Source organism: Methylobacterium sp. 2A, from assembly GCF_009806555.1.
Classification (GTDB): domain Bacteria; phylum Pseudomonadota; class Alphaproteobacteria; order Rhizobiales; family Beijerinckiaceae; genus Methylobacterium.
Genome location: NZ_VUOK01000029.1, coordinates 1 through 55619, shown reverse-complemented (window position 1 = coordinate 55619; position 55619 = coordinate 1). Strand labels below are relative to the sequence as shown.

The 55619-nt window shown below is 70.3% G+C and carries 55 protein-coding genes and 2 pseudogenes (1 of these 57 running past the window's edge); 26 read left to right on the top strand and 31 right to left on the bottom strand.

What is annotated here, in order from left to right; translation table 11 throughout:
• Positions 1–795 carry the 3' portion of an SDR family oxidoreductase gene (locus tag FVE89_RS14825; RefSeq protein ID WP_160534700.1) on the top strand. 21 nt of this gene lie to the left of the window's left edge, so the window shows 795 of its 816 coding nt (coding positions 22–816); the start codon falls outside the window, past its left edge; the stop codon is at positions 793–795.
• Between the two features lie 62 nt (positions 796–857).
• Here the strand turns inward: FVE89_RS14825 and FVE89_RS14820 are convergent, their stop codons facing one another.
• From FVE89_RS14820 to tauA, 6 genes are all read right to left on the bottom strand, one after another.
• Positions 858–1463: a TetR/AcrR family transcriptional regulator gene (locus FVE89_RS14820; protein ID WP_160534699.1), complete on the bottom strand. Its 606-nt coding sequence runs from the start codon at positions 1461–1463 to the stop codon at positions 858–860.
• 115 nt (positions 1464–1578) lie between these two features.
• Positions 1579–1830 (bottom strand): hypothetical protein, encoded by a 252-nt coding sequence (locus tag FVE89_RS14815; RefSeq protein WP_160534698.1) that lies wholly within the window; start codon positions 1828–1830, stop codon positions 1579–1581.
• A 143-nt stretch (positions 1831–1973) separates the two neighbouring features.
• Entirely contained in the window at positions 1974–3671 is a 1698-nt protein-coding gene (locus tag FVE89_RS14810; protein ID WP_160534697.1) for an AMP-binding protein, read from the bottom strand.
• 557 nt (positions 3672–4228) lie between these two features.
• On the bottom strand, positions 4229–5062 hold the full coding sequence (locus FVE89_RS14805) for an ABC transporter permease subunit (RefSeq protein ID WP_202130832.1): 834 nt from the start codon (positions 5060–5062) through the stop codon (positions 4229–4231).
• Positions 5063–5067: 5 nt separating this feature from the next.
• Entirely contained in the window at positions 5068–5859 is a 792-nt protein-coding gene (locus FVE89_RS14800; RefSeq protein WP_160534695.1) for an ATP-binding cassette domain-containing protein, read from the bottom strand.
• A 21-nt stretch (positions 5860–5880) separates the two neighbouring features.
• The gene (tauA, locus tag FVE89_RS14795; RefSeq protein WP_160534694.1) at positions 5881–6921 is read right to left on the bottom strand and encodes a taurine ABC transporter substrate-binding protein; all 1041 of its coding nucleotides are present in this window, start codon (positions 6919–6921) and stop codon (positions 5881–5883) included.
• Between the two features lie 594 nt (positions 6922–7515).
• Here tauA and FVE89_RS14790 point away from each other — a divergent pair.
• From FVE89_RS14790 to FVE89_RS14775, 4 genes are all read left to right on the top strand, one after another.
• Positions 7516–8904: an ABC transporter substrate-binding protein gene (locus FVE89_RS14790; RefSeq protein ID WP_342389718.1), complete on the top strand. Its 1389-nt coding sequence runs from the start codon at positions 7516–7518 to the stop codon at positions 8902–8904.
• Positions 8905–9314: 410 nt separating this feature from the next.
• Positions 9315–11270 (top strand): methanol/ethanol family PQQ-dependent dehydrogenase, encoded by a 1956-nt coding sequence (locus FVE89_RS14785; RefSeq protein WP_246730785.1) that lies wholly within the window; start codon positions 9315–9317, stop codon positions 11268–11270.
• 16 nt (positions 11271–11286) lie between these two features.
• The gene (locus FVE89_RS14780) at positions 11287–12081 is read left to right on the top strand and encodes a substrate-binding domain-containing protein (RefSeq protein WP_246730784.1); all 795 of its coding nucleotides are present in this window, start codon (positions 11287–11289) and stop codon (positions 12079–12081) included.
• A complete protein-coding gene (locus tag FVE89_RS14775; RefSeq protein WP_246730782.1) occupies positions 12078–12533 on the top strand; it encodes a c-type cytochrome in 456 nt (151 codons plus the stop codon). Before FVE89_RS14780 ends, FVE89_RS14775 begins: the two co-directional genes overlap by 4 nt.
• Positions 12534–12553: 20 nt before the next feature.
• On the opposite strand, the gene FVE89_RS14770 is transcribed toward FVE89_RS14775, so the two are convergent.
• A complete protein-coding gene (locus tag FVE89_RS14770) occupies positions 12554–13825 on the bottom strand; it encodes a sodium:proton antiporter (protein WP_160534692.1) in 1272 nt (423 codons plus the stop codon).
• Between the two features lie 174 nt (positions 13826–13999).
• On the opposite strand from FVE89_RS14770, the gene FVE89_RS14765 reads away from it, so the two are divergent.
• The 5 genes from FVE89_RS14765 (at position 14000) to FVE89_RS14750 (ending at position 18272) form a co-directional block, all read left to right on the top strand.
• Entirely contained in the window at positions 14000–14245 is a 246-nt protein-coding gene (locus FVE89_RS14765; protein ID WP_160534691.1) for a hypothetical protein, read from the top strand.
• Positions 14246–14318: 73 nt separating this feature from the next.
• Complete coding sequence (locus tag FVE89_RS14760) at positions 14319–15611, top strand: DUF2254 domain-containing protein (protein ID WP_160534690.1); 1293 nt, start codon at positions 14319–14321, stop codon at positions 15609–15611.
• 939 nt (positions 15612–16550) lie between these two features.
• The gene (locus tag FVE89_RS14755) at positions 16551–17171 is read left to right on the top strand and encodes a cobalamin B12-binding domain-containing protein (protein WP_160534689.1); all 621 of its coding nucleotides are present in this window, start codon (positions 16551–16553) and stop codon (positions 17169–17171) included.
• A gap of 88 nt (positions 17172–17259) precedes the next feature.
• Positions 17260–17505 (top strand): hypothetical protein, encoded by a 246-nt coding sequence (locus FVE89_RS31165; protein ID WP_246730780.1) that lies wholly within the window; start codon positions 17260–17262, stop codon positions 17503–17505.
• A 2-nt stretch (positions 17506–17507) separates the two neighbouring features.
• Positions 17508–18272, top strand: coding sequence for a Crp/Fnr family transcriptional regulator (locus FVE89_RS14750; protein WP_342389717.1), 765 nt, complete (start codon positions 17508–17510; stop codon positions 18270–18272).
• 4 nt (positions 18273–18276) lie between these two features.
• Here the strand turns inward: FVE89_RS14750 and FVE89_RS14745 are convergent, their stop codons facing one another.
• Genes FVE89_RS14745 through pufL form a run of 6 tightly spaced genes read right to left on the bottom strand, consistent with a single transcriptional unit; the run spans position 18277 to position 23339 of the window.
• Entirely contained in the window at positions 18277–18762 is a 486-nt protein-coding gene (locus tag FVE89_RS14745; RefSeq protein ID WP_160534687.1) for an HPP family protein, read from the bottom strand.
• A gap of 12 nt (positions 18763–18774) precedes the next feature.
• Positions 18775–19431: a photosynthetic complex putative assembly protein PuhB gene (gene puhB, locus FVE89_RS14740; RefSeq protein WP_160534686.1), complete on the bottom strand. Its 657-nt coding sequence runs from the start codon at positions 19429–19431 to the stop codon at positions 18775–18777.
• Positions 19428–20351, bottom strand: coding sequence for a photosynthetic reaction center subunit H (gene puhA, locus FVE89_RS14735; protein ID WP_160534685.1), 924 nt, complete (start codon positions 20349–20351; stop codon positions 19428–19430). Before puhA ends, puhB begins: the two co-directional genes overlap by 4 nt.
• Entirely contained in the window at positions 20348–21442 is a 1095-nt protein-coding gene (pufC, locus tag FVE89_RS14730; RefSeq protein WP_160534684.1) for a photosynthetic reaction center cytochrome PufC, read from the bottom strand. Before pufC ends, puhA begins: the two co-directional genes overlap by 4 nt.
• Complete coding sequence (gene pufM / locus FVE89_RS14725) at positions 21439–22440, bottom strand: photosynthetic reaction center subunit M (protein ID WP_160534683.1); 1002 nt, start codon at positions 22438–22440, stop codon at positions 21439–21441. Before pufM ends, pufC begins: the two co-directional genes overlap by 4 nt.
• A gap of 59 nt (positions 22441–22499) precedes the next feature.
• Positions 22500–23339 (bottom strand): photosynthetic reaction center subunit L, encoded by an 840-nt coding sequence (gene pufL, locus FVE89_RS14720; protein ID WP_160534878.1) that lies wholly within the window; start codon positions 23337–23339, stop codon positions 22500–22502.
• A 145-nt stretch (positions 23340–23484) separates the two neighbouring features.
• Here pufL and FVE89_RS14715 point away from each other — a divergent pair, with 145 nt between their 5' ends.
• The 7 genes from FVE89_RS14715 to FVE89_RS14685 all read left to right on the top strand — a co-directional run bounded on the left by FVE89_RS14715 (position 23485) and on the right by FVE89_RS14685 (position 28807).
• Entirely contained in the window at positions 23485–23844 is a 360-nt protein-coding gene (locus tag FVE89_RS14715) for an SH3 domain-containing protein (RefSeq protein WP_160534682.1), read from the top strand.
• 105 nt (positions 23845–23949) lie between these two features.
• Positions 23950–24162 (top strand): hypothetical protein, encoded by a 213-nt coding sequence (locus FVE89_RS14710; RefSeq protein ID WP_160534681.1) that lies wholly within the window; start codon positions 23950–23952, stop codon positions 24160–24162.
• Positions 24163–24742: 580 nt separating this feature from the next.
• Complete coding sequence (locus FVE89_RS14705) at positions 24743–26314, top strand: PAS domain S-box protein (RefSeq protein ID WP_160534680.1); 1572 nt, start codon at positions 24743–24745, stop codon at positions 26312–26314.
• Positions 26307–26927, top strand: a complete 621-nt coding sequence (gene fixJ / locus FVE89_RS14700; protein WP_160534679.1) for a response regulator FixJ — start codon at positions 26307–26309, stop codon at positions 26925–26927. The genes FVE89_RS14705 and fixJ overlap by 8 nt, the downstream gene beginning before the upstream one ends.
• Before the next feature lie 171 nt (positions 26928–27098).
• The gene (locus tag FVE89_RS14695; RefSeq protein ID WP_160534678.1) at positions 27099–27524 is read left to right on the top strand and encodes a CBS domain-containing protein; all 426 of its coding nucleotides are present in this window, start codon (positions 27099–27101) and stop codon (positions 27522–27524) included.
• Positions 27525–27645: 121 nt separating this feature from the next.
• Positions 27646–28047, top strand: coding sequence for a response regulator (locus FVE89_RS14690; RefSeq protein WP_160534677.1), 402 nt, complete (start codon positions 27646–27648; stop codon positions 28045–28047).
• Positions 28048–28132: 85 nt separating this feature from the next.
• Positions 28133–28807, top strand: a complete 675-nt coding sequence (locus tag FVE89_RS14685; protein WP_160534676.1) for a helix-turn-helix domain-containing protein — start codon at positions 28133–28135, stop codon at positions 28805–28807.
• A 354-nt stretch (positions 28808–29161) separates the two neighbouring features.
• Here the strand turns inward: FVE89_RS14685 and FVE89_RS31160 are convergent.
• Positions 29162–29485 (bottom strand): annotated as a pseudogene (locus FVE89_RS31160) (molybdopterin-binding protein); the annotation flags it as partial.
• On the bottom strand, positions 29482–30255 hold the full coding sequence (locus tag FVE89_RS31155; RefSeq protein WP_246730778.1) for a hypothetical protein: 774 nt from the start codon (positions 30253–30255) through the stop codon (positions 29482–29484). The gene FVE89_RS31155 and the pseudogene FVE89_RS31160, both read right to left, overlap by 4 nt.
• 315 nt (positions 30256–30570) lie before the next feature.
• On the opposite strand from FVE89_RS31155, the gene FVE89_RS14675 reads away from it, so the two are divergent.
• Positions 30571–31326 carry a cyclic nucleotide-binding domain-containing protein gene (locus tag FVE89_RS14675; protein WP_160534675.1) on the top strand — a complete coding sequence of 252 codons (756 nt, stop codon included), beginning with the start codon at positions 30571–30573 and terminating at the stop codon, positions 31324–31326.
• A 332-nt stretch (positions 31327–31658) separates the two neighbouring features.
• On the opposite strand, the gene hmpA is transcribed toward FVE89_RS14675, so the two are convergent.
• Entirely contained in the window at positions 31659–32903 is a 1245-nt protein-coding gene (gene hmpA / locus FVE89_RS14670) for an NO-inducible flavohemoprotein (protein WP_160534674.1), read from the bottom strand.
• 94 nt (positions 32904–32997) lie between these two features.
• Here hmpA and FVE89_RS14665 point away from each other — a divergent pair, with 94 nt between their 5' ends.
• Positions 32998–33459 (top strand): Rrf2 family transcriptional regulator, encoded by a 462-nt coding sequence (locus FVE89_RS14665; RefSeq protein ID WP_160534673.1) that lies wholly within the window; start codon positions 32998–33000, stop codon positions 33457–33459.
• 237 nt (positions 33460–33696) lie between these two features.
• Here FVE89_RS14665 and FVE89_RS14660 read toward each other — a convergent pair whose 3' ends face one another.
• Positions 33697–33912 carry a hypothetical protein gene (locus tag FVE89_RS14660; RefSeq protein ID WP_160534672.1) on the bottom strand — a complete coding sequence of 72 codons (216 nt, stop codon included), beginning with the start codon at positions 33910–33912 and terminating at the stop codon, positions 33697–33699.
• Between the two features lie 286 nt (positions 33913–34198).
• Here FVE89_RS14660 and FVE89_RS14655 point away from each other — a divergent pair, with 286 nt between their 5' ends.
• The gene (locus tag FVE89_RS14655) at positions 34199–34939 is read left to right on the top strand and encodes a helix-turn-helix domain-containing protein (protein ID WP_160534671.1); all 741 of its coding nucleotides are present in this window, start codon (positions 34199–34201) and stop codon (positions 34937–34939) included.
• Between the two features lie 10 nt (positions 34940–34949).
• Here the strand turns inward: FVE89_RS14655 and FVE89_RS31150 are convergent.
• Together FVE89_RS31150 and FVE89_RS14650 are read right to left on the bottom strand one after the other, a co-directional pair.
• Positions 34950–35270, bottom strand: a pseudogene (locus tag FVE89_RS31150) (cytochrome c); the annotation flags it as partial.
• Positions 35270–36082, bottom strand: coding sequence for a universal stress protein (locus tag FVE89_RS14650; protein WP_160534670.1), 813 nt, complete (start codon positions 36080–36082; stop codon positions 35270–35272). The gene FVE89_RS14650 and the pseudogene FVE89_RS31150, both read right to left, overlap by 1 nt.
• A 419-nt stretch (positions 36083–36501) precedes the next feature.
• Between FVE89_RS14650 and FVE89_RS14645 the strand changes: the two genes are divergently transcribed.
• The 3 genes from FVE89_RS14645 (at position 36502) to hemN (ending at position 39367) form a co-directional block, all read left to right on the top strand.
• Positions 36502–37188, top strand: a complete 687-nt coding sequence (locus tag FVE89_RS14645) for an OmpW family outer membrane protein (protein ID WP_160534669.1) — start codon at positions 36502–36504, stop codon at positions 37186–37188.
• Between the two features lie 263 nt (positions 37189–37451).
• Positions 37452–37715: a hypothetical protein gene (locus FVE89_RS14640; RefSeq protein WP_160534668.1), complete on the top strand. Its 264-nt coding sequence runs from the start codon at positions 37452–37454 to the stop codon at positions 37713–37715.
• A 299-nt stretch (positions 37716–38014) separates the two neighbouring features.
• Complete coding sequence (gene hemN, locus FVE89_RS14635; RefSeq protein WP_160534667.1) at positions 38015–39367, top strand: oxygen-independent coproporphyrinogen III oxidase; 1353 nt, start codon at positions 38015–38017, stop codon at positions 39365–39367.
• Positions 39368–39650: 283 nt separating this feature from the next.
• On the opposite strand, the gene ccoS is transcribed toward hemN, so the two are convergent.
• The 9 genes from ccoS to FVE89_RS14590 form a co-directional block, all read right to left on the bottom strand.
• Positions 39651–39788 carry a cbb3-type cytochrome oxidase assembly protein CcoS gene (gene ccoS / locus FVE89_RS14630; RefSeq protein ID WP_160534666.1) on the bottom strand — a complete coding sequence of 46 codons (138 nt, stop codon included), beginning with the start codon at positions 39786–39788 and terminating at the stop codon, positions 39651–39653.
• Between the two features lie 7 nt (positions 39789–39795).
• Positions 39796–42105, bottom strand: coding sequence for a heavy metal translocating P-type ATPase (locus tag FVE89_RS14625; protein WP_160534665.1), 2310 nt, complete (start codon positions 42103–42105; stop codon positions 39796–39798).
• Positions 42106–42115: 10 nt separating this feature from the next.
• The gene (locus tag FVE89_RS14620) at positions 42116–42631 is read right to left on the bottom strand and encodes a FixH family protein (RefSeq protein ID WP_160534664.1); all 516 of its coding nucleotides are present in this window, start codon (positions 42629–42631) and stop codon (positions 42116–42118) included.
• Positions 42628–44133, bottom strand: a complete 1506-nt coding sequence (ccoG, locus tag FVE89_RS14615; protein WP_160534663.1) for a cytochrome c oxidase accessory protein CcoG — start codon at positions 44131–44133, stop codon at positions 42628–42630. Before ccoG ends, FVE89_RS14620 begins: the two co-directional genes overlap by 4 nt.
• A gap of 180 nt (positions 44134–44313) precedes the next feature.
• Entirely contained in the window at positions 44314–45192 is an 879-nt protein-coding gene (ccoP, locus tag FVE89_RS14610) for a cytochrome-c oxidase, cbb3-type subunit III (RefSeq protein ID WP_160534662.1), read from the bottom strand.
• A gap of 3 nt (positions 45193–45195) precedes the next feature.
• Positions 45196–45345: a cbb3-type cytochrome c oxidase subunit 3 gene (locus FVE89_RS14605; RefSeq protein ID WP_160534661.1), complete on the bottom strand. Its 150-nt coding sequence runs from the start codon at positions 45343–45345 to the stop codon at positions 45196–45198.
• A 5-nt stretch (positions 45346–45350) separates the two neighbouring features.
• On the bottom strand, positions 45351–46097 hold the full coding sequence (gene ccoO, locus FVE89_RS14600; protein WP_160534660.1) for a cytochrome-c oxidase, cbb3-type subunit II: 747 nt from the start codon (positions 46095–46097) through the stop codon (positions 45351–45353).
• Positions 46098–46164: 67 nt separating this feature from the next.
• Positions 46165–47844 carry a cytochrome-c oxidase, cbb3-type subunit I gene (ccoN, locus tag FVE89_RS14595; RefSeq protein ID WP_160534659.1) on the bottom strand — a complete coding sequence of 560 codons (1680 nt, stop codon included), beginning with the start codon at positions 47842–47844 and terminating at the stop codon, positions 46165–46167.
• A 178-nt stretch (positions 47845–48022) separates the two neighbouring features.
• A complete protein-coding gene (locus FVE89_RS14590; RefSeq protein ID WP_160534658.1) occupies positions 48023–48277 on the bottom strand; it encodes a hypothetical protein in 255 nt (84 codons plus the stop codon).
• Between the two features lie 232 nt (positions 48278–48509).
• Here FVE89_RS14590 and FVE89_RS14585 point away from each other — a divergent pair, with 232 nt between their 5' ends.
• Positions 48510–48866 carry a hypothetical protein gene (locus tag FVE89_RS14585; protein ID WP_160534657.1) on the top strand — a complete coding sequence of 119 codons (357 nt, stop codon included), beginning with the start codon at positions 48510–48512 and terminating at the stop codon, positions 48864–48866.
• 173 nt (positions 48867–49039) lie between these two features.
• Positions 49040–49291, top strand: a complete 252-nt coding sequence (locus FVE89_RS14580) for a hypothetical protein (RefSeq protein WP_160534656.1) — start codon at positions 49040–49042, stop codon at positions 49289–49291.
• Between the two features lie 157 nt (positions 49292–49448).
• Here FVE89_RS14580 and FVE89_RS14575 read toward each other — a convergent pair whose 3' ends face one another.
• Both FVE89_RS14575 and FVE89_RS14565 read right to left on the bottom strand, forming a co-directional pair.
• On the bottom strand, positions 49449–51677 hold the full coding sequence (locus tag FVE89_RS14575; RefSeq protein WP_202130824.1) for a methyl-accepting chemotaxis protein: 2229 nt from the start codon (positions 51675–51677) through the stop codon (positions 49449–49451).
• Positions 51678–52331: 654 nt separating this feature from the next.
• Positions 52332–53810 carry a PAS domain-containing methyl-accepting chemotaxis protein gene (locus FVE89_RS14565; protein WP_160534654.1) on the bottom strand — a complete coding sequence of 493 codons (1479 nt, stop codon included), beginning with the start codon at positions 53808–53810 and terminating at the stop codon, positions 52332–52334.
• 420 nt (positions 53811–54230) lie between these two features.
• Between FVE89_RS14565 and FVE89_RS14560 the strand changes: the two genes are divergently transcribed.
• A complete protein-coding gene (locus tag FVE89_RS14560; protein WP_246730776.1) occupies positions 54231–55325 on the top strand; it encodes a PAS domain-containing protein in 1095 nt (364 codons plus the stop codon).
• A gap of 62 nt (positions 55326–55387) precedes the next feature.
• On the opposite strand, the gene FVE89_RS31535 is transcribed toward FVE89_RS14560, so the two are convergent.
• A complete protein-coding gene (locus FVE89_RS31535) occupies positions 55388–55522 on the bottom strand; it encodes a hypothetical protein (RefSeq protein ID WP_281408977.1) in 135 nt (44 codons plus the stop codon).
• Positions 55523–55619 lie beyond the last annotated feature (97 nt).

The window sequence follows — 55619 nt, the reverse complement described above, 5'->3', positions numbered from 1 at the left end:
ACCGCCGTCGTGACCGGGGCGGGAAGCGGCATCGGGCGGGCCCTCGCGGTCTCCCTCGCCCGCCGCGGCTGCCACCTCGCCTTGGCGGACCTGAACGAGGCGGGCACGGCCGAGACCGCGCGATCCCTGCCGCAGGGCGTGCGTGTCTCCCGTCATCGCCTCGACGTGGCGGACCGGGAGGCGGTGGCGGCGTTTCCCGCCATCGTCGCCGCCGAGCACGGCAGTCTCGATCTCCTCGTCAACAACGCCGGCGTGGCCCTCGGAGGCACCTTCCTGCAGGTGAGCGAGACCGATTTCGAGTGGCTGCTGGAGATCAATTTCTGGGGCGTGGTCCGGATGAGCCGCGCCTTCCTGCCGATGCTGCTGAGCCGCCCGGAGGCGCGCATCGTCAACCTGTCGAGCCTGTACGGCCTCATCGCGCCCCCGGGCCAGACGGCCTATTCGGCGAGCAAGTTCGCCGTCCGGGGCTTCTCGCAGGCCCTCGCCCATGAACTGGCGGGTGGCCCGGTGGGCGTCACCGTGGTCCATCCCGGCGGGGTGGCAACCTCCATCGCGAACGCGGCACGCCTCCCCGCCAGCACCTCCGCCGAGGAGGGCGAGCAGGGCCGCCGGGCGATCAACGCGCTGCTCAGGCTACCCCCGGAGCGGGCCGGCGAAATCATCGTCCGGGCCGTCGAGCGTCGGCGGCGCCGTGTCCTCGTCGGCTCCGACGCGACGATCGTCTCCGTGATCGAACGCCTGATGCCGGTCCATTATTGGCAGGTCGTGCAGCGCCTCACCCGCAACCGCCGATAGACGCTCCGGTCTCCCCATCGGGGCGCGGGCGACCCGGGACGGGCCGGGGCAGGCCCGGACGATCACCCCGGTCGGGAGGAGGGGGCGCCCTCTCCGAAGCCGAGCATCGCGCGGTTGACCTGCTCGGCGATCTCGGTGTGCGAGCCGCTCGCGCGGCCCTCGAGCCGGCCGTTGAGGAACAGGCTCGCGAGGCCGTGGGTCAGCGACCAGCAGCCGAGGATCAGGGCATCCTGCGCGCGGTCGGGATAGGCGCGGGCCACGGCAGCCTGGAGCAGACCGTAGGCGGCATCGCGGGCGGACCGCAATGCCGGGTCGCCGGATCGGCACTCCTCCCCGAACATCAGCCGAAAGAGGGCCGGGTGATCGACGGCGTAGGCGACATAGGCGACGCCGATATCCACGAGCGCTTTTTGGGGATCTTCCGCCGACGCCGCCGTTTCCATCGCGGCGGCGAGGCCCTCGAAGCCCCGCTGGGCCACGGCGGCCATCAGCGCTGCCCTGTCGGGGAAGTACCTGTAGGGCGCCATCGCCGAGACCCCGACATGGCGGGCGACCATGCGGAGGGACAGGGCGTCGACGCCCGCGTCGGCGAGGAGATCCAGAGCGGCGTCGATGAGCGCGGGACCGAGATCGCCGCGTTGGCGCTGGATCGGTTCAGCCTCGCCCATCGTACCATCCCCCGCCGGCCCGCGCTGTGCCCGCGCAGATCCGGCCTCCAGCACTGACATCAAAACGGTCGGCGGGCGAGGCTGTGTCCCATCACGGCCCCGGAATCGCGCAGGATCACTCGCCGCTGTAACCGAGCGGATTGATCGGGCTGGGCAGGCCCGAACCGCGGCGGCCCCAGTTCGCCCGGTCTCCGCCGAGGTCGAGCCCCTGGACGGCGGTTGGGCCGAGGCTGCCGGTGGTCCGCGGCGACGGGATGGTCGCGGTGGCGGCCGGGCGGGCCTGGGCATGGTCGGTGGGACGCGGGGCGGCCGACGCGGTGATCGTGCCGGCGAGAACGAGGCCAGCGACAAGAACAGTGTTGCGCATGGTAGTCTCCGGTGATGGGCGTGCGACCCCTCGGGTCCGGCGCCATCTGCTTACAATGTAAGCTCACCCGGAGATTTGTATACGCTGTAAATTCCGGTTTGTGCGGCAGCGCACAACGGCTCCTTCGGGCTGCTGCCGGCGGATCATCGCACGCCGTCGCCCCCACCCTTCGCCGCCCGGGACGTCTCCTCGGCCACCAGGACGCTGGCCAGCAACTTCCCGGCAGGGCTGCGCGGCAGGCTCTCCCGGAACTCCAGGCCGCGGGGAATCTCGTGGCGGCCGATCCGATCCGAAAGGAACGCTTGCAGTGCAGCGAGGTCGAAGGGAGACGCGCCGGGCCGAAGGGTCACGAACGCCTTGGCCGATTGTCCGCGATAGGGATCGGGGACCCCGATGACGATCACCTCGGCGACGTCCGGATGCTCGTAGATCGCGTCCTCGATGACCGTGGGATAGACGTTGAAGCCGCCGGAAATGATCATGTTCTTGCGCCGGTCGATCAGATCGAAGAGGCCGTCCTCGTCGACCCGGCCGATATCGCCCGTGAGGAACCAGCCGTCGCAGAAGGCCTCCCGCGTCGCTTCCGGCTTCTCGAAATAGCCGAGGAACACGTTGGGCCCGCGGATCGCGATCTCGCCGACTTCGCCCGTCGCGACCTCCCGGCTGAAATCGTCGAGGGCGACGATCCGCATGGCGATCCCGGGGAGTGGCACGCCGATCAGCCCGGGACGCGCCTCCGCCCCGTCGGGCACGCGGGTCCCGGCCGGTGCGGTCTCGGTCATCCCCCAGCCGACCTGGAGCGGCTGGCCGAGAACCCGCCCGAGGCGCGCCTGCGCCTCGAACGGCAGGGGAGCTCCGCCGCTCATGCACAGATTGAGCGACGAGCAGTCGATCGGCACGCGCGTCGCCCGTTCGAGGAGCGCGAACCACATGGTCGGCACGCCGTAGACGCGGGTGGCCCGCTTCACCGCGATGTCGTGCGCCAGCGCCTCGACGTCGAAGCGCTGGTGAAGAAGGATCAGGCCTCCGTCCCGGATCGTGCACAGGAGCACGGCGGTGAGGGCGTAGATGTGGAACAGCGGCAGGATGCCGACGACCCGGTTGTCGCGGGAGGGCACGTCCGTGTGATTGTTCCACAATCGGTAGATCGCGACCGCCGCGGTCAGGTTTCCGTGGGTCAGCATGGCCGCCTTCGGCAGGCCGGTGGTGCCTCCGGTGAATTGAAGCAGGAACACGTCGTCCGGCGTGCGAACCGGCCAGGCGGCGGGCGCCGGGGCATCGAGCAGCCGGGCGAAGGGCACCACCCCGGGACGTTGCGGGAGGGCCTGAGGCTGGCTCTCCGTGGAAGGCCCCCAGGCGCGATCCTCAGCGACCACCAGCGTGTCGATGAGGCCGTCGTCGAGGAAATGCAGGGCCGCCGCGAGATAGTTCGGCTGATCCAGGGTCACGACGATCCGTGCCCGGGTGGTCGTCAGCTTGTGCGCGAGTTCCCGCGGGGCATCAAGGCCGGACAGGAGGACGACCCGGAGGCCCGCCCGGGCCGCGGCGAAGAAGGCGATCGGATGCAGAGGCGTATTGGGCAGGTACAGGGCGACAACCGTATCCGGTGCGAGGCCCATGGCGAGGAGGCCGGCCGCAAGGCGATCGGCCTGGATGGCCAGGTCGGGATAGCTCAGCTGACGGTCGCGGAACGCGATGGCCGGCCCCCCGCCCGACGCCGTGCAGCCGGCTGTCAGCAGATCGGAGAGCGTTCCGATCTCCAGGTCGGAATCCCAGTCGCAGGCATCGGGAAATGCGCGCCGCCACGCCGGCCAACCGGCTTCTGAGCGTCCGCTCGGCATATCGACCTCCCGTTATTTTGGATATTATGGCGTAATTTTGGAAGTAAATATAAAGAGATGTCTGGTTCCGTCAATGCGGGCCGCACTCGAACGACGCGATAGATGTCGATATGGCGCGTGATCGCGTGTCGTCATGGGAACTGCATTCGTCAAGACCATTCCCGGCCCTGGGCCAAGTCGCAGTCCTGCAGACAACAGGGGCCGAATCTGCGCCTCAGAGCTCCTCACAAAACTCCCGAGCACCGGATATTTCCCTCTAGCCGCGACAGCGCAGCGGGAGTTTTGTGAGAGGCTCTTAGATCTCCGGGGCATGACGGACCGGCGGAGGGGCATGGGGCGGGCGCGCCCGCTGAATCGATGTCCTCACCCCGAACATTCCTTCTGCGCACGGTCCCGTCCTGTCGGCCGCAGGTCGGACGAAGCCTGCGGCTCGCGTCCTGTGCCGGATTTCGACCTGAAAGCCTTGTCGCGGGCGATGCAAACCCCAGATCGCGACGGGCATCGCGACAAGTCCGGCCGGCGGCGCGTGAGCGGGCCAGGGCAGGCCCCGGGAGATCTCAGGCCTTCCCCTTCCAGGGCACCAGCACGCGTTCGAGCCGGCGCAGGCCGACCTCGAACAGGGTGGCGAACAGGCCGATCAGCAGGATCCCCATCACCACCACGTCGGTGCGCAGGAAGTTGGAGGCGTTGAGGACGAGCTGGCCGAGCCCGGCCTGGGCCGCCACCATCTCGGCGGCGACCAGGGTGGTCCAGCCCACCCCCATGCCGATCCGCAGGCCGATCAGGATCTCCGGCAGCGCCGCCGGGAGCACCACGTAGCGCAGGACCTGCGCGCGGCTCGCCCCGAGGGCGCGCGCCGCGTTGATCTGGTCGGCGGAAGCCGAGAGCACGCCCGAGCGCGTCGCCAGCGCCACCGGAGCGAAGCAGGCGAGGACGATCAGCAGCACCTTGGACAGCTCGCCGATCCCGAACCAGATGATCATCAGCGGCAGGTAGGCGAGCGGCGGCAGCGGCCGGTAGAACTCGATCAGCGGATCGAGGATGCCGCGGGCGATCCGGCTCGTCCCCATGGCCAGGCCGGCGGGGATGCCCAGCAGCGCGGCGAGACCGAAGGCCCCGAGGACCCGCAGCAGGCTGTCGCGGACATGGATGCCGAGGGGGGCGCCGTCCAGCTCGCCGTTCCAGGCCTGGCCGAGGGCCGACAGGACCGCCTCCGGCGGCGGCAGGAACAGCGGCTTGATCCAGCCGATATGGGTCGCGAGCGCCCAGAGACCGAGGCAGGCCAGCACGGTGGCGGTGCTGATGAGCGGCACCAGCGCGCCGCTGCGGCGGACGCCGCGCCCGGGGCGGGCCGGCCGCGTTTCGGACACGGCGGCTGCGTCGAGGGGCAGGCCGCTCACCGGGAGCCCCCGAGCGCCGGGTCGGCCCGGTGATGGATGCGCCCCAGCACGCGCTCCCGCACGGCGATGAAATCGGGATCCGCCTTGACCGCCCGGGCGTCCCGCCCGGCCACGACCGCGCGCGAGAACGGCAGGTCGATCGTCTCGACGATGCGGCCCGGCCGCGGGCTCATGATCAGGAGCTTCGTGGCCAGGAACACCGCCTCCTCGACGTCGTGCGTGATGAAGAAGGCCATCTTGCCGGTCCGGTGCCAGACCCGAAGGATCAGCTCCTGCAGCTGCTCGCGGGTGAAGGCGTCGAGCGCCCCCAGCGGCTCGTCCATCAGCAGGGCGCGCGGGTCGCCCGCCAGCGCCCGGGCGATGCCGACCCTTTGCTGCATGCCGCCGGAGAGTTCGTAGACCTTCCGGTCGCCGAATTCGGCGAGGCCGACGAGGTCGAGCATCGCGTGGGCGATCCGGCGCCGCTCCGGGCGCGCGACGCCGCGCAGCTTGGGGCCGAACGCCACGTTCTCGGCCACGCTCAGCCAGGGCATCAGGGCGTGGCGCTGGAACACCACGCCCCGGTCGGCCCCCGGCCCCCGGATCGGCATACCGTCGAGGAGGATGCTGCCCTCGGTCGGTTCGAGGAAACCCGCGATCGCCGAGAGCAGGGTGGTCTTGCCGCAGCCCGAGGCGCCGAGCGCGACCACGAACTCCCCGGGCCGGATCGTCAGGTTCACCTGCGAGAGGGCGACGATGCCGGCCTCGCCCTCTCCGTAATGGACGCTGACGTTGCGGATCTCGATCATGCCGCCCTCCGAAGCCGCCGATTACTTCCGGGCCGCCGCCACGTACGCCCCGGTGACGAACCGGCCGTAATCCGGCGCCAGGGCCTGGACGCGGCCCTGGGCCTTGAGGAACGCGGCGGTCTCGGTCAACGCCTTGGCGGCCCCGCCGCCGAGCCAGGCCGGGGAGGCCTGCGCGTCGAGGGTCGGGAAGTGATAACTGGCGAGGCTCGCCGGCACCTCCGCGGGATCCGCACCGGTGATCCTGGCCACCGCCTTCACCTCGGGGGAGTCGGCGGCCCAGGGCTTGGCCGCGTAGGCGGCGTCCTCGGCGGCGATCAGCTTCACCAGGGTGACCAGGAAGTCCCGGTTCTGCGCCGCCCAGGCCCGGTCGACGACGAGGCCGTCGAAGGTCGCCTTGCCCTTCCGGGCGAGGTCGCCCGCCGAGACCAGCACGGTGCCGGACTTCTTCACCCGGGCGAGCACCGGATCCCAGATGAAGGTCGCGTCGATGTCGCCGCGCTCCCAGGCGGCGGCGATCTCGGGCGGGCGCATGTTGAGGATGGTCACGTCCTTCTGGCTCAGCCCGGCTTCCGCCAGGGCGGCGATCAGCTGGTAGTGCGAGGTCGACACGAACGGCACCGCGACGGTCTTGCCGCGCAGGTCGGCCACGCCCTTGATGCCGCTGCCGTTGCGCGCCACGAGCTGCTCGGCATCGGCGATCTCGTCGAGGATCCAGAACAGCTCGATATCGAGCCCCTGCGAGGCGGCCGCCGCGATCGGGCTCGAACCCGCCTCACCGATCTGGACGTTGCCCGACGCCATGGCGCGGATGACGTCGCCGCCACCGCCGAACTTGCGCCACGTCACGGTGTAGCCGGTCGCCTTCTCGATCGCCCCCGAGGCCATCAGGGCCCGGAACGGGACCACCATGTCCTGATGGGCGAAGATGACCGACTTCTCGGCGGCCCGGGCGGAGCCGGGCGCAAGGATGCCGAGGATCAAAGGTGTCAGGGCCGCCAGGGCGGCCAGGGTCGCTCGCCCCGCGGAGCGGCGCGGGTTCGATCGCGGTCTTAGGCTGTCCATGTCCACACTCCCCCTTCGGCCCACCGAATCGACGCGACTCAGCGTGCCGGCGACAGCGTCCGACAAGGCAAGCCCCGTGCACAAGGGGCCAGACGAAGCCCGAACGCCCTCGCGCGGGCTCCTGCGGTCCGCCGGGCAGGGCGCAGGGGCGGTATTCCGGCCTCGCCGCCATGCCGGGCCTCGCCTTCGCGGCCCCCGTGGGCCTGCTGCTCCTCATCCAGAAGGATAAGGATATCCACGCCGCGGCCCTGCGTACCGGAAGCTGGCGCTCCTGCCGGACGTCAATTCGTCGAGGCGCTGCCGCTCGCCTCAACCAACAAGATCGACCGCGCGGCCCTGCGCCTGCGCGCCGAGGAGGCCGGCCGCACCCCGTGACCGGCGGCGGGAACGGACCTTGCAGGTTGTGCACCGGCGGTCTGCACGTTCGCAGAAGTCAGCCTCGCGAAAAAGGCCGCCCGGCGCACCCGTTTTCGCCCGCCTGACCCGGACAGCCAGGAGTGACCCCCATGCTGCGACGAACCTTCCTCGGGGGCGCCACCGCCGCGGCCGCCGCGGTCGCCGCGCCCGGCCCTGGCCCAGGGTGACCGGGCGCGCGTGCTGCGCTTCGTGCCGCAGCCGCAGATGGTCGAGGGCCACACGGTCGAGGAGGACGGACGGCGCTGGACCTTCCGCCTGCGCGAGGGGCTGAAGTTCCACGACGGCGAGCCGGTGCGGGGCCGCGACTGCATCGCGTCGATCCGGCGCTGGGCGCAGCGCGACAGTCTCGGGCAGGCCCTGATGGCGCGCACCGACGCCCTGGAGGCGCCGGACGACCGGACCTTCGTCATCCGGTTGAAGCGGCCCTATGGGCTGATGCTCGAGACCCTGGCGAAGCTTGGTCCGCCGGTCCTCGTCATCATGCCGGAGCGCCTGGCCGCCATCGACCCGGCCCAGCAGATCCCCGAGGTGATCGGCTCCGGCCCTTTCCGGTTCAACACCAAGGAGCGCCTCGTCGGCGCCCGCGTGGTCTATGACCGCAACCCGGATTACCGGCCCCGCGAGGACGGCGCCGTGTCCTGGGTGGCAGGGCCCAAGCGCGTCCATTTCGAGCGGGTCGAATGGCAGGTCATGCCGGATCCCGGCACCGCGGCGGCCGCCCTCCAGAACGGCGAGGTCGATTGGTGGGAGAACCCGATCGCCGATCTCGTGCCGACGCTGCAGGCCAGCCCGCAGATCACCACGCAGCTCGCCTCGACGCTCGGAAACCTGGGCACGGGCGTCATGAACCACCTCTATCCGCCCTTCGACAACCCCGCGATCCGGCGCGTGGTCCTCGAAGCCCTGTCTCAGGCGGACTTCATGGCGGCGGCGGCCGGCGACGACCCGAAGCTGTGGCGCAAGGATGTCGGCTTGTTCACGCCGGGGACCGCGATGGCCACCGAGGCCGGGCTCGACGTGCTCACCCGGCCACGCGACCTGGCGAAGGCCAAGCGCGACCTGGTGGCGGCCGGTTATAAGGGCGAGCGCGTCGTGCTGATGTCGACGAGCGAGAATCCCGTGCTCGGCGCCCTCGGCGAGGTCATGAACGACCTGCTGCGGCGCCTCGGGATGAACGTGCAGTATGTCGTGTCCGATTGGGGCACCCTGGTCACGCGCCGCGCCAGCAAGGCGCCCCCTGATCAAGGCGGCTGGAACGTCTTCAACACGACCTGGACCGGCCTCGATATGGCCAACCCGGTCGTGGAGCAGGTGCTGCGCTGCGGCGGCGAGACGGGTTTCTTCGGCTGGCCAAACCTGCCCGAACTGGAGAGCCTGCGCGAGGCCTGGATCGAGGCGCCGGACCAAGCGGCGCGCAAGGCGATCGCAGCCCGGATGCAGACCCTGGCGATGCGCGACGTGCCGTATCTGCCGACCGGCCAGTATTTCTACCGGACGGCGTTCCGGCGCGACCTTCAGGACATGGTCGAAGGCCAGTTCGTCTTCTGGAACGCCCGGCGCGCCTGAAGGGCCGTCCCGGACCCCTGATGCGGATCGCGTCGGTCAGCATCAGGGCCGGAGGCCGTCAGGTGATCGAGGGGCGCCGCCGCACGGGCGGACCACACGGGGAGGCCGCACCGAGAACAGAGCCGCCGAGCAGCCCAACCAGAGCGTCTCGGTGGCTCGATCCGCTGCGGTCGCGCGATCGGCATCCCACCCGGTCGATCAGCCGGGCCGGCTCGCCTGGGTGCTGCAATTCAGCAGGGGGATGAACTTCGATCATCACTGTATTTGATAAAACAACATGGGTTGCAAATACGAAGATTGTCGAACTTCATAATAAAGATCTCAGATTTGCGAACCGGGCCACGCCACCGAGGTTGGTCGGTCAGGGCGCCGCGTATGGGGCTGGCCCGATCTTCTGCGACGGAGCGATCATGCGACTGACCGTCACTTCGGTATCCGCCATCGCGTTCGTCTGGGGCGGCGTCGCGCTCGCGCAGGGGGCGGACCAGACCAAGGGCCCCGCCACCGGCCAGGGCACCGGGACCGAGGGCCCTTCGGGCGAGACGCCAAAGCCCCGGGACGCGCTGTCCAAGAACCCGCAGGTCCTGATGCCGACGGTCAACAAGCTGTCGGAGAGCGCCTCGAAGCCGACCCTGCCGGCCTTCGCGGCGAAGTCCGACGGCAGCCAAGCCGGCCAATGGCCGAGCCCGGGGCGCAACACCGCGCTCACCCGCTACAGCGACCTCGACGAGATCACCAGGGACAACGTGAAGACCCTGCAGGTCGCCTCGACCTTCTCGGTCGGCACAAACCGCGGCCAGGAGAGCGCCCCGATCGTCGTCGGCGACACGCTCTACCTCGTCTCCGCCTTCCCGAATGTGCTCTACGCCCTCGACCTGACCAAGCCCGGCTTCCCGATGAAGTGGTCCTATGACCCGAAATCGGAGATCGCCTCGCAGGGCGTCGCCTGCTGCGACACGGTCAATCGCGGCCCGACCTACGCGGACGGCAAGATCCTCTACAACACCCTCGACGACGTGACGGTCGCCGTCGACGCGAAGACCGGTCAGGAGGTCTGGCGGCACAAGAACGGCGACATCAACCAGGGCGAGACGATGACGATGGCCCCGCTGGTGGCGGGCGACAAGGTCATCGTCGGCAATTCGGGCGGGGAACTCGGCGTGCGCGGGTGGTCGAAGGCGCTGGACCTCGGCTCTGGCAAGGAGGTCTGGCGTGCCTACACGACCGGACCGGATTCGGACGTGAAGATCGGGGCGGAGTACAAGCCCTTCTACGATCAGGAGAAGGGCAAGGATCTGGGCGTGACGTCCTGGCCCTCCGACATGTGGAAGCACGGCGGCGGCTCGGTCTGGGGCTGGGTGAGCTACGACCCCGACCTGCGCCTCGTCTATTACGGCACCTCGAACCCGGGGCCGTGGAACCACGAGCAGCGCCCGGGCGACAACAAGTTCACCGCCGGCATCTTCGCCCGCGACGTCGATACGGGCAACGCGCGCTGGTACTACCAGTTCAGCCCGCACGACTATTACGACCACGACGGCGTCAACGAGAACGTGCTGCTCGACATCGAGTGGCAGGGCAAGCCGCGCAAGGCCCTGGTCCACCCCGACCGCAACGGCCACGTCTACCTGATGGACCGGCAGACCGGCGAAGTCCTCTCGGCCGGCACCTACCACTACACGAACACCAATTTCGGCGTGGACCTGAAGACCGGCAAGCTCAAGCACAACACCGACAAGGCGCCGAAGGTCGACGCGGTCGTGCGCGACATCTGCCCGAGCCCGCCCGGCGCCAAGGACTGGAGCCCGTCGAGCTACTCGCCCAAGACCGGCTTCCTCTACCTGCCGCACAACAACCTGTGCATGGACGAGCGCCTGTCGGAGGTCGGCTACATCGAGGGCACGCCCTATGTCGGGGCCGACGTGAACATGAAGCCCGGTCCCGGCGGGCACCGGGGCGAGTTCACCGCCTGGAACGTCACGGACGGCTCCGAGGCCTGGACCATCAAGGAGAGGTTCCCCGTCTGGGGCGGGGCGGTGGCGACCGCCGGAAACCTCGTCTTCTACGGCACGATGGACGGCTGGTTCAAAGCGGTCGATGCCAATACCGGCGCGGAACTCTGGAAATTCAAGACCGGCTCCGGAATCATCGGCCAGCCGACCACGTGGAAGGGGCCGGACGGGCACCAGTACGTCTCGATCATCGACGGGGTCGGCGGCTGGTCCGGGGCGCTGGTCTCGGCGGGGCTCGACCCGCGGGAGGGCACGGCGGCGCTCGGCTTCGTGGCGGCCATGCGGGACCTGCCGAAATACACGACGGCCGGAGGCACGCTGTATGTCTTCAAGCTGGGCAAGTATCCGTCTTAAGGGGGCGGTGCTGGCCATGCTGGCGAGCGCCCCCCTCGGCCCGGCCGAAGCCCGCGACCTGAAGGTCTGCGCCGACCCGAACAACCTGCCCTTCTCCGACAAGGCCGGCGGCGGGTTCGAGAACCGGATCGCCGCGATCGTCGCCGAGGATCTCGGCGCGACGCTCACCTACACGTGGTGGGCGCAGCGCCGCGGTTTCCTGCGCAACACGCTCAATGCCGGCCTGTGCGACGTGGTGCCGGGCCTGCCGGTCGGCGTGGACAGGGCGCGGCCGACCGCGCCGCTGTACCGCTCGGGCTACGCCTTCGTGCAGAGAGCGGATGCCGGACCGATCACATCCCTCGACGACCCGCGCCTGAAGGATCTGCGGATCGGCGTGCAGATGGTCGGCGACGATGGCTACAACACGCCGCCGGCCCACGCCCTGTCCCGCCGGGGAATCGTCGCCAACGTGCGCGGCTACGACCTCTACGGCGATTACGGCACGCCGCACCCGCCCTCCCGCATCGTCGAGGCGGTCGCGCAGGGCGAGATCGACGTCGCCCTCGTCTGGGGGCCGCTGGCCGGCTACTTCGCCGCCCGGCAGGATCCGCCGCTCCAGGTCCACCTCGTGCGCCCGCCCTTCGACGGGGCGCGGCTGCCGCTCGCCTTCGACATCGGCTTCGCCGTCCGCCGCGACGAGGACGGGGGCGCCTTCGCGCAGGAGATCGGCGGGGCGCTCCGCCGCCACCGGGCCGAGATCGACGCGATCCTGGCCGAGTACGACGTGCCCCGCCTCGACACGCCTCAGGCTGAGGAGCCGCAACGATGATGCACCGCAACGCCCTCTTCGCAGGATTCCTTGCCCTCGCCGCCGGCCCGGCGCTGCACGGCGCGCTGGCCCAGGATTCCTCCGGCAACCAGCAGCCCCAGGTGGTGCTGACGCCCCAGGCCGTCGGCGGCGCCGCGGTGCCGACCACCGGCGCCGACAAGGCCAGGAAATACGAGACCGACCCGGCCGCGATCGAGCAGGGCAAGGCCCTCTACGCCGCCTTCAACTGCAACGGCTGCCACGCGGGCGGCGGCGGCGGGTTCGGCCCGGCGCTCTCCGACGACACGTGGATCTACGGCGGCTCCCTGCCGAACATCGTCGACACCCTCTACGAGGGCCGCCCGCGGGGCATGCCGGCCTGGCGCGGCAAGATCCCCGACGAGCAGATGTGGCAGATCGCGGCCTACGTGAAGTCGCTGAGCAGGCCCGGCGGCATCGCCCCGCCCTTCTGACCGTCCGCGACCGGCCCGCTTCACGGCGCATCGCCCTCCGACGGCACCTTGAGGGTGCGGCGCGCGAGGGGCGCCAGGGTGAGGCCCTGGACCACGATGGTGAACAGCACCACCGCGTAGGTCGCGGCGAGGACGACCGACTTGGACGCGTTCTCCGGCAGCGACAGCGCGAGCGCCACCGAGATGCCGCCGCGCACGCCGGCCCAGGTCAGGAACGGCACGTTGCGCGCCGACAGGTTGCCGCGCCACCGGAAGGCCAGGAGCGGTGCGGAGACGGCGATCAGGCGGGCCAGCAGCACGATCGGCACCGCACAGGCCGCGAGCGCGAGCCCGCTCGCCTCGAAGCGCAGCACCAGAACCTCCAGGCCGAGCAGCAGGAACAGGACCGAGTTCAGCACCTCGTCGACGAGCGTCCAGAGGGCCTCGACGTAGCCCTGCGTCCGCTCGCTCATCGCGTCGCGCGGGGCGCGGTCGCCGACGAGGAGCCCCGCCGCCACGACGGCGAGCGGGCCGCTGACCCCGATCCTCTGGGCGAGGGCGTAGGTCCCGGTCACCAGCGCCAGGGTGATCAGCACCTCCACGGGGAAGTCGTCGATGGCCCGCATGGCCCGGTAGGCGACGTAGCCCGTCGCCACGCCGAGCGCGAGACCGCCGCCCGCCTCCCGGAGGAGGAGCTTGGCCACGCCGGCCGCGCTGGTCGCCTCTCCGCCCGATCCGGCCGCGAAGGCGACCAGCACGGTGAACAGCACGATGCCGACGCCGTCGTTGAACAGGGCCTCGCCCTGCATCTCGATCTCCAGGGTCTTGGGCACCCGCACGTTCTTGAGGGTTGCCAGCACCGCGACCGGATCGGTCGGGCTGATCAGCGCGCCGAACACGAAGGCCCAGGCCAGCGGGATCGGTCGCCCCAGGGCCTGCGCGGCCCACCAGAACGCGGCGCCGACGACGATCGTGGAGATGACGGTGCCGACGAGCGCCAGGGTCGCGACCGCCCAGGCCCGGTCGCGCAGGGCCCGGAGGTCGAGGCTCATCGCACCCGCGAACAGCAGGAAGGCCAGCATGCCGTTCATCACCACCTCGGTGAAGTCGACCTGCGTGAGGACCCGGGTGAGATCCGCGTAGAGGTGCTGCGCCGGGAACGCGACATCGAGGGCGATCAGCGCCAGCGAGGCGGCCAAACCCATCAGCAGCAGGCCGATGGTGTGCGGCAGCCGCAGGAGGCGGCGGTTCAGCCAGCCGAACAGGGCCGAGAGCACGAGGAGCAGGGCAGCGAGGTCGAACAGTGAGATCACGGGGTCTCCTCGGCCACGACCCGACGCGGAGCGGACCAACGATCGGGACTCAGCCGAACCGGCGAAGGGCGCTCGGGTTCGCCCGGGTGAAGCGCATGCGCTTTCGAACGTTTCCGCCGAGCGCACGTTGCAGTCTGCGATGCTCGATCAGGCCTGTACGGAGGAGACCCGTCTATGAAGCACGCCCTCTTCGCCTCTCTCCTCCTGGCCGGTTGGGGGCTCGGCGCCGCGACCCGGCCCGCCGCGGCGTTGCCGATGCCGGTCGCCGGCCTGCAGGCGCCGGGCGATGCCGCCACCCTGGTGCGGACGCACCGCTACCGGAAGCGGCAGGGCTCGGCGAGCCGCGGGAATGCCGGCATGCCTTCGCGCGGGGCCGGCGCTCAGCAATACGGTCAGACGACGGGCGGGCCGCGCCGTTGATGCGGGGTCCCGTGTGGCCGCCCGGAGCCCAGGTTTCCGGGGGAGATGACGCCCTGCCGGAGACGCCGACGGCATGAGAGCCCGCTTCTCGGCCTGGGTCGAGATCCTCGGCGACCTGTTCTGGCTGCGCCCGGCCCTGATCGTGCTCGGCTGTGCGCTGCTGGCCCAGCTCGGTGTCTGGCTGGAGACGGCGCATATCGCCGGCTACGACGCCTCCTCGCCCGATCAGGACTGGGGCTACTCGGGGGGCGCCGAGGGCGCGCGGGCCCTGCTCAGCGCCATCGCGTCCTCGACCATCGGGGTGGCCGGCACGACCTTCTCGATCACCATCGCGGCCCTCACGCTGGCCTCGGGGCAGATGGGCCCGCGCCTCCTGCGCAACTTCACCCGGGACGCCCGCAATCAGGTTGTGCTGGGTATCTTTCTCGGGACCTTCGCGTACGCGCTGATGGTGCTGCGCACGGTGCGCACCGTGCAGGAGAGCCCCTTCGTCCCGCACCTCGCCATCACGGGCGCGCTGGCCCTCGCGCTGGTCTCGATCGCGACCCTGGTCTGGTTCGTCCACCACATCGCCGCCAGCATCAACGTCGAGACCGTCGTCGACGCGGTGCAGCGCGACCTCTGCAAGGCCATCGTGACGCATACGCGGGACACGGCCGACATGGTCCGACCCGTCGCGTTGTCGACCGGGGCCGAAATTGCGGCGCCCGGCGGCGGCTACGTGCAGGCCGTGGACACGGACACGCTGGCGGACTGGGCCCACGCGCACCGCGTCGTCGTAACCCTGCGGGCGCGGCCGGGCGACTACGTGCCGAGCGGGTTCCCGATCGCGGTCCTGTCGGCCGGGAGCGCGGAGGCCGAGACCGCGGTCAGCGGAGCGGTGGCCCTCGGCCGGCGTCCGGCCGCCCTGCAGGACCTGGAATACTCGGTCCGGCAGCTGGTGGAGATCGCTGTCCGGGCGCTCTCGCCGGGCATCAACGACCCGTTCACCGCCGGGAGCGTCGTCGACCATCTCGGTGATGCCCTGTGCCGGATCGCGCCGCGCCATCTGCCGATCGGGGCCATCGCCCGCGACGGCCGCGTCGTCCTGGTTCACCCGACGACGGATTACGACGGCCTGTGCGACGCCATGTTCCACATGATCCGCCAGAACGCCGCCGGCTCGGTTCACGTGCTGGGGCGGATGCTCGACGTGCTGACCCGCGTCGCCGAGGTCGAGCGCCGCGCCGACCGCCGCGCGGTCCTGCAGCGCCACGCCGATCTGGTCGCGGCCGCGGCGCGGCGGGATGTCCCCGATCCGCAGGATCTGGCCGATCTGATCGAGCGGCACGCCCGCTTCGGCCGCACACGCGCGGGCAAGCCCTGAACCGGAGGCGGGTCGGCGCTCCGCCCGCGACGCGCGTCCGAGTGCGGTCCGATCGACATGCCGCCCCCGATGGCCCGAGCCGCGGTCCTCCGGAACCCACGGAGCTTCCCGCGGGCCTCATCGTCGCGGGGCGTTCCGATCGTCGCGTCGCGAACGGGTCGGAACGGGCTCGTCCGCTCTTCCGGCTCAACGTCCCTGAAGTGAATTGGCCGCATCGCGCCGTGAGCCGACATCGGCTCGCGACCCGGAAATAGACGCTCGGCTTCGCACCCTATGTCGCCGTTCGCCGTCTCGGAACAATGTTCGAGGAGCAGATTTCCGATGGAGACTGGAAAAGGTTTGGCTTTTCTAAACCTCATGGACGAGATTCATGCGCGGCGGTGGTCCATATCCCTCGCATGCGCTCGCGGACCGGCTAAGGTGCCGCGCGTTGCTATGGACCTGATCTCTCATGATCTCAAAGAGCAATCGAGCGACGCCGCGTCGCAGGGCCAAGTGAAGATATTAGTAGTCAGAAAAATCTCGCTTCGCAGCCGCATCTCTGTTCATGCGCCTTGTAAGCGGTGAAGTATTTTACGATTTGGCACGAACAGCATGTCGCTTGCCTGCCGGACGGCAACCCCGGCCTGAACAGGTCGAGCGAGCGGGGTTGATGTTTATCAATGTGTCTAATCCTTATATATGCCATTGCTATACTCAATGAATACCCCGAATCCGGACGACCGTGTTCCACCGCAGGGACCGTCATATCGCCATGGTGAAGCGCGGTCAGGCCAAGCTCTCGGTGGACGTCTGAGAGAAGCCGAGAGGCGAACGAACAGGCTCGCCGCCCATCCGTCGACGAAGATCGTATCGCGCATCGTCGATCGAGAGATCCTTCCGAAACTCCGCAGCCTCCATCGCGCGGAGGTCGAAACAGCCACGCATGAGTCTCGGACATTGACGCGGCTCCTGATCGACAATCCCGATGGGTTTCGGGCGGAGGTCAGGCGGCAGGCGGTTCGCGGCGCCCCCTGGCAGGTCCTGGCCGCGGAGATGCTGGCGCCGGTGGCACGGGATCTGGGCGTGATGTGGGAGCAGGATCTCTGTGACTTCCTCGCGGTCACGGAGGCGATGGGACGGCTCCAATCTCTCTTGCAGGATGCGATCGGACCGCAGGTCGAGCACGGCGTCGGGCCGCCCGGGTGCCGCATTCTTCTTGCCGGGGCGCCAGGGGAAACCCACACTTTCGGCCTCTGCCATGTGGCCGGGCTCCTCCGCGATGCGGGCTGGACGACGGCGATCGCCGGCGGAACGGGATCCGATACCCTGGCGGCGCTCACAGCAGCGCTGGCGAATGGCTGGTACGACGTCCTCGGCCTCTCCGTGGCCTGCGACGTCCATTCGGACGCCCTGCGGCGGGCTATGCCGGCGATCCGTCGCGCCTCGCGCAATCCCGCGCTGCGCGTCGTCGTCGGGGGTGCCCTCGTCGCCCGGGATGGCGTGGAGCCCGAGATGTGGGGTGCCGATGCCTGCCTCACCGACCCCGCCCTTCTGCCTCCCGCGCGCACGGCCGTGTGAGCGGCGCCGGACGGGCTGCAACCATTCCTGCCGTGCTCGGTTTGGACCGGGTCGTCCCGCCCCGAGACTCTTGCCCGAGACTTTCGCCTTGGCACGCTACTTCTTCGAGATCGAGAACGGCGGCCTGCACGGGGACGATACCGGTGCGGAATGCCGCGACCTCGACGAGATCCGGGCCATCGCCGTGCGGACACTGACCAGCATCGCGGCGGAAGAGGCTGTCCATCACGACCGGCACAGGGGCGCGGTCACCGTCCGGGATGCGGCTGGGACGTCCGTGCTGACGGTGACCCTCACCCTGACGACCACCTTGTCGAACCAGGACGAGGCGTAGCCGTGGCAGGATCCCACTCCCAGATCCTGACCCCCCTGCTTCGCAAGCTCGAGAGCGTCATTCGCCTCAACGAAGAGGAGCGACGGGCCGTGCTGGCCCTGCCGCACGTGATCCGGCAGGTCGGCCCTCACGAGGACGTCGCCACGGTCGGGGAGCGGCCCGCTCATTGCTGCCTCGTCCTTGAGGGCTGGGCTCACCGATATGGCTATACCGCGGCGGGCGACCGCCAGATCCTGTCCTTCTATATCGCCGGGGATATTCCGGATCTGCAGCACCTTTACCTGCCGGTGATGGACCATTCGCTGGCAAGCCTCACGGCCTGCACGCTGGCCTTCATCCCGCACGAGGCGATGCGCGCCCTCGTCGTCGGCCGGCCCGGGGTCATGGCGGCGCTCTGGCGCGACACGCTGGTCGATGCCTCGGTCTACCGCGAGCGGATCATGACGCTCGGCCGCCGCCAGTCCCTGGGGCGCACGGCGCATCTCTTCTGCGAGATGTACATGCGCCAGCGCGCCGTGGGACTGGCGGATGACCTGTCCTGTCCGCTGCCGCCGACGCAGGCGGAACTGGCCGATGCCGTCGGCGTCACGGCCGTACATTTCAACCGGTCGCTTCGGGCCCTGCGGGCGGAGTGCCGGATCGTCCTCCAAGGCGGCCACTTGACCATCGGCGACTGGCCGGGCCTCGTGGCCGCGGCCGAGTTCGATCCCGTCTACCTGCACTTCAACGAGGACCGGCACCGCGCCGACGAAAGGGCTTCGGCCTGATCGTTCAGGGGCGAAGCATCAGGGAGAGGCGGCGCGCGCCCTCCCCGAGCGCGGTCAACAGCAGCACGGCAGCCGCCAGACGCGCCGCCCCGGCGAGGGTGGCGGCCTCGGAGCCGAGGGTGACGATCAGTGCCGTCGCACCGCCGGCCGGATTGATCGCGCCGAGGAGGGCCTGCAGCAGCAGGGTTCCGGCGACGGCGGCCGTCGTCGCGGCCACCCGCCCGACCGTCAGGGAGTGGAGCCCGCTGAAGCTCGGGTCATGGGCGGCGCCCAGCGCATAGAGCATCGCGAAGCCGGAGGCGGCCCCGCAGAGCTGGCCGACCGCCGTGTTCCAGGCCCGCGCGCTCGGCAGATCCGGCAGGTGGACCTGCAGCAGGATCGCGGCGCCCAGGCTCGGCACCAGCAGGGGTTCGCCCAGGGCGATGGAGAGGGCGCCCACGAGGCCGAGCACGAGCGCGGCCATGAGAGCCTGGAGCAGGTCCGTCGTCATGGCCGCGCCCCGTCAGGCCGCCGTCGCGTGCGGCGTCGCCGCAGACGGGACATCCTGCCCGGTCATGGCCGGCGGAGGATCGTCGAGGCGTCGGGCGAGCTGGGTCCCGAGGAGCGCCGCGTCCGGCAAGCCGCGCAGCATCGGCACCGGGGCGGACAGGCTCACGCCGCGGACATGCGGCCACAGCTTGCTGTAGCCGATGCCGCCCCCGTCCCGCACGGTCAGCGCCACGTCCCCGGTCCCGTCGTGATGGATCCGCACGGCGACGCTGCGGAGCGCGCGCAGGGGGATGTCGACGGTGCCCTGAAGGGCGATGCCGTGGCGGATGACGATCCGCAGGGTCGTCACGGTGTAGGTCGTGCTGCGGGCGAGCGCCCAGGCGAGGTAGGCGAGGATCCCCATGAGCGCCGCGCCCTGAGCGAGCAGCACGGCCAGGTCGAACACTTCCTGGGGGCGCAGGCCCCTGACGGCGACGATCAGCGCGAGCTTCCACCCAAGCAGCACAGCGAAATATGCGGCGAGCCAGCGCATCTTCAGGAGTTGGCGGCGCAGGGCCGACACCTCCGGCCGTCCCTGCCAGAGGATCCGCTCGGCGGGTTCCAGGCGGACGCCCGCGGGGCGCGGGGGAGCGCCGCCCGGTGCGGTGCGGTGTGGCGTGCGTATCGTCATGCCGTGGGCCTCCGGCCGGGCCATGTGCGGGGCGGGCCACCGAACGCGCGTCGGCGCACGCCCTCGGCGAACATCTTGCCCCCGGCGAAGTAGGCGCTGATCCGATCCTCCTCCCGGGCCGTCATCCGCTCGGGATCCTTCAGTTCGGGGATGGCCGCGAACTGCTCGGCGAAGATCGAGCGCGTCTTCACCCGGCGGAACTTCGGGCTGACATCGGCGAAGAAGACCGGCATCAGGCGGCGCCCCCCATCGTTCAGCTCGACTTCGAGGTAGCGCAGCAGCTTGGCGCCGCGATCGACCCACACGTCGCGGACATGGCCGGCGACCTTGTCGTCGCGGCCGACCACCGGCATCCCCACCGGATCGGAATCGCCCCCTTGGACGTGCCACGCGTCGCCGACCGCGCGCAGGGGCACGAGCTGCAGCTTCTCGCCCTCCATCAGGAGGGGCTCCTCCGCGCGCAGCACGTAGGAGGCCGGACCCACGGGATCGCGCATCGGGTTGGCGCCGGTCGGCACGAAGGCCGAGCCGGGGAACGGATGCAGATGGCGGACCGGCACCTCCGGGGGCGAGGTGAAGTTCGGCAGGGTGACCGTGCCGCCCTTCTGGAGCGTGAAGGTCTTGGGCGCGGGCGGCGGCGGGAAGCCGACGAGGGGATGGGCGCGGGGAGGCTGCGTCGGGTCCTCCATCGGATAGCCTTCGCGCTTGTCCTCGGCCCGGAGATACCAGCACAGGGTGCCGAAGAAGAGCGCGAAGGCCCAGAACAGCACCACGACGCCGTCGATGTGCTGCGTCACCGCGCCGAGATGGAAGCCCCAGGCGCCCACGGCTTCGGTCGCATGGGTGCTGCCGAGGAGTCCGGTGGCCGGGGGGATCTCATGGCCGGCGGATCCGGCGATCTGGCTGACGCCCTCGTTCACGGCTGGCCTCCCTGGTCGGCGGCGGAGGCGGCGTGTTCGCGGCCGGGACCCTTCAGCCCGGGGAAGACCGTGAGGAGCTCCTGCGCGTGGTCGGCGGGCTTCGGCAGCCCGTAATGGCAGGTGCCGCACAGGACGAAGCCGTTGCCCTCCTGCGGGCCCCGCATCCGGTCGGGCAGCACGATCGTGTGCGGGTCGTCCGCCGTCTCCCGAATCTGCGGCATCCGCACCGCCAGCGGCAGCAGCACGTTGCGGTTGAGGTCGCGGACCATCTGAAGGCCGGAATAGCCGGTCCAGCGGGCGGGCAGGCTCTGGCCCCAATCGTAGAAGGCACGGGAGTTGTGACAGGAGGTGCAGTTCACGCCCAGGCCGGCGGACATCTGCATCATCACCTCGTAGAGCCGCTTCACCACGACCTGGTCGGCCACCTGCCCGTTGGGCAGCGCCGTGTAGGATTGGGCGAGGCCCGGCGTCTCCTGGAGCAGATAGAGCTCGTAGCCGGCATTCGGGAAGAACTGGCGCACGCTGTCGCCGGACTCGTTCCAGTTCTCCGGCTTGTCCATATGCGCGCCCTGCGGGTGGGGGGGCCGCGAGAACCAGATCTCCGCCGGCACCGGCTGGCCCCGGTGGCAGGACCAGCAGGTCACGCCGGCGGCGCCGAGATGCTCCGTCCAGTCCGCGTTGAGGTGGCGGACCATCTTGATCATGTCTCGGGCGGCCGCCTTGGTCGGCTTCTCGTCCGAGGCGAAATCGGCCCCCGCGTGGCAGAAATCGCAGCCCTGCTGCGGGGCGACCCAGTTGGTGATCGCCTGCTGCAACCGCATGAACGCACCGGCATCCAGGTCGGTGAGCACGGTGACGTTCTTGTAGGCGTCCGTCGCCTTGCGGGTGTCCTCGATCAGCGGCGGGTTGGCCGGCGGCGGCCCGTTCCGGGTCTGGAACAGCGGGCTGCCGGTGGGGGCGTACTGCACGAGGGAGGGGCCGTTCGGGCCGAGCTGCGTGCCCTGCATCGGCAGGTTCCAGGTCGGCACGAACAGGGTGAACAGGCCGGCGCAGACGAGGCCGACCGCCAGGATGGGGGGGCCGATCCTCATCGCCCGAGCACCTTGTCCTGCATGGCCTTGAGCGCCTTCGCCGGCGGGGCGGCGGGGAGGTTCGGCGCCTGCCGGTATTGCGGGGCGAGCCCGTTCTTGACGCCCCAGAGGTACCAGTTGTCGACGAGGGTGCCCGTGGCGAGGATGCCGATGCCGCCGGTCAGGGTGACGAGGGTGGCGAACCAGTAGAGCCAGCGGTGGATCGACTCGTAGTTCGAGTTGAATCCCATGGTCCAGCGCCAGAACAGGGCCGCGCGCTCGGCGGCCGTGCCCCGGTCGGTGATCTGGTGGGTCTCGCGCTCGCCGCCGAGCGGCGTCACCGCCAGGATCGTCCCGGCATGCATGGCGAACAGCATGGTCGACCCGTAGAGGAACGAGATCGAGAGCATGTGGAACGGGTTGTAGAAGATGTTGCCGTAGCGGACCGAGAAGGTCGCGGTCCAGTTCAGGTGCGGGATCACCCCGAACGGCACCGCCTCCGACCACGAGCCCATGGCGATGGGGCGGATGAAGCCCAGCACGAGGTAGAGCCAGATCGCGCTGGCGAAGCACCACGGGATATGGGTGCCCATGCCGAGCGCCCGGGCGCGCCGATACATCTTCACCCACCACAGCAGGATCGCCGCGGTGAGGAAGAACCCCGCCATCAGCCACCAGCCGCCCTCCCGCAGCGGCGGGAACGGGTCGAGGCCGTACTTCGCCGGGGGCGGATCGAGCGACAGGAACGGCAGCAGGCGGATGAACCGCACCGGGTTCCAGTCCACCGAGGCCAGCATGTTCAGGCCGATGATCTCGATGGCGATGAAGCCGCAGAGCAGGGAGGCCACGCCGGTCGGCCCGAGATGGGTCGGCAGAACCTGCATCTCGCCGATGCGCCCGAGCCACTGCGAGTGGAACGGTTTCCCGATCCGGCCGGGCGAGCCGATCTGCAGCGGCGGCCCGTCCTCGTCGGGTCCGCGCAGCTCGATATGCGTCCACAGGGTGTGGAACTGCGGCATCCGCGTGATCTCCGAAGGGATGGCGTCGGCAGGGGCGGTGGGGGGCGGGGACGGGGCGGCTAGATCTTGCCGCCCGTGCTCCAGACCGGGAGGTTCAGGTACCAGTCCCACCAGTAGGGCCAGCCCTGGGTCCAGAACGGGCCGGAGATGATGATGCAGATTGCGCTCCACAGTCCCGCATTCAGGGCGAGAAAGTATCCGAGCCTGTGAATGCCGATCTCGCCGATCGAATACATGATCGTGTCGCGGAAATAGGCGCTCTCGTATTCGTCGTACTTCACCGGCTTGCCCTTGCCGGGATTGGCCGCCGCCAGGATCTCGCCGGCATGGAGGCCGAGCGCGAAGGTCGTGGTGAAGAAGCACGTCACCGCGATCATGTGCGCGGGATTGTAGTGGAAGTGCAGGTGCTGGTAGCCGACGTTCGATACCCAATCGAGGTGGCTCATGATGCCGTAGGGGAAGCCGTAGCCCCAGGCTCCGAGCAGGATCGGCCGCACCACGTTGAGCGAGGCGTAGGCGAGGATCGCGAAGGAGAACGCCACCGGCACGTGGTAGCCCATGCCGAGCTTGCGGCAGATCTCCACCTGCCGCAGTGCCCAGGAGACGAAGGCGCCCAGCGCGCAGACCGTGATGATCTGCCAGAGACCGCCCCGCTTGAGCGGCGCGAAGGCCAGCCCGTCGGCGATGGGCGGCGGATCGATGCTGATCTGGAACAGCGCCCAGGTCGGGCCGATGGCGGCGCCGTAGACGATGAGCAGCGTGCCGAGCAGGGCGAAGACCGCCGCCGTGACGCCGAAGAAGCCGACGTAGAACGGCCCGACCCAGAAATCGAACAGGCTCCCGCCCACCAGCGTGCCGCCGGCGATCCGGTATTTCCGCTCGAACGAGAGCATCGCCATGCCTGTGGCCCCTGTCATGCCCTGTGTCATCAAAAAATGACACCTCTTCTGTCAGTTTGGTATGACATTTATCAAGTCTGCGGGATGAGTGACGCGGTACGGTGCGGCATGCCGACGGGATCGGCGCCAGCGGGAAAACGGGTCGATGGGACGGATGTCGGCGGTGGCCCTGACGGCCGGCCTGCTCTGCGGCGCGGCGGCGCCGGCGTCAGACGCGTCGGAGCCGGCCCGCTGGGACACGTATTTCTACGCGGCCCCCCGCAGCAGCGCCCCCGTGCTCGACGAGGTCGAACGCGAGACGCCCCTCGATGTCCGATCGTGTCAGGCGGGCTGGTGCCGCGTCGTCTACGGGAAGACGGAAGGCTTCGTGCGGGAGGAGATCGTGCACGGGCCGGCAAACGATCTCCTCCCGGACGGCCGGCGGCCGGAGGGAGCCTGCTTCACGGCGGTGCAGCCGGGCGGTGGGGCGTGGCAGGACGAGACGTTCTGCCCGCCGAAACGGTAGGGGAAGCGCCGCCCGGTCGAGACCTCGACGTTGGCCGCGTCGACATCGACCGTTGCCGCAGGCGCCAGACGGTCGGCGCCCTGGCGGCCGCCGCCGAGATGCACCGTGCAGCCCTGCCTCGCCCCCGAGGCCTCGATCAGCGCCAAGGGCAAGCAGTACTTCAACGCGCCAGCGTACATCACCGGCGCGACGCTGCCGGACGAGGACGGGCCGCTCTCTGCTTTCGCCCGGGCGAAGTCCATCGGTTCGGTCTTCGCGACGCCCACCAACGATATCGGCCTGCCAGGCTACACGACGGTCGATCCCGGCCTCGGCTAAAAGCTCAAGGGTACGGCGTTTCTCGACGGGATACCGGGGGCACAGGACGGCACGTTCAAGCTCAACCTGACCAACGTGCTCAACGCCAAGTGCCCGTACATCAATCCCGGCAACGGCACGGGCATCCAGATCACCTCCGCCGGTACGCCGGCCTGCCCTTGCCCGCGTGCCAAACCCGATAGTCTTCCGATTGGGCACGCAACCGCAAGGTGGACGGGCCGAACCTTTGCGACATGCAGGTGCAGCGAGACTTCCAGCCGCTCCGAGGGCCGCTCCGCCTTGCGGCACCTTTACCCGTCAACGGTAAAACCGTCAGCGCATTGCAATGCTCCCGGGAACGGATCTAGGACGGATCAAAGACGTGCGCCGCGGTGCGGCTTCGCAGACAAGGTCTCGCTGTGTTGTGCGCGGAAGCCCGCGATGCGGAGCGGGAATGGGCTTGGCTTGTCGATCCGGCCGGGCCGACATGGAACCGGATGACGGCCTGGCAACACGGGCAGCGCGGGGGATGGGAAGCCGCGACTCGGGGGCGCCCATTCCGGGGCACCGCCTCGACCTCGCGAGACGGAGCCTTGTGACGATGGTGCATGCGACCCCGCCACCGGGCGGCACGACGGAAGAAGGATCAGCCGGCCCAGCTGTCGGCATCCCGCTGAGCGCCGAGGACCTGCGGAACATCCTCGACGAGGCGGGCATCTGCACCTGGGTGCTCGACATCCCGACCGGGCGCATTACGGTCTCGCAGACCTGCGCCCGGTTGTTCGGCGTGCCGGAAGAAGACCTGACCAGTTTCGCGGCGACCCAGGCCCTCGTGCATCCCGACGACCGGGAAGCCAGGGCCGCCGCCATCCGTCACGCATTGGAGCATGGCGGGAGCTACGAGGTCGATTACCGCGTCATGCGCCCGGACGGGCATGCCCACTGGCTGCGCTCGCGCGGGACGGTGCGTGTCGGCCCGGACGGGAGGCCGTGCGGCCACTGGGGCGTGGTCACGAGCATCCACGAGCAGCTGCAGGCCGACGAGGGGCTGCGCGCGCGCGAGGCCCACCTGCGCTCGATCCTGGAGACCGTGCCCGACGCCATGGTCGTCATCGACGAGCAGGCCCGGATCAAGTCGTTCAGCGTCGCCGCCATGCGCCAGTTCGGCTACGCGGAGGCCGAGGTGCAGGGCCGCAACATCAGCCTGCTGATGCCCGAGCCCTACCGGAGCCAGCACGACACCTACATGGCCCGCTACCTCTCCACCGGCGAGCGGCGCATCATCGGCATCGGCCGCGTCGTCGTCGGCCAGCGCAAGGACGGCTCGACCTTCCCGATGGAACTCTCGGTCGGTGAGATGCGCTCGGGCGGCGAGCGCTACTTCACCGGCTTCATCCGCGACCTGACCGAGCGCAACCAGACCGAGACGCGCCTGCAGCAACTCCAGTCCGAACTGGTGCACATGTCGCGGTTCACCGCGCTGGGCGAGATGGCCTCGACGCTCGCCCACGAGATCAACCAGCCGCTCACCGCCATCGCGAGCTACCTGAAGGGCTGCCGCCGGCTCCTGAGCCGCATGGATGGTCCCGATGTGGCCCTGCTCTCGGATGCCGTGAACGAGGCGGCCGAGCAGGCGCTGCGGGCCGGGCAGGTCATCCGGCGCCTGCGCGAGTTCGTGACCCGCGGCGAATGCGAGCGGCACATCGAGGGATTGCCTCAGCTGGTCGAGGAGGCGAGCGCGCTGGCGCTGGTCGGCGCCCGGGAGAAGGGTGTGCACGTCACCTTCGCCCTCGACCCGGCCGCGCCCCTGGTCCTGGCCGACCGCATTCAGGTGCAGCAGGTGCTGCTCAACCTCATCCGCAACGCCATCGAGGCCATGCAGGACGCGCCGCGGCGCGAATTGGTGGTCGCGACGCGAGCCCTGCCGGCCGAGGGCCTGGTCGAAATCCGCGTGTCGGATACCGGGACGGGCATCTCACCGGACATCGCCGCGCAGCTCTTCCAGCCCTTCGTGACGACGAAGGCGAACGGGATGGGCGTCGGCCTGTCGATCTGCCGCACCATCGTCGAGGCGCATGGTGGCAGGATCTCGGCGGGCCCCGGCCCGGTTTGCGGCACCGAGTTTCGGTTCACCCTGCGGGCGGTCGACCGGAAGGAGATGGACCATGTCTGATCAGCCGGTGGTGCACGTCGTGGACGATGACGACGCGGTGCGCCGCGCCCTGGCCTTCCTGCTCGCCACCGACGGGCTCGCGGTGCGGGTGCACGCCTCGGCCGTCGCCTTTCTGGAGAGCGTCACCGAGGTCTCGGGTTGCGTGCTGACCGACGTGCGCATGCCCGACCTCGACGGCATCGAGTTGCTGCGCCGGCTCAAGCGCAGAGGCAGTCCCGCGCCGGTCATCGTGATGACCGGGCACGCCGACGTGCCCCTCGCCGTCGAGGCCATGCGCGAAGGAGCCCAGGACTTCATCGAGAAGCCGTTCGATGACGAGGTGCTGCTTTCCACCGTCCGCGCCGCCCTGGCGCAGGCCGAGCAGGGCGCCGCCCGCGCCGGGGAGATGGCGGCGGTGCGAGCGCGCATGTCGGCCCTGACGGAGCGTGAGCGCCAGGTGCTGGACGGACTGGTCGCCGGCAAGGCCAACAAGGTCATCGGCCTCGACCTCGGCATCAGCCCGCGGACGGTCGAGATCTACCGGGCCAACGTCATGTCCAAGCTGCAGGCCGGCAGCCTCTCCGAACTCGTTCGCGCGGCCCTCGTCGCCGGGCACTTGCCCGGCGGTCCGTGACGCGTCCCGGCCTCCGCTCCCAGCTCGGCGCGCGCCGGGACCGTTGCGGTCGCGCTTCCTTGATCCAGTTCAAGGGCGGGCAACGCTTGCGCGGATACCGGTGGGTGACGACGCGGCGGTCGATCCAGGGCCGAACACCCGCCGTCGCGTCGGAGAGGCGGAGGGCGCGGCATGATACCGAGAACCGTCGGGGACCTGCTGTCGGGCGAACCGTTGGTCGCGGTGACCGGCCGCTTCACGGTCGCGGCGGCCTGCCACCGGATGCGGGAGCACGGCATCGGAGCGCTCGCCGTCCTCGACGACGCGAAGCTCGTCGGCATCCTGAGCGAGCGCGACGTCGCCGTCCGCGTCGTCGCGGGACACCGTGACCCGATGCTGACCCTCGTCCGCGAGGTCATGACGCACGAGCCCCTGACGATCGCCGCGGATGCCGACATCGCGACGGCGGTCCGAACCATGTCGGCGGGCGGCTTCCGCCACCTGCCCGTCACGCGGGGCGGCGCGATCCTCGGGATGTTGTCCCTGCGAGATATCCCACATACCAGCAATGTCTTGACCGAAGACGAGAAGGACATGCCGGCCCTTGCTTTGGGTTGAGGGCCGACCACTTATGGCCGTGTCCTTCGCGTATAGGGCGGTTCGATTGCTGTTGAGCCAGATCAAGGCGCGCAAGCCGCCCGCGGCTCATGAGAGGACGGTCCCTGGTTCCGGATGTGCCATGCTTCCCCCTTCCGGTCCGGTCCTCGTCGTCGATGATGACGAGGCCGTCCGCCACTCGCTCAAATTCGCGCTGGAACTCGAAGGGCTCGACGTCCGGCTCTACGAGGACGCCGAGCACCTGCTGCGGGAAGACGGGCTGCCGGGCACCGGCTGCCTCGTCGTCGACTACCAGATGCCGGGCATGAACGGGGTCGAGCTCGTCGGGCGGCTGCGCGGCCACCATGTGGGCCTGCCCGCCATCCTGATCTCGGGTCGGGTCACCGAGGAGTTGCGGCAGCGCGCGGTCGGGGCCGGATTCCACTTGGTCCTGGAGAAGCCCCTGATCGACGGCTCCCTGCTCGCCGGCATCCACGACGCGCTCGAAGCCCCGTCCCGAGGTCATGCCGGCGGGGCTACGTAGAACCCCTTAAGAGAAGGGCCGGAATTTCGCCCGGGCCAGCGGAGGCGTAGCCCTCATCCCGACACGCAATCGCGTCGAGGGCCCCATGCAATTCGCACTCGCCACCGCCGGCCTCGCCCCGCTCCTCAACGCCGGTTCCGCGCCCCATCTCGGGCCGCGGCAGGAGGCCGGCGTCGGCTCCCGCCGCCGCTTCGAAGCCGACGAGGAGATCTACGCCGAAGGCGATCGCGCGGCGCACTTCTACAAGGTCGTGTCGGGGGCGGTCCGGACCTACAAGCTCCTCGACGACGGGCGCCGTCAGATCGCCGGTTTCCACCTTCCCGGCGACATCTTCGGCGTCGAGGCCGGTGAGGAGCACCGGTTCGGCGCCGAGGCCGTCACCGAGACGACCTTGGCGGTCCATCGCCGGAGCGACCGGGAGGCGCTGGCGCGGGACGGGGGCGCCCTGGCCCGCGAGGTCGTCGCCGCCATGATGGGGGCGCTGGACCGGGCGCAGGAGCACATGATTCTGCTCGGCCGGAAGTCGGCGAAGGAGCGGATCGCGAGCTTCCTGCTCGGACTCGCGGAACGGACCCGATCCGCCACCGCCGTGGAGCTTCCGATGTCGCGGGGCGACATCGCCGACCACCTCGGACTGACCGTCGAGAGCGTGTCGCGCTCGCTCACCCAACTGGAGCGGGCCGGAATCATCGAATTGCCGACCAATCGGCGCATGGTGGTGCTGCGCGACAAGGCGACGCTCCGACGCCTCGACGCCTGAGTTCGGTCGCAACTGCCCGATCCCGGAGGTCGCCTTCGGCAGCTTTCGCTCCCGGCGCACGCCGCCGATTCCCGCCATCGGGGCGGACCGGGGGAGCGGACGAGACGCTTGGCTCGGCGTCAAACCGGGCAAGCCGGCGATCGTGCGGCGGATAGGCGGCGCCGTCCACCGCACGCCGGACAACACCGTCTCGGCCGTGGTGTCGTGGTCGCTCCTTGAGCATCGGAACCCGGCGGCCTTCGGGTGCCGTGCGCAAGCCCCTTCGGGCGCATCGCGTCCGTCCCGGGCCAACGCGTCCGCGACGCCGTCGATCCCGGAGGAAGAACGCCCGACGATCGGGGGTGGTGGGGTGCGCTAAGCGCCGGCGGGCCGGAAGGCCGGCAGGATGGACGGGTCGGTCTCGATCCGTGCGGCCCCGATCAATTCCAGGCAGTAGGGTACGGCCGGCATCACCGCCGGCAGCGACACGCGGATCGAGGAGGGGCGGCCCGGCAGGTTGACCACCAGGGCCTTGCCCCGGATGCCGGCCGTCTGCCGCGACAGGATGGCGGTCGGCACCTGCTCCAGGCTCCGCAGGCGCAGCACTTCGCCGAAGCCCGGCATCATCCGCCCGCAGGCCGCCTCGGTGCCCACCGGCGTGAGGTCGCGCGGGGCCGGGCCTGTCCCGCCGGTCGTTAGATGTCCATCTGCTCGCGCATGTTGGCCGTCACGGGCACGCTGCGCAGCCCGACCCAGGCGGCCAGGGCGAAGAGCACGACGAACGGGATGTAGACCGCGGCGGCGTTGTGCAGCCAGACCTGCCGGGCGATGGCGCCCTTGGTCATGGTCTGCGATTCGCCGAGCAGCGCGCCTCCCGCCAGGGCGAAGCCGATCACCCAGGGCGTCAGGAACTGGACGACGGAGACGCCGAAATTGCCGATTCCGGCCTGGATGGCGAGCGCCGTGCCCTGCAGCCGCTTGGGGAAGAACAGGCTGGTGGAGGGCATGAACGACGAGAAGTTGCCGCCGCCGAGCCCGGCCAGGAATGCCAGCACGAGGAGTGCCCAGAAGGGCGTCGTCGGATCCTGGACGGCGTAGAACCAGCCGATCGCCGGCACCAGCAGCGACAGGCTCGACAGGGTCACGACGTGCCGGGTGCCGGACATCGGCGTCAGGAACATGTGCACGAGGCGCAGGCTGCCGCCGGCAAGGCCCGGCATGGCGGCGAGCCAGAAGAGCTGCCCGGTCGTGAGCTTGAACCCGACCGCCGGCAGCGCGACCACCAGAGCCGAGACCATGAACCAGACGATGAACGACATGGTCAGGTTGGCGGTGGTGATCCCGAGGGTGCGCCAGGCGAGGCGCGCCCCCTCCTTGGCCCAGAAGGCCGGGTTCTCGGGTTCCCAGCGGGAGAGCCAGGTCCCGCCCGCTGGGCGAGCGGGCGCGAGGGGTTGCGTGCCGACGGTCATGGTCGTTGCCTCTCGGGTTCGGAAAAGGGGCGGCCCGGTTCGTCCTCGCCGGGCCGGCGGGCTTTACGCGGCCGGCACGCCGGCGGGCGGGCCGAGAGCCACGCGGCGCCGGTCGCAGGACGTGACGGAGGTCAAGTCGATCATGGCGCCGGCTTCCGGGGCGGGCAGGACGTGCGGCGCAACCTTCTGTGATGCCGGGCGGGGCCGTAATTGATCCAGCGCAAAGTCCGGGTTGAGCCGGGAGAAGGCCCGCGCGGCGGTTCGCCCTTGATGCAGATCAATGCGCCGCGCGGGGCGGCCCGGAATGCTCGACGCATGAGCGCAGCCACATCCCGGTTGAAGGTTGCCAAGCTTCGTGACGGCGGTCACGGTCCTGCCGACGGCCGGCCCGGCCCGCTGTCGCGGCACACGATGGAGCACGCGCTGCCGGCCGGGACGGTCCTGTTCGAGCAGGGCGAGGTCCCGAACTTCCAGGTCATCCTGATCTCGGGCTCGGTCCAGCTCTTCGGCCGTTCCGCGGACGGGCGCGAGGTGCTGATCGAGGTCGTGCGCGCGCCCGACCTGCTCATCCCGGCCGCCGTCCTGACCGGCTCGCCCTACCCGATGCAGGCGCGCGTGCCCGAACCCTCGCGCTTCCTCCTCGTGCAGGCCGACCCCTTCCGCGACGCCATCGACCGGGACCCGCACCTCGCCCGATCCGTCCTCGGGACGCTGGCGGAGCAGTTCCGACGCATGGTGCGGCAGACCAAGAACCTGAAGCTGCGTTCGGCGGCCGAACGGGTGGGCTGCTACCTGCTGGTCCTGTCGGAGCGCCAGGGCACGCCCGGCCGCGCGCTGCTGCCCTACGAGAAGCACGTCATTGCATCCGAGCTCGACATGACGCGGGAATCGTTCTCGCGCGCCCTGAACGCCCTCACGAAGTCGGGGATCGCGGTCGACGGGCAGGAGGTCGCCATCCACGACCGCGCCCGGCTCGCGCAGGCGGCGATGCCCGATCCCCTGATCGACCCGCCGGTCCCGGACGATGCGGGACGGCAGATGCTGGACCTGATCGGGCGGGTGAAGGGATAGGGATCCACCCTTTCAAGGTGTTTGGGCTGGCTGAGAGGATCGCGATCCGTGGCCCTGACGGACTGAAAGAGCGCCGCCTTTTCCGTTCTCCCTTGCGGGGCTTGCGGATTCACACATCCCCGTTGGAAAACAGGCGCGGAGCCGCCTTCGCCTTTCCAAGGGAGATGTGTGAATCCGCAAGCCTGCGGGGAGGGGCCAGGGGAGGAGAGCGCGCTTGGCCGATGTCCTGATGATCCGGCAAACACCTTGAAAGGGCTGGGATAGGGACCCGAACCCGCCCCGGAGCCATGCCCGCGCCGACGCAACCGCCTGCGCGGGCGGCCCCGTCGGGATCAGGCGGCGAGCTTCGCGTCGTCCCCGGCCAGCTCGTCCGCCGGTCCGAAGAACTCGAAGCGCACCCGCTCGTCCGGGATGCCGGCCCGCCGCAGGCCGTTCACGAGCGACGCCAGGAAGGGTTTTGGCCCGCACAGATAGTAGGTCGCCGTGGCGTGCGGCGTGTTCGCGACGAGCCAGCCGGCCGTGATCAGCCCCGCTTCGTCGTAGTGCTCGCCCTGCCGGTCCTGCGCCCCCGGCTCGGCGTAGAACGTCCGCACCCGGATGTTCGGGTTGGCCGCGGCCGCGGCCGATGCGGCGGCGCGCATCGCGTGCACCCGGCCGTTCAGCGCCCCGTGGACGTACCAGGTCGGGCGCTCGGGCGCCTCCGCCTCGATGGCGGCGAGCATGCTCGCCATCGGCGTGAGCCCGACGCCCCCGCTGACCAGCACCACCGGGGCGTCGGACGTCCGGTCGAGGAAGAAGTCGCCCGCAGGCGGCGCCGCGCGCAGGACCGTCCCGGACCCGGCGTGGTCGTGCAGCCAGTTCGAGACGATGCCGGCCGGTACGCCCGGATGGGCCTCGCGCTTGACCGTGATGCGGTAGGCGCGGTCGTTCGGCGCGCACGAGATCGAGTAGTTGCGCTTCAGCACCCCGTGGCCGGGCAGGTCGAACAGGAAGCCCAGATACTGGCCCGGCTCGTGGCGCAGGACCGGGCCGCCGTCGACCGGGACCAGCATGAAGGAGCGGATCGTCTCGCTCTCCTGCGTCACCGCCTCGACGCGGAAATCACGCCACCCGTTCCAGCCGCCGGGCTTGGCCGCGAGGTCGCGGTAGATGGCGGCCTCGCGCCCGACCAGGATCTCGGCGAGGAACCAGTACGCCTCGCCCCAGGCCGCACAGATCTCGGGTGTCGCCGCGGCGCCGAGGATGTCGCCGATGGCGCCGAGCAGCGCGTCGGCCACGTAGGGGTAGTGCTCGGGCAGGATGTTGAGCGCCACGTGCTTCTGCGCGATGCGCTCGACCGCCCCTCCGAGGGCGCCCAGGTTGTCGATGTTGCGGGCGTAGGCCAGCACGGCCTGGGCGAGGGCCTTCGGCTGCGAGCCGATCTCGCCATGGTGCGACTGATTGAAGAGGTCGCGCATCTCGGCATTCTCGAAGAGGCGCTCGTACATGCGCTTGGTGATGGCCAGGCCGTGCGCCTCCAGCGCCGGGACGGTGGCCTTGATCAGGGCGATGGTGGCGGGGCTGAGTGGTGCGGGCATGGCCGGCCATAAGGTGTATCGAACGCACACCTTATGGCCGAGCCTTTCAAAAGGTACAACAGAAATATACCTTAAGGGGTGCTACGGAATTGACATGCGTCTGACCCGCTTCACCGACTACGCCTTGCGCACCCTGATCCATCTGGGCGCGAAGGAGCCGCGGCAGGGCTCCATCGCGGAGATCGCGGCGGCCTACGGCATCTCCGAGAATCACCTCGTGAAGGTCGTGCACCAACTCGGCCGGATGGGGCTGGTCCGGACGACCCGCGGCAGGGGCGGTGGCCTGCGGCTGGCCCGGCCGGCGGCGGAGATCCGCATCGGCGACGTCGTGCGCGCGACCGAGGAGGATCTCGCGCTCGTCCCGTGCTTCGCCGGCGAGCGTTGCGCCATCACGCCCGCCTGCCGGCTCAAGGGGGTGCTGGGCGAGGCGCTCGCCGCGTTCCTGGCCGTGCTCGACCGCCACACCCTGGCCGATCTGCTGGAGCCGAGCGCCGGCCAGGATCTCGCGGCCCTGCTCGGCATCGAGCCGGGGCTCCCGGCGGACGCCCCGGCCTAGGGGGCTGCGCCAGCGCGGCGACGTTCGGGGCCGTAGGCGCGTTCACCGCCGAGCCCGGCAAGCGCGCGACCTGCGGGACCAGGGCCGGGTGATCGCCGTCGGGGCCGGCAGAGGGCTTCCAGCCACTGCGGTCGCCAAACCTCGGGCCCGGGCTGTCACAGGGCCGGATCCGGCCACGGCCTCGGCCGCCCTTTCCGGCGCCCGGGTTCGGTGCGCTCGTGGCTGATCGCGGTCTCTTCAGGCAGCCAGTTCGGGACATTCGACGACCTCGCAGGTATCGGCCCGCAGCCGCCAGTCGATCACGCCGGCGACCTTCTGGAACGTCGCCTTGGCCGCGTAGGCGGCGGAGATTTCCGAGCGGGCGGTGACGACCATCTGCCGCTGCACGACGCGATGGTCATGGCCGGTGTCGTCGGGAACGGTCTTGTTGAAGGTGACGAGGTACTTGCGCATCCCACGCCTCCGCTGGCTTCGACGGCCGAGGCCTATCGAAGGCCCGGGGGCGCGGCCTTGATCCAGCGCAAAGACGCCGGCGCTCCGGCCGGACCGCGGTCCAGATCAGGGGGCGCCCCGGCATGGTCGCCCTGGCTCCATGGGGCGTCGCAGCGGACGGCGCGGCACCGTTCCTTTCCGCGCCTCCCTTGCGCTGAATCAATGCAAGACCCTTCCGGCGCCGCAACCTGACCGGGACGGGGGCGGTCGCGATCGGCCCAGGCTCCCGCCCGCTTCGGGAGGCGACATGCTGATCGATACAGGATCGTGCGAGAGGGTCCCTCACGCCTGTCACCATGGGCGCTCGGAGAATGGCTGCGCCGATTGCAAGGTGCGCCTGATCAGCGTCTGCTCGGTGCTGGCGCTGGCCGAGCTGGAGGAGCTGGAGGCGCTGAGCCAGCACCTGATCCTCGAGAAGGGTCAGACCCTGTTCGGCCAGGGCGAGCATGCGGGCTCGGTCTTCAACGTCATCGCGGGCGTGCTGCGCCTCAGCCGCCTGCTCCCTGATGGGCGGCGCCAGATCATGGGGTTCGCGCTGCCGGGCGACTTCCTCGGCCTCGCCCTGCAGGAACGCTACTCCGTCTCGGCGGAGGCGCTCGGGCCGGTGACGACCTGCCGCTTCGGCCGGGAGGATTTCGCCGCCGTGGTCGAGGCCAAGCCGCACCTGCTCAAGAGCCTGCATGAGCGCGCCGGCTACGAGTTGACCCTCGCGCAGGAGCAGATGCTGCTGCTCGGGCGCCGCACGGCCGAGGAGAAGGTCGCTGCCTTCCTGCTCTCGCTGCGGGAGCGATACGCCCGCACCGGCCACGCCTCCGTCACGGTGGAGCTGCCGATGGGCCGTCAGGACATGGCCGACCACCTCGGGCTGACCATCGAGACCGTCAGCCGCATGCTGAACCGGCTCGACCGGGCGCATGCCATCCTGCTCGTTCCCGGCGGCGTGCGCCTGCTCGACCTCCCGCGGCTCGAACGGATGGCGACCTGTTGAGGCCACCGTATCGCCCGCGCGTCTTGAGAGAGGCGATCAGCGCCTCGGCCTGATCCGGATCGAAGCGGAATTCGGGCATCGACGGATGGCCCGCACGGAGGCCCTCGGTGAGCGCCTCCGCGAGGGCATCGACCGGATAGCGCTCGTGGAGGGTGCGGAACGGCGGGGCCTGCCGGAGCGGGCTCGCTCCCGTCCGGCCGCCGGCGCGACAGCGGGCGCATTCCGCACGCGCCAGGGTCCGGCCGCGCTCGGCCCTGGCGTTCCAGGCGGCGGCAGGCGCCGCGCGGCCCAGCAGGACCGCCGACGCCACGGAAGCGGGTGCCACGCCCATCAATGGCTCATCAGGCAGCAGAGCGGCGAGGTCCGCAGCATGTCCCGGGTCACGCCGCCGAACAGCCATTCCCGCAATCGCGAATGGCCGTACCCGCCCATCACCACGAGGTCGGCATCCTCGCGCGTCGCGAAGCGCAGGATCGCGTCCGCGACCTCGCCGGCCGGCGCGTCCAGCAGGTTCGTGGTGACGTGCGCGCCATGGCGGCATAGCAGGTCGGAGACTTCCTCGGCCCCCTCGAAGCGGGCGTCGCGGCCGGCCGTCGCGACGAAGACCTTGTCGGCTCGTGCGACGAACGGGAGGGCGGCCGTGACGGCGCGGCGTGCTTCGGGCGCGTCCTTCCAGGCGACGACGATGCGGGCGGCGTGGAGGCGCTCGACGCCCGGGGGCACCACCAGCACGGGACGCCCGGCTTCCATCAGCACCGTGCCCGGGTCGGGGACCATCGCGTTCCGCTCCTCCCGCGGGATGTCGCGCCCGGCCACGATCAGGTCGGCGCCGCGCGCCTGCCGGACGAGGAAAACCTCCGGCGCGGCCTCCGCTTGCCGCCAACTGGTGCGGATGTCGGTTCCGGCGTTCGCCCTGAAGTCTTCCTCGACCTCCGCGAGGTCCTCGGCCAGTCCGGCCTGCTCCTCGTCGTAGAAGGCCTGCACCGCCGCGATGTCTGCGGTCGGCCCGTTGGGCGGGAGCTTGCGGGCGGCGACGCCGGTAAGGCTGGCCTCGAACCGACGCGCGAGGTCCGCCGCGAGGCGGACGCGTCGGGTAGCCGCCTCGCCGGTATCGAGGGCGACCATGATGCTGGCGATGGACATTGAGCGGCTCCGGTTCGGGATGAAAGACCCGTCGAGGCTCGCTTCGCCGACCCGGCGCGGATGATCCTTGATCCAGCGCAAAATCGATCGGCTCACCCGGGCGAGCGCCGCAGGGCACCGCGTCGGACAGCACCCCAGTCGGCGCCGAAACCCGCATGCCGGACGCATCGTCCTCTGTCCCGCGCCCGGGAGCGGGACGTCGAAGCGCCCTGCCGTTCGCCTGCCCCGGAGGATGCCGAGGCGGTTGTCGTGGCCACGCCACCGGCCCGGCCGGCCCGGCCTCACGCCGGCCGTGAGGGGTCCGGTCGCGCAGGCCAGCGCAAGCTGGGCCGTTTGATCCCGATCAAGGACGGCGGGCGCTGCGATGAAAAAGTGGACGCGCGGCCGAACGCGGCCTTTCTCCGGATTCGATCGGACTCATGCGCAAGAAGACCCTCCTCGCCGCAACAGCTGCCGTTCTGGCTTGCACCTCTCCAGGCGCCCGCGCCGCCGACCTCCCGACCTTCGCGGCGCCGTCGGCCCCGGCCCCCGTCCTCGCCACTTGGTCCCCCTGGCTGGTGCGCGTGCGCGCCCTCGGCGTCCTGCCGGACCCGGGTGCGCGCCTCTCGGCTGCGGGCGCGCCGCTGGCCGGCGCCGGGGTCGCCATCACCGACTCGGCCATCCCCGAACTCGATATCTCGTATTTCTTCACCAAGAACATCGCCGCGGAGGTGATCCTCGGCGTGACGCGGCACGGCATCCAGGGGGCCGGCGCCCTGGCGGGCACGCGCATCGGCAGCACGTGGATCCTGCCGCCTACGCTGACCCTCCAGTACCATTTCGACGGCTTCGGCCCGCTCAAGCCCTATATCGGCGCGGGCGTGAACTACTCGATCTTCTTCGGCGAGCACGAGCGGGGCGGCTTCACGGGCTTCCGCCTGTCGAACAGCTTCGCGCCCGCCCTGCAGGCAGGCTTCGACTACATGCTCGACGAGCATTGGGGCGTGAACGTCGACGTGAAGAAGCTCATCCTCGACACCAAGGTGAAGCTGAATGCCGGCGTGATCCGTGGCCGCGTCGATATCGACCCGTGGATCGTCGGCGCCGGCCTCACCTACCGGTTCTGAACCGGCCAGCCAGGGCACCTTGCCGGATCGCGGCCGGGTCCCGCGACCGTGGACGCTTCCGGCACCGGTTCCGCCGTCGCGCTCGAACGGGTGTGACGGCGGTGCCGTGGGGCCTCGACGTGAGCGGCCGCCGGACGAGTCGGCCGATGAGGTCGCGGCCGCCCGCCAGCAGCGGCAGGACGCGGCAGGTCCCGTGACCGAAGGCGGACCCGACGCGAGCGCCGTCCGTCGCCCCCGGCATTCCAGCACTCCCGAGAACCGTCATGGGCCGTTCGAACCTCCCTTCGCCGATGCGCTCGGCCGAGCCTTCGCCGGGCGCGACGGCCCGGATGGACCTCCTCTGGGGCGCACAGACCCACGAGGCGGTGGCCGATAGCCTGTCCGACAAGGCGCACCGTCTCGACCCGACCGGAGCGCTGCCGGCCCTGCGGCTCCTGCGCCGGATGATGCGCGATCACCGGATCAAGGCCATGCTCCTGCGCGGGCAGGCGGCCATCGCTGACGGGACCGCGCCCGGCGCGCGGTAGCAGGGCGGTTCCTGCCCAAGGGCCGAGGCTGCCGCCGCGCCCTCGCCAGACCGGCCACCGTGCCCCGACAACCTGGCTCCTCCTGGACCATCGCGATCGCGAGCCGGCTCCAGCGGCCCTCGGCCTGGTGTCCGCCGGGCATCCGCCCGGCGCGGGCGTGTCGCGGATCGGGCTGGAGAGCGACCTGCCGGCGTTCCTCTGCCCTTGAGCCACATCAAGGCGAGCCCATGCCCGGATGCCTAACGCGGACCGAGGCTCCGGCCCCGGAGGCGGGCCGGTGAATTCGAAGAGGCGCGGGCATGCGGGAGGATCTGAGGGCGCGCTACGGGGAGGAGCGGCTGCCCCGCTACACGAGCTACCCGCCGAGCCCGCACTTCACCGCCGACATCGATGCCGGCCGCCATGCGTCATGGTTGGCGGAGATGCCCGCCGCGGCCACCGCCTCGCTCTACCTGCACGTCCCGTTCTGCCGGTCGATGTGCTGGTATTGCGGCTGCCACACCAGCATCACCCGGCACGACGCACCCATCGCCGACTACATCAATCTTCTCGAACGGGAGATCGGACTGGTCGCCGCCCGGTTCGGGCACGTGCCCCTGGTCCGCCACGTCCATTTCGGGGGCGGCACCCCGACCGTCATGGCCCCGGAGGCCTTTCTCCGCCTCGTCGCGGCCCTGCATGCGCGCTTCCCCTTCGATCCGGACGCCGAGATCGCCGTCGAGATCGACCCGCGGACGCTCGTGCCCGCGATGACCGGGGCACTCGGCCGGGCCGGCGTCACGCGCGCGAGCCTGGGCGTCCAGAGCTTCGACCCGCTCGTCCAGGAGGCGATCCGTCGCCGGCAGGGCCTCGACATCACCGCCGCCGCGGTCGTGGGCCTCAGGGCCGCGGGCGTGCGGGCGATCAACCTCGACCTGATCTACGGTCTGCCGCACCAGACGGTGGATTCGTGCGTCGAGACGGTGCGGCAATGCCTGGAGCTGCGCCCCGACCGCTTGGCGGTGTTCGGCTACGCCCACGTGCCCGCCTTCAAGAAGCACCAGCGCCAGATCGACGAGGCCACGCTGCCGGACGGGTGCGCGCGCCGCGCCCAGGCCGAGGCCATCGCGGCGACGCTCGCCGTCGCCGGGTACCGCCGGATCGGCCTCGACCACTATGCCCTGCCGGGCGACCCGCTGGAGACCGCGCAGGCGGAAGGCCGGCTGCGGCGGAACTTCCAGGGCTACACGACCGACCCGAGCGACGCCCTGGTCGGACTGGGCGCCTCGGCCATCGGGCGGCTTCCGCAGGGCTACGTCCAGAACGCGCCGGGGCTGCGGGCCTATGCCGAGCGCGTGGGGCGGGGCGAACTCGCCACGGTGAAGGGGTACGCGCTGACGCCGGACGACCGGCTGCGCGCCGACCTGATCGAGCGGATCATGTGCGACTTCGCCGTCGATGTCGGGCGCATCTGCCGCGCCCATGGCCGCGATCCGGGCGCGTTCCTCGCGACGCTCCCACGGCTCCCGAGGCTCGCCGCCGATGGGCTGGTGCGTCGGGAGGGCGACCGCCTCGTCATCCCGGAGGCGGCCAGGACCTTCGTGCGGAACGTCGCCGCCGCGTTCGACGCGCATCTCGGGACGTCCGCCGCCGTGCACAGCCGCGCCGCCTGACGGCAGGTCGGTCCAGGCCGCAGAACCAGAGCAGCAGCCAACCGGGTCGCTCACCGGGCCCATCCCGGCGAGCCCCGCAGGCCGAGCGGCGCACGCCCCACGCATTCGCCCGTGGGGCCGCGAGCATGCCCGCCGCACCGAAGGGGCGCCGGACCGCGGCCACCGCGGCGAGGAGCGCGAGGCAGGTCGCCGCCACCGAACAGACGCGGCGAACGGATGCACACCCTCCCCCTTGGTGAGGCGAAGGTGGTTCCGCTCCTTTCCCTGCGGCCCGAGCCCCCGGTCAATCGTCGTGGAGCACGCGGTACTCGGCGCCCTCGATGTCGTCGTACTGCCCGGTCCGGAGCGCCCAGAGGAAGGCGGCGAGGCCGAGCGTGCCGAGCGCCAGCGCGATGGGGATGACGAGGAGAAGGACGGTCATGGCGGCCTCAGGCGGTTCCGGCGACGGTGGCTGCGACGGCCGGTCCGTCCGCGGGCTGCGGCCGGGCCGTATCGAGGCGTGCCCGCAGGGCGTTCAGCGTGACGACGACGGACGAGCCCGACATGGCGAGGGCCGCGATCAGCGGCGTCACGAGACCGGCTGCCGCCAGAGGAACCGCGAGCACGTTGTAGGCTGCCGAGAACCACAGGTTCTGCAGCATGAGCCGCCGGGCTCGCCGCCCCGCGGCCAGGACCGACAGGACCGGGGCGAGGCTTCGGCCCAGGAACAGGGCGTCGGCGGCGGCCTGACTCACATGCGAGGCGGTCACCGGCGAGAGCGAGGCATGCGCGGCGGCGAGCGCCGGCGCGTCGTTGAGGCCGTCGCCGACCATCAGCACGTGCCGCCCGCCCGCCCGCAGCGCCTCGATGCGGGCGATCTTGTCCTGGGGCGTCAGCTCGGCCTCCCACTCGGCGATCCCGAGCCGGCCGGCGACCGCCGCGACCGCGGGGGCGCGGTCGCCGGACAGGACCAGCACCCGGCGGCCCGTCCGTTCGAGCTCCGCCACGACCGCGCACGCGTCCGGCCTCAGCGCCTGGCGCACCGGGAAGACGGCCGGCGGCCCGTCCCCGGCCCGGAAGCAGATCACCGAAGCCTCCGGATCGGCGGCGAGCGCCGCGGCCGCCTGGTCCTCGGCGCCGCAGAAGCGGGCCGAGCCCAGGCGCAGCTCGACGCCGTCCACGACGGCGCGCACCCCGAGCCCGGCCGCCTCCTCGGCACCGGGGAACGGTCCCGAGCCTCCGGCGGCCGCCGCCAGGGCCGCCGCCATCGGGTGCCGGCTCGACAGGGCGAGCCGGGCCGCGTTCGCCAACGCGCCGGGATCGAAGGTCCCGGCCGCCAGGACCGGCTCCGGCAGGGTCAGCGTGCCGGTCTTGTCGAACACGACCGTGTCGATGGCGGCGAACCGCTCCAGCGCCTCGCCGTCGTTGAGCAGCACGCCCTCGCGGAACAGCGCGCCGGCCGCCACGACCTGCACGGCCGGGATGGCGAGACCGAGGGCGCAGGGGCAGGTCACGATCAGCACCGCGACGGCGTCGAGGAGCGCCGCGTGCCAGCCGGCGCCCGCGGCGAGCCAGCCCACGAGGGTCAGGGCGGCGGTCGCGTGGACGAGGGGGACGTAGAGGCGCGTGGCCCTGTCGGCGAGGACGAGGGCCCGCGAGCGCGCCTCCAGGGCGCGCCGCATCAGGCCCTCGACCTCGTCGAGCAGCGTGGCGCCGGTCGTCGCGGTCACCCGCATGGTCAGCGCCCCGCTGCCGTTGAGCGCGCCGGCGAAGACGCGGTCGCCGCCGCGGACCGTGACGGCGGCGGTCTCGCCGGTCACGAGACTCTGGTCGAGGTCGGACACGCCATGCTCGACGAGCCCGTCGGCCGGCACCCGCTCGCCGGGCCGGACGAGGATGCGCGCGCCCGGCGCGAGCTCGGCGAGGGGCACGTCGCGCAGCCCGCCCTCGGGCTCGGCGAGCGTCGCGCGCGCGCTGCGGAGCGCCGCGAGGTTCTCCGCACAGGCCCGCATCCGCCGCCGCATGGTCTGGTCGAGCACCCGCCCGATCAGCAGGAAGAACAGCAGCATCACGGCGCCGTCGAAATAGGCATGCGCGGCGCCCGACAGCGTTTCCACCACCGACATCACCAGGGTCAGGACGACGCCGAGCGTGATCGGGAAATCCATCGTGACGCGGCCGGCCCGCAGGCCGCGGAACGCGCCCTCGTAGAAGGGCCGTCCGGCATAGGCGGCCGCCGGCAGGGCGATCACGGCCTGGATCCAGTGGAAGAGGTCGCGGTTCTCCGGCGCCATGTCGGAGACGTTGCCGGCCCAGACCGAGATGGCGAGCAGCATCACGTTCATCGACGCGAAGCCCGCCACCGCGAGAGCCCGGATCAGGCGCCGCGTCTCGGCCGATTCCGCATCCGCGATCCCGCCGGGCGCGAAGGGCTGCGCGGTGTAGCCGAGCGCATCGAGCGCCGCGAGCACGGCGGGGATGTCGGGCTCCGCCTCCGGGCTCCAGGTCACGGCGAGGCGCCGGTCCGAGACGTTCAGCCGGGCGGATGCCACGCCCGGCAGGGGCGCGAGCCCGCGCTCGATGGCGTTCATGCAGGCCGCGCAGCGCACCCCCTCGACCGCGAATTCCGCGCGGGCCGAGCCGTCCGGCAAGGCCGCGGCGAAAGCGGAATAGTCCCGGTCGAGGGAGGGTTTGGTGTTGGCCTCGCTCCAGGCCGCGTGGGCCTCCACGTAGGCGAGGGCCATGTCGGTGCAGCACATCGTGCGGTCCTCAATCCAGGACGATCCGGTGCCTGCGCCGGAACGCGACGCCATCCGCGCCGGCGACCTCGACGACGAGGTCCCACTGCCCGCGCGCGACCGGTTCGGCGCGGGCCGTGTAGGTTCCGGCGGCGACCTCGACGAGATCGACCGCCACGTCCTGCCGCTTGTCGGTCGGCCGCTCGAGCCGTGCCTGCAGGGCCTTGCCCCGGAGCGGACGCGCCGCGCCGTCGGACAGGCTCACGGTCACCGTCGCGACCGCGGCCGGGTTCCGGGCCGCCGACGCGTCGAGGTGCCAGCCCAGCGCGTCCTGTTCCCGCGCGCGGGCCAGCTCCGCATTGTAGAGCTGGCCCGCCCTGTAGGGCGAGGCGACCTCCAGGCCCGACCAGGTCCGCGTCGCCGAGACGAGCAGGATGGTATCGGCGGTGGCGACCGTGCCGAAGAAGGCCACGAGGATCGCCAGGACCTTGCGGCCGGTCAGGCGGCCCGGGGCACGCGGCGGCATCAGCGAAGCGGAGGCGGTCATGGCGAGGGTGCCTTGAAGGTGTCGTGCGCCCGTGCGGTCTCGCCCGTCGAGACGTCGGTGAGATGGAAGGTGAGCGGGACGCTCGGGTCGGGCCGGGCGCCAGCCGGGGCGAAGACGAGGACGCGGAATTCCTGCGTCGCATCCGAGGGGACCGGCAGGTCGCCCGGGACGCCGCCCACCACCTCGACGCGCGCCCCGGCGAGGCCCTCGACCGCGAGCGCGTAGTGCCGCTCCCCGGGCCGCTTGTTGCTGAGCCGGACCGTGTAGCCGTTGCGGACCGAGCCGTCCGAGAGCGTCACGAAGAGGGGGTTGCGGTCGTGCAGGACGCTCAGGCCGGTGAAGCTCCGGGTGGCGAGGTGATAGAGCATGAAGCTGCCGATGCCGGCGACCAGCACCGCGTAGAGGATCGTCCGCGGGCGCACGATCCGGCTCACCGGCCCCCCGCCCGCGGCCCTGCTGCGCCGGTTCGCCTCGGTGTCGTAGCCGATCAGGCCCGTGGGGCGCCCGAGCTTGCCCATGACGGTGTCGCAGGCGTCGACGCAGAGACCGCACTGGATGCAATCCATCTGCAGCCCGTCACGGATGTCGATGCCGGCCGGGCAGGCGGTGACGCAGGCGAAGCAGTCGACACAGTCCCCCGCGGGCTTGCCCGCCGCACGAAGCGCCGTGGCCTGCTTGGCGGACACGCGCGGCTCGCCCCGCGCGTCCCGGTAGAGGATGTTGTAGGCGTGCTCGTCGGTCAGCGAGGCCTGGATGCGCGGCCAGGGGCACATGTAGGTGCAGACCTGCTCGCGCATGTGGCCGGCGAGACCGTAGGTGGTCGCCGTCAGCGTCAGGATCGCGATGTAGGCCTGCGCCGGCGCCTGGAACGTGGCGAGCTGGCCGACCAGCGTCGGCGCGTCGGCGAAGTAGAGCACCCAGGCGCCGCCGGTCCACCACGCGATGAGCAGCCAGACCGCATGCTTCATCGTCCGGAGCGCGATCTTCTCCATGGACCAGGGCGCGGCATCGAGCTTCAGCCGCTCGCGCCGGTCACCCTCGATCAGGCGCTCGACGGCGAGGAACAGGTCGGTCCACACCGTCTGCGGGCAGAGGTAGCCGCACCAGACCCGGCCGGCGACGGCGTTCATGAGGAACAGGATCAGGGCCGCCAGGATCAAGAGACCCATCACGTAGGTCACGTCCTGCGGCCAGAGCTCAATGGAGAAGGCGTAGAATCGCCCCCTGTCGAGGTCGAGCAGCACGGCCTGGGAGGGCTCGCCGGGCCCGCGGTCCCAGCGGAGGAACGGGACGGCGTAGTAGACGCAGAGCGTCACCGCGAGGAGCACCCACTTGATCCGCCGGAAGGTGCCGCGGACCGCCTGCGGCTGGATCTTCCTCCGCGCGGCGTAGAGGGCTCCGTTCTCCGCGGGGATGGCCGCCCGCGTCGCGCGGCTGCCGAACTTCTTGGTCGGACGGGGCCTGGGCGCGGGGGCAGTCTGGGTCGGCTCGGCGAGGGGCATCGATGCGGAATTCCGTTCGGCGACGTGGCCGGCTCCGTTGGTCCTATGGTCCGCCCGAGGCGCCCGCCTTGATCTCGCTCAAGCTTGGATTTGAGCCACGTCCAGGGCTGTTCGCCCCGGACGTGGCTCGCGAGGCGTCGGCCGGCCCCGCCCCCCCGAGCGGGCCGGACCGACGTCCCGCTACTTGCCGCCGCCCAGGCCGTGCACGTAGACGGCGAGCGACTTGATGGTCGCGGTGTCGAGCCGGCCCTCCCAGGCGGGCATCACGCCCTTGCGGCCGTTCGTGATCGTCGTGACGACCTGCTCGGGCGACGAGCCGTACAGCCAGATCGCGTCGGTGAGGTTGGGCGCGCCCATCTCGGGATTCCCCGTCGCAGTCTCGCCGTGGCAGGCCGCGCAGTTGCCGGCGAAGATCTCGGCCCCCTTCTCGGCGCTCGCGCCGGGGATCCCGGGCTTGCCCGAGAGCGAGAGCACGTAGGTCGCCGCCGCCTCGATCTCGTCGCGCTTCAGCACGCCGTCGCGACCGAAGGCCGGCATGTCGCCGACATGCGCCTCGCCGTGACCGGAGCGCGCCCCGTACCGGATGGTCCGCTCGATCTCCTCGGGCGTTCCGCCCCAGAGCCAGTCGTCGTCCTGCAGGTTCGGGTAGCCGATCCGCCCGGTGGCCGCGGTGCCGTGGCAGGCGGCGCAATTGTCGCCGAACGCCGCCTTGCCGGTGGCCAGCGCAAGGCGCAGCAGGGCCGGATCGGCGCGGATCTCCGCCACGGTGGCGCTGGCAAGCTGCGCCCGGCCGCGGAGGTCGCGCTCCCGGCGCACGGCCTCGACCTCCCCGAGCACGGCGGCACGCTGCGAGTAGCCGAGCAGGCCGCCGGTATAGCCGCTCACCAGCGGCCAGGCGGGGTAGAGGACCCAGTAGCCCATCGCCCAGACGATGGTGGCGTAGAGGCCGTAGAGCCACCAGCGCGGCAGCGGGTTGTTGTATTCGGCGATGCCGTCCCATTCATGCCCGGTGGTCTGCGGGCCGGCAGGCGGCGTGCCGGGATTGGCTGTCTCGGCCACGGCTCAGTCCTCGATCAGGGGGAGATGGGCGGCCGCGTCGAACCGGGCCCGGTTGCGCGGCCAGAAGGCGTAGACGGCGACGGCGACGAAGATGCCGACGAAGTAGAGAAGGCCGCTGGTCTGCGCGAAGGCGGCCGCGCTCTCGTAGGTCATGGCGCTCACCTCAGGTTCTTCTTGTCTTCGTAGATCTTGAAGTCGACCATGGTGCCGAGCACCTGCAGGTAGGCGATCAGCGCGTCGATCTCGGCGACCCGGCCCTTGTCGCCGCCGAAGTCGCGGACATTCGCACCGGGATAGCGGCGCTGGAGGTCGGCGGCCCCCGGCCCGTCCGGATCGAGCTGGGCGCTCAGGTCACTGCGGGCCAGGGCGATCATCTCGTCGCTGTAGGGGACGCCGAGCGCCCGGTTGGCCTTGAGGTCGTCCGCGATGGCGTCGGCGTCGAGCGGCCGCTCGAGGAAGGCGTAGGCCGGCATGATCGAAGCCGGGACCACGGCGCGCGGGTCCTTCAGGTGCTCGCGGTGCCATTGGTCCGAATACTTGCCGCCGACCCGGGCGAGGTCGGGGCCGGTGCGCTTCGAGCCCCATTGGAAGGGGTGATCGTACATGCTCTCGGCGGCGAGCGAGAAGTGGCCGTAGCGCTCGATCTCGTCGCGCATCGGCCGGATCATCTGGCTGTGGCAGAGGTAGCAGCCCTCGCGGACGTAGATGTTGCGGCCGGCGAGCTCCAGCGGCGTGTAGGGGCGGACCCCCTCGACCGTCTCGACGGTGCTCTTCAGGTAGAAGAGCGGCGTGATCTCGACGAGGCCGCCGACGGCCACGACGAGGAGCGCGCAGATGAGCAGGAGGATGGAGTTCTTCTCGAGGATCTCGTGCCTCTTCCAGAGGCCGGGCTGGGCGGTGGCCATCGGTCGTGTTCCGTGATGCGGCGGGTCTGTTCGGGGAGGGACCGCCGCGTCGGGCGGCCCCGGGACGTCACTCCGCGGGCGCAAGCCCGGCGGGACCGGGGAGCGTCCCGCCTGCGGGGCGCGGCTCGCTGTCGGCGGCGGTTTTGCCCGCGATGGTCATGGCGAGGTTGTAGGCCATGATCAGCCCGCCGATCAGGAACAGCACGCCGCCGAGCGCCCGGACCAGGTAGTAGGGCTGCATCGCCTCGACGGTCTCGACGAAGGAGTATTCGAGGAAGCCGAGGCTGTTATAGGCGCGCCACATCAGGCCCTGCATGATGCCGGCGACCCACATCGAGGAGATGTACAGCACGATGCCGAGCGTCGAGACCCAGAAGTGCCACTCGACGAGCTTCAGGGAATAGACCTCGCGCCGGTTCCACAGCCAGGGCACCAGGCAATAGAGCGCGCCGAAGGAGATGTAGGCGACCCAGCCGAGCGCGCCCGAATGGACGTGGCCGATGGTCCAGTCCGTGTAGTGCGAGAGGGAATTGACGGCCTTGATCGACATCATCGGCCCTTCGAAGGTCGCCATGCCGTAGAAGGCCAGCGAGACGACCATGAAGCGCAGGATCGGATCGGTCCGCAGCTTGTCCCAGGCGCCCGACAGGGTCATGAGGCCGTTGATCATGCCGCCCCAGGAGGGCATCCACAGCATGATCGAGAAGGTCATGCCGAGCGTCTGCGCCCAATCGGGCAGGGCCGTGTAGTGCAGGTGGTGCGGGCCGGCCCAGATATACATGAAGATCAGCGCCCAGAAGTGGATGATCGACAGCCGGTAGGAGTAGATCGGCCGCTCGGCGCGCTTCGGGACGAAGTAGTACATGATCGCCAGGAAGCCGGCGGTGAGGAAGAAGCCGACCGCGTTGTGGCCGTACCACCACTGGATCAGGGCATCCTGCACGCCCGCGAATATCGGGTAGGACTTCGAGCCGAACACCGTCACCGGCAGCGCCAGGTTGTTGACGATGTGCAGCATCGCGATGGTCACGATGAATCCGAGGTAGAACCAGTTCGCGACGAAGATGTGCGGTTCCTTGCGCTTCCAGAGGGTTGCGAGGAACACGAGCAGGTAGGCGACCCAGACGATGGTCAGCCAGAGGTCGGCGTACCATTCCGGCTCGGCATATTCCTTCGACTGGGTCACGCCCATCAGGTAGCCGGTGCCGGCGATGACGATGAACAGGTTGTAGCCGAGCACCACGAACCAGGGTGCGAGGTCGCCCGCGAGCCGGGTCCGGCAGGTGCGCTGGACGACGTAGAGGGATGTCCCGATCAGGACGTTGCCGCCGAAGGCGAAGATCACCGCCGAGGTGTGCAGCGGGCGCAGGCGGCCGAAGGTCGTGTATTCGAGGCCGAGGTTGAGGGAGGGCGCCCAGAGCTGGAAGGCGATGATGCAGCCGACGAGGAAGCCGGCGATGCCCCAGCCCATCGCGGCGACGGCCGCGACCTTGATCGGTCCGAGATTGTAGTTCGGCTTGCCGTCGATCTCCTGCGGCGGCGCTTCGGCCGGACGGCCCTCGTAGCGCTTCAGCAGAGCGCCGATGCCCGCCACCGCGGCGAGTGCGAACACGGCCATATGGACGGAGAACGGCGTGTCGACCGCGCGGGCCGAGGCCAGGGCGCAGACGAGCGCGCCGACCAGCAGGACGATGCCGAGTCCGGCTTCCCCCTCGGTCATGTATTTGGATGATGGTGTCGCGGCCATGGCTCGCTCGATTCGCCTCACGCAAAAACGGCTACGCTGCGCTTAGGAACGCGGGCGTCCAGGAACCTTGATCTCGATCAAACGGCCTGCCGCGGTGCCGGCCCGCGGGCGTGCGGCGCCCGATCCCGTGCGGAACCGCGGGCCACGCGCTGAGTGGAGCCCTGACGGCCGGGCCACCTCAAACCCGTCTCTGGCGGAAGAATCCGAGAAGCCCGCTCGTCAGGATCATGGTCGCCAGTACGAGGGTCGCGAGGATCTTGGTGACGGTGACCAGCGCGTGGAGCACGAAGCCTCCGGCGTTGTGCACCAGGGTCACGGCCAGCAGCGCGAAGGCGGCCGCCAAGGCCACGCCCCCGACGACGACCATCGAGACGAACAGCGTCCCGAAGGCTCGGATCGGGGTCCACACGAGGTCAAGCGGCCGGGTGCTCATCGCGGTTCTCTCCGGTTGAACGCCGCGGCCGTCACACGGGCCCGGAAGCCGGGCTTTGGGATGGATCAAGGCTGTCCGGTGGGGGCGTCGCGCGAGCCTTGCGGCCGGTCTCGATCGTCCCCGGTCGTGCCTCCGTTCCTTGATTCAGCGCAAAGCCCGGCCCCGCGCTGCGCCGCACAAGAGGGTGTCCGGTACGGTCGCTACCTGCCCGACTACCAAGGAAAACAAAGCTATGCGGACCTCGCTTCCCCTTTTCGCCGCCGCCCTGGTCGCCTGCTCATGCCTGCCCGCGCGCGCGACCCCGTGCGGACAGCAGGTCAGTGCCCTGCAGCGTCGCCTCGACAGCGCGGGCGCCGTGCGCGTGGCCGGCCTGGAACCCGGCCACACCTTGACCACCGGCTCGGTCAAGGCGCTGCCCCGCATCCTCACCGAGGCCCCCAGCGACCCGCAGCTGAAGCCGACCCGCGAGAACATCGCGGCCGCCCGCCTGCTGATCCGTGAGGCGCTGGAGGAGGACCAAGAGGGCAATCAGCGCGCCTGCGAGAACATCCTGACCGACGCCAAGCGTCTCATCGGCGCTCTTCCGTAGGAGGGCTGCCACGCAGGTCCCGACGCACGATCGGCACAGGACGCCACCGCGACCAAGGCCCCGGGTGGCGTCCCGCCGGATGCCGGGACAAGCCTCTCGCTCCCGGACAGGGCCGGCCGCCGGGGCCGGGCGCGCGACCCGGTTCCGCTCAACCGACGCGAAGGAATCCCGCCATGTTCGACGTCATGCCCAATACCGCGACAAGCGTGGTGCACCCGCTCGCTGCGACCGAGACCTACAGGGCCTTCCTGGTGGCCCGGGGCGGCCGCATCGTCGACATGGTGCCCCTGCGGGCCGATACGGAAGAGGAGGCACGCCGCCAAGCCCTCGAACTGGTCGGCGAGGAAGACGTGGTCGAACTCTGGGCCGGCCTTCACGCCCTGGCGCGGTTCGAGCGCGACGGCACAACGCATTCCAGGACCTGACCGCGTCGCGGCGGCTTCACGAAGTGGCTCCCGTGTCGATCAAGGTTCGGCCCGAACCCGGCGGCGACGGAGCATGACGACCTGAACTTCGTCGGATCCTCGATCTCAGTCTTGATGGCGGCCGGGCAGGCCGATCCTGCCTGCCCGGGCTCGACGATCATGCCGCTCTGACGGTCGCGAGAAAGTTGGCGACCTCGGCGCTGAGCTGTTCGGAATGGCGCGACAGTTCCGTCGAGGAGGTCAGGACCTGGGTGGCGGCCGCGCCGGTCTCTTCCGCGGCTCCCGCCACCCCCTCCACATTGGCCGTCACCTCGCTCGTGCCGACGGCCGCCCTGTTGACGTTCCGGACGATCTCCTGCGTCGCCGCGCCCTGCTGCTCCACCGCCGCCGCGATCGTCGTCGCCACCCGGCTGATTTCCTGAATCCGGGCCGTGATGCCACCGATCGCCTGCACCGCCTGACCCGTCGCGTTCTGGATCCTGCCGATCTGGCCGCCGATCTCCTCGGTGGCCCGCGCGGTCTGGTTTGCCAGTTCCTTGACCTCGGCGGCCACCACCGCGAAGCCCTTCCCGGCATCGCCGGCTCGGGCGGCTTCGATCGTCGCGTTGAGCGCCAGGAGATTGGTCTGCCCGGCGATGTTGGAGATCATGCCGACGACATCGCCGACCCGGGCTGCGATCTCGGTCAGCTCACGGACCAGGGCTTCAGTCTGGCTCGCCTCGCCCGCGGCTTCGCGAGCCAGGACCGCGGAGCTGCCGGCCTGCTGGCCGATCTCGTGGACGGAACTGCCGAGCTGTTCGGCCGCGGACGCGACGGTGTTCACGTTGGCGGCTGCCTCACGGACCGCTCCGGCGGCCGTTTCCGACTGGCGCGCTGTCTCGGCAGCGGTGCTCGCCATCGCGCCCGCCGTCGCCTGCAGTTCGGTCGCCGAGGCCGAGACGGCCTCGACGATTCCACCGACCGCGGCTTCGAAGGCCTGGGCCATATCGTGGAGCGTGCGCCGCCTCTGCTCTTCGAGCTTGAGGTGTTCCATCTCGCTGAGGGCCGCGCGCTGTTCCGCTTCCTCCTGGGTCCGGATCCGGATCTGGTCCACGGCGCGTGCGATGTCGCCGATCTCGTCGACCCGCGCCGAACCGGGAATCGTCTCGGCGGTACGGCCCTGAGCCATCTCGCGCAGGGCCTGTGTCAGCCGGTTGAGCGGGGTCGTGAGGCTCGTGGAGAACACGAACATGATGGCGATGCCGGCGGCGGTGATGAGACCGCCGACCAGAAGCTGCAGGAGCAGATCCCGCCGGCTGCGATCCGCCAGGACCGCGCTCAGATGTGCGGCATCCGCCATGACCAGGGCGCGTGGCACGGCGATGAGGACGGACCAGGTCTCTCCGGTCCGACCGAGGGTGATCGGGGTGACGACGCGGATCTCGTCCAACGCGGCATCCTGTCCGACGAAGCTCGCGCCGGTGCGCAACTGGTCGGCATAGCTCTGCCAGGTCGCATCGACTTCGCTGAGCGCTGAACCGATCCCCTCCGGATGCCGGCTGGAGGCGATGACCAGCCCGGTCTGGGAGACGATCGCGACCGAGCCTCTGCCGTCGTAGAGTGACCGGTTGACGCCTTCGACGGCCTTCTGAACGAAGGCGAGATCGAAGTCCGTTCCGGCCACGCCGAGGAAGCGACCCTCCGCCATGATCGGCACGGAGATCGTCGCGAGGTGCACGGCTTTGCCCTGCACGATGTAGGGAAGCGGTGCCAGCATGCTCTCGCGTCCTGTCCGCTTCGGGCCGATATACCAGCCGCCCTTCACGACCCCATTGGGATGGCGCTCTTCGCTGTCGTATTCGACGAGCGGCTGCAGCGCGATCTTTCCGTCGGCCGTCCGCGTCCAGTACGGCAATGCGCGGCCGGTGTGGTCCGAGCCGACCTCCCGGCGATCGCTGTAAGCCTCGTCGGAACCATCCAGCGCGTTGGGCTCCCAGGCGCTATAGGCACCGTTGAAATCGGGATTTCTCTGGAGAACGCCGAGAAGGAAGTCGTTGAGCTGGCCGCGGCGCACGGCCTCGCGCGACGCGCTCGTCTTTCCGGCCGCGACGACGGCCATCATGCCTGCGGAATTGCGCGCCGCGTTGAATGCGAAGTCCAGCTTGCTTCGGATCGTGGAGGCCTGATTGGCGGCCAGTTCCTGAAGATTTTCCTTGCTCTTGCGCGCGAGTAGGTCTTCGGTCGATCCGGATACGAGGGCACTCGTGCTCGATGACGCGTAAACCCCGTAACCGACCAAGCTCGCCGTCGTCAGGATCACGCAGAGACCTGAAACGGCGATCATCTTGATTTTGATGGAGCGCCGCGCCAGGGCCTTGCGGGAGGACGGGACCGTCGTGTTCTTCATGATGAACTCCGGGGCGCGCCAGCATTGCTCATGACAGGCCGATCGTTGGACCATCGCGAATATTGAATCGCCTTTCCTGGCCGCCGCGCGTGATCTGTTATCGCTGCACTCAACCTAAAGATCTGTTAACGCAGAACCCGTACCAAAGTATTAATATGATTTATCGGCGTGATCGAGCGCGATTGATCCAGGTCAATGCAAATTCTGACCGAAGAAACAGCCGGATTCACCCGGCGAGTTTGAGAGTCATCGACCAGTTGCGGCCGATGCGTTCGAACGATTCCTATCCAGATAGATAATGGCGACATCAATAATTCAACCTTCCAGAGCGTCCGATGACATGAAGGCCATCATCAGCCGCCGAGGCCCGGAAAAATCATTCTTTTGCCGGCCCGTCGATCGAGGCGCGGCTGAGCGCATCGGCGCGTCGAGCCCATCGCGGGCCGCGAGGCATCGCGATGGCGGCCGCAAAGCAGGGTGTCGTCACCGCCGCGGCGAGGCCGGACAGGTCAACTGGCGCGGCGATGTTCCGGAAGACGCCAGCCGGCACCAGCACGGCGGCCTGGTGAAGGACCGGTCGAGCGGCCGGGTCTCGACGCGCATCCGCGCACGCGTCGCCTCGTGCAGGCGCGTATCCTCTTCTCGGGTGGGCGCTCAGGCCGCCATGGAGTGCGAGGCGTCGCGCACGAGACGCGTCGAGGCATCGACCTCCTGGGTGGCCGTGGCGATCAGGCTGACGCTGCGGCTGATCTCCCCGACGGCCCCCGTCATCGCGTGCATGTTGACCGATATTTCCTGGGCTACCGCCGCCTGCTGCTCGACGGCGGTCGAGATGGCGGAGGAGATCTCGTTGACCTCTGCGATGGTCTGGCCGATGCCGGTGATGGCGACGGCGGCTTGATTGGCGGCGGCCTGCGTCTCGGCGATCTGGCCGCCGATGCTCTGCGTCGCCCGGGCGGTCTGGGCGGCGAGCGCCTTCACCTCGGCCGCGACCACGGCGAAGCCCTTCCCGGCCTCGCCGGCGCGCGCCGCCTCGATGGTGGCGTTGAGCGCCAGGAGGTTCGTCTGCGAGGCGATGCCGGAGATCAAGCCGACCACGTCGCCGATGCGCTGGGCCGCCGATGCCAGCCCGGCCACCACGGTCGAGGTGGCGTTCGCCTGCTCGACGGCGCGCCCGGTGACCTGAAGGGCGCGGGAGACCTGCCGGCCGATCTCGCCGACCGAAGAAGCCAGCTCCTCCGCGCCGGCCGCGACGCTCTGGCTGTTGCCCGACGCCTGCTCGGCGGCTCCGGCGGCCCCCACGGCCTGCTGCGTGGCCTGCGAGATGGATGCCGCGATGCTGTCGAGGTCGCGGTCGATGCCGCGCTGGAGCTCGGCGCGCCGCAGGCGCTCCTCCACGGAGGCCGTGATGTCGACGGCGAACTTGACGACCTTCACGAGGCGGTCGGAGGCGTCGCGGACGGGATTGTAGGTGGCCTGGATCCAGACCTCGCGGCCGCCCTTGCCGATCCGCTTGTACTCGGCCTGCTGGAACTCGCCCCGGCGCAGCGCATCCCAGAAGGCGCGATAGGCCGGAGTGTCGCGTTCGGCCGCATCCACGAACATCGCGTGGGGCCGACCCTTCACCTCGTCGAGACCGTAGCCGACGACCGCGAGGAAATTGGCGTTGGCGGTGAGGATGGTGCCGTCGAGCTCGAATTCGATGATGCCCTGCGAGCGGTCGAGCGCGTCGAGCTTGCCCTCGACATCGGCGATGCGCCGCTTCTGCGCGGTGATGTCGGTCGCGCACTTGAACACGCCGTAGGGCTTGCCGTTGCGGCCCACGAGCGGGTTGTAGCTGGCCTGGATCCAGACCTCGCGGCCGCCCTTGCCGATCCGCCGGTACTCGGCAATCTGGTGCTCGCCCCGGCGCAGGGCCGCCCAGAACAGACGATAGGCGTCACTCTCGCGCTCGGCGGGGTCGACGAACATCGCGTGGTGCTGCCCCTGGATCTCCTCCAGGCGGTAGCCGAGGGCGGCCAGGAAATTGGCATTGGCCGTGACGACCTTGCCGTCGAGGTCGAACTCGATCAGCGCTTGCGAGGTGTCGAGCGCATTCAGCTTGGCCTTGATCTCGCTGCTTGGAAGCAACATTGATGTTCTCACGCAGAGAGCGGCCGTCCGCCCCTCTTCCGCCAGGATGGATGCGTCGCGCTTCCAGAAGCTCAAGCCGATTGCTGAAACCGGGGTGCAATCGCCGCTTTTGTGTCGAATTTTCTGTCTTTTCGGAGATCGTCCGCCGGAGCCCGATCGGTCTGGCATGTTTTCTTCCATGCCCCGCCAACGTCGAGGCGCGCAGTCGGTCCTTTCGCTACCGGACCTCCAATTCTGCCATCGTCCGGATTGCGATCCGGTTCCGGCCTTCAATCCAAGTCGGTCCCACGACGTCACGGGTCTTGCGCAGATCGTGGATGCCGGTCGATACGGCGCGAGGGCGGTCTTCTTTACGGTCGATTCAGCACGTTCATGGCATGCTGCCTTCCATCGCGCGTTGCAGCGATGGGAGACGAGACGATGCCGACGCGTGCCCTGATGCGTCCGGAGGCGAGGGCTGCAGTCGGCGTCGGCCCGCGTGCGTTCTCGTCGCGCCACTATCTGAAGCTGATCGAGGATACGGGGAAAGTCGGCTTCTGGTCGGCGGACCTGGGATCCGAGCGGCTGGATGCCTCCCCGGGCCTCTATCGTATCCTGGGTCTCGACCCGTCCGCCGAGATGACCTTCGGCGTCGGGCTCGCCATGATCCATCCGGACGACCGGGCCGCGCATGGCGACCAGATCGCCGTTCTGCGCTCCGGCCACCCGATCAGCCGCGAATTCCGCATCATCCGCCCCGACCGGACCCAGCGCTGGCTCTTGCACCAGGCCGAGGTGATCCTCGGCTCGGACGGGCGCCCGAGCCATGGCATGGGGGTCGTGTTCGATGTCACGGCGCAGCACGAGACCATGAACGCCCTCATGCAGCGGCATGACCGGCTGAACGCGCTCGTGGCCGCGACGGCTTCGGTCTTCTGGATCAACAAGGCCAACGGCGAGCCCAGCGAGATGCCGCAATGGATGGCCCTGACCGGCCAGACCGACGCGCAGATGCAGGGCTTGGGTTGGCTGGACGCCGTGCACCCGGAGGACCGCGCCCGCACGCTCGCGGCCTGGATGACGGCGGTCGAGCACACGGCCCCGTACAACACCGACTACCGTATCCTGTGCGCGGACGGGATCTACCGCTGGTTCAACGCCCGCGGCGCGCCGGTGCTGAACAAGGACGGCTCCGTGCGCGAATGGGTCGGCGTCTGTCTCAGCGTGCCGGGGCGGACCCGATACGGCGCCCCGCCGCCCGAGCACACGCCGCCTGTCGCCGCGAAGGGGAGGCCCGACGACGCATACCTGATCCCGAGCCAGATCCGCGCGGCCCGCGCCATCACCGGGCTGTCGAAGGACGAACTCGCCCAGCTGGCGAACGTCTCCGTGTCCACGATCAACCGCCTGGAGGATGGCGGCTCCGGTGTCAGGCCCCGGACCGACACGCTCGTGGCGGTGCGCCGCGCCCTGGAGGAAGCCGGCGTCGCGTTCAGCTTCGAGCCCGGCGCGAAGCCCGGCGTGCGCGAGGCGTGAGGGCGCGCCAGTTCCGGCCCGCCGGCCCGTCCCATCCGAACCGTCGCTCGATGGCCTTCGGCTCAGGCTGCAGCCGCGCGGCCCATCGCGGCCTGGACGAACGGCGTCAGGCCGGTCGCGGCCTCGCGCAGCAGCGATGCAGCCGGATCGTCCGGCGCAGCTCCGACAGTCGCCGTCCCGACGGCTATGATGGCCAAGCTATCCCGCAGCCTGCGGCTAGAGCTATTCCCGCAGACGTTGCGACGGATCAGCGTTTGCGGCGTTGACGGATGAAGGAGCCGGCGATGCCATCAC

Coding starts and splice junctions, on each gene's coding strand:
- FVE89_RS14820 (WP_160534699.1), bottom strand. CDS start 1,463: ATGGGCGAGGCTGAACCGATCCAGCGCCAACGCGGCGATCTCGGTCCC.
- FVE89_RS14815 (WP_160534698.1), bottom strand. CDS start 1,830: ATGCGCAACACTGTTCTTGTCGCTGGCCTCGTTCTCGCCGGCACGATC.
- FVE89_RS14810 (WP_160534697.1), bottom strand. CDS start 3,671: ATGCCGAGCGGACGCTCAGAAGCCGGTTGGCCGGCGTGGCGGCGCGCA.
- FVE89_RS14800 (WP_160534695.1), bottom strand. CDS start 5,859: ATGATCGAGATCCGCAACGTCAGCGTCCATTACGGAGAGGGCGAGGCC.
- tauA (WP_160534694.1), bottom strand. CDS start 6,921: ATGGACAGCCTAAGACCGCGATCGAACCCGCGCCGCTCCGCGGGGCGA.
- FVE89_RS14785 (WP_246730785.1), top strand. CDS start 9,315: ATGCGACTGACCGTCACTTCGGTATCCGCCATCGCGTTCGTCTGGGGC.
- FVE89_RS14780 (WP_246730784.1), top strand. CDS start 11,287: ATGCTGGCGAGCGCCCCCCTCGGCCCGGCCGAAGCCCGCGACCTGAAG.
- FVE89_RS14775 (WP_246730782.1), top strand. CDS start 12,078: ATGATGCACCGCAACGCCCTCTTCGCAGGATTCCTTGCCCTCGCCGCC.
- FVE89_RS14765 (WP_160534691.1), top strand. CDS start 14,000: ATGAAGCACGCCCTCTTCGCCTCTCTCCTCCTGGCCGGTTGGGGGCTC.
- FVE89_RS14760 (WP_160534690.1), top strand. CDS start 14,319: ATGAGAGCCCGCTTCTCGGCCTGGGTCGAGATCCTCGGCGACCTGTTC.
- FVE89_RS14745 (WP_160534687.1), bottom strand. CDS start 18,762: ATGACGACGGACCTGCTCCAGGCTCTCATGGCCGCGCTCGTGCTCGGC.
- puhB (WP_160534686.1), bottom strand. CDS start 19,431: ATGACGATACGCACGCCACACCGCACCGCACCGGGCGGCGCTCCCCCG.
- pufC (WP_160534684.1), bottom strand. CDS start 21,442: ATGAGGATCGGCCCCCCCATCCTGGCGGTCGGCCTCGTCTGCGCCGGC.
- pufM (WP_160534683.1), bottom strand. CDS start 22,440: ATGCCGCAGTTCCACACCCTGTGGACGCATATCGAGCTGCGCGGACCC.
- pufL (WP_160534878.1), bottom strand. CDS start 23,339: ATGGCGATGCTCTCGTTCGAGCGGAAATACCGGATCGCCGGCGGCACG.
- FVE89_RS14715 (WP_160534682.1), top strand. CDS start 23,485: ATGGGACGGATGTCGGCGGTGGCCCTGACGGCCGGCCTGCTCTGCGGC.
- FVE89_RS14705 (WP_160534680.1), top strand. CDS start 24,743: ATGGTGCATGCGACCCCGCCACCGGGCGGCACGACGGAAGAAGGATCA.
- fixJ (WP_160534679.1), top strand. CDS start 26,307: ATGTCTGATCAGCCGGTGGTGCACGTCGTGGACGATGACGACGCGGTG.
- FVE89_RS14695 (WP_160534678.1), top strand. CDS start 27,099: ATGATACCGAGAACCGTCGGGGACCTGCTGTCGGGCGAACCGTTGGTC.
- FVE89_RS14690 (WP_160534677.1), top strand. CDS start 27,646: ATGCTTCCCCCTTCCGGTCCGGTCCTCGTCGTCGATGATGACGAGGCC.
- FVE89_RS14685 (WP_160534676.1), top strand. CDS start 28,133: ATGCAATTCGCACTCGCCACCGCCGGCCTCGCCCCGCTCCTCAACGCC.
- FVE89_RS31155 (WP_246730778.1), bottom strand. CDS start 30,255: ATGACCGTCGGCACGCAACCCCTCGCGCCCGCTCGCCCAGCGGGCGGG.
- FVE89_RS14675 (WP_160534675.1), top strand. CDS start 30,571: ATGAGCGCAGCCACATCCCGGTTGAAGGTTGCCAAGCTTCGTGACGGC.
- hmpA (WP_160534674.1), bottom strand. CDS start 32,903: ATGCCCGCACCACTCAGCCCCGCCACCATCGCCCTGATCAAGGCCACC.
- FVE89_RS14665 (WP_160534673.1), top strand. CDS start 32,998: ATGCGTCTGACCCGCTTCACCGACTACGCCTTGCGCACCCTGATCCAT.
- FVE89_RS14660 (WP_160534672.1), bottom strand. CDS start 33,912: ATGCGCAAGTACCTCGTCACCTTCAACAAGACCGTTCCCGACGACACC.
- FVE89_RS14655 (WP_160534671.1), top strand. CDS start 34,199: ATGCTGATCGATACAGGATCGTGCGAGAGGGTCCCTCACGCCTGTCAC.
- FVE89_RS14650 (WP_160534670.1), bottom strand. CDS start 36,082: ATGTCCATCGCCAGCATCATGGTCGCCCTCGATACCGGCGAGGCGGCT.
- FVE89_RS14645 (WP_160534669.1), top strand. CDS start 36,502: ATGCGCAAGAAGACCCTCCTCGCCGCAACAGCTGCCGTTCTGGCTTGC.
- FVE89_RS14640 (WP_160534668.1), top strand. CDS start 37,452: ATGGGCCGTTCGAACCTCCCTTCGCCGATGCGCTCGGCCGAGCCTTCG.
- hemN (WP_160534667.1), top strand. CDS start 38,015: ATGCGGGAGGATCTGAGGGCGCGCTACGGGGAGGAGCGGCTGCCCCGC.
- ccoS (WP_160534666.1), bottom strand. CDS start 39,788: ATGACCGTCCTTCTCCTCGTCATCCCCATCGCGCTGGCGCTCGGCACG.
- FVE89_RS14625 (WP_160534665.1), bottom strand. CDS start 42,105: ATGTGCTGCACCGACATGGCCCTCGCCTACGTGGAGGCCCACGCGGCC.
- FVE89_RS14620 (WP_160534664.1), bottom strand. CDS start 42,631: ATGACCGCCTCCGCTTCGCTGATGCCGCCGCGTGCCCCGGGCCGCCTG.
- ccoG (WP_160534663.1), bottom strand. CDS start 44,133: ATGCCCCTCGCCGAGCCGACCCAGACTGCCCCCGCGCCCAGGCCCCGT.
- FVE89_RS14605 (WP_160534661.1), bottom strand. CDS start 45,345: ATGACCTACGAGAGCGCGGCCGCCTTCGCGCAGACCAGCGGCCTTCTC.
- ccoO (WP_160534660.1), bottom strand. CDS start 46,097: ATGGCCACCGCCCAGCCCGGCCTCTGGAAGAGGCACGAGATCCTCGAG.
- ccoN (WP_160534659.1), bottom strand. CDS start 47,844: ATGGCCGCGACACCATCATCCAAATACATGACCGAGGGGGAAGCCGGA.
- FVE89_RS14590 (WP_160534658.1), bottom strand. CDS start 48,277: ATGAGCACCCGGCCGCTTGACCTCGTGTGGACCCCGATCCGAGCCTTC.
- FVE89_RS14585 (WP_160534657.1), top strand. CDS start 48,510: ATGCGGACCTCGCTTCCCCTTTTCGCCGCCGCCCTGGTCGCCTGCTCA.
- FVE89_RS14580 (WP_160534656.1), top strand. CDS start 49,040: ATGTTCGACGTCATGCCCAATACCGCGACAAGCGTGGTGCACCCGCTC.
- FVE89_RS14575 (WP_202130824.1), bottom strand. CDS start 51,677: ATGAAGAACACGACGGTCCCGTCCTCCCGCAAGGCCCTGGCGCGGCGC.
- FVE89_RS14565 (WP_160534654.1), bottom strand. CDS start 53,810: ATGTTGCTTCCAAGCAGCGAGATCAAGGCCAAGCTGAATGCGCTCGAC.
- FVE89_RS14560 (WP_246730776.1), top strand. CDS start 54,231: ATGCCGACGCGTGCCCTGATGCGTCCGGAGGCGAGGGCTGCAGTCGGC.